Raw genomic sequence first — 53,822 nt, forward strand, 5'->3', positions numbered from 1 at the left:
GCCCTTGCCGGCCCGGCCCGCCACCACCTCGGCGACCTGCCGGCCGGTGGGGCAGGTCCGGCCGGCCAGCATCACTCCGACGGTGTCGAGCATCCAGGTCGCCGCCCGGGTGCGTTCCTCGCGCCCCAGGCCGCGGTGTGCGGTGTCGGCGGCGAACCGCGCGAAGCGTACTGCCGAGGCGGTCATGGCGCCTCCTCGGCGAAGAGCGCCAGCGGGCGCACCGGCGACCCGGTGCCGCCGACGATGGGCAGCGGCACGGCGACGAAGGTGAACGGCGCCGGGCGCTCGGCCGCCAGCGCGGTCAGGTCCAGGTGCTCGATGATGTGGATGCCGTGGTCGACCAGGAGGATCCGGTGCACCGGCATCACCCGGTGCCCCTGGCCCGGCGGGATGCGTTCCACCGCGGTGGTGTCGGCGCCCACCGCGCGGATCCGGCGCTCGGCGAGCCAGCGCGCGGCGTCCTCGGTGAGCCCCGGCACGCCGCTCGCGGTGCCCAGGTACGCCTCCGGGTCCGGCCAGTGCCGGCCCCAGCCGGTGTGCACCAGCACCACGTCGCCCTCGCCCGGCTCGGTGTCGCCGGCGGCGGTGGCCAGGTCCTCGGCGGTGATGCCGTAGCCGCCGGGGAGGATCTCGGCCGAGCGCGCCGCGGCCACGTCCAGCAGGAGGCCGCGGCGGATCAGCGGGGTGACGGTCTCGATGCCGTGCACGCTGAACCGGCCGCCGGTCTGCGCCCGCGCCGCCGAGTGGCCGCCGTGCAGCAGGCCGTTGTGGGACACGTGCGACAGCGCGTCGATGTGGGTGCCGACGTGGCCGCCCATGGTGAACATCTCGTTGGCCGCGGAGCCGCCGTCCGGCCGGTTCATGTCCCCGTGCCGGCGTACCAGCGCCATCCGGAACCCGGGGTGGTTGGGGGAGCAGGGCATGCCGGACTCCAGCGGCCGGCCGAGGTCGACGATGCGCACCCCGCCCGCGACGGCGGCCAGCAGCCGGTCGGTGGTGATCGGGTGTGTGGTCATGCCCCCGCCACCTCCTGGAGCGCGTCGGCGAGCTGGAGCACCCGGCGGGCCTTGGCGATCACCGGGGGCGCCACCAACTGGCCGTCGCCGCGCAGGTGGACGGAGTGGCTGTCGGTCTCCACCGAGCTGTTGAGCGCCTCGATCAGCAACCGGGCCTCCTCGATCTCCTCCACGGTCGGCGAGTACACGTCGTGGATGACCGGTATCTGGTCGGGGTGGATGGCGAACCGGCCGAAGAAGCCCATGGCCTTGCCGACCGTGCAGCTCTCCCGCAGCCCCGCCAGGTCCCGCACCGCCGGGTAGACCGACTGCGCGGGCGAGGCGAGGCCGGCCGCCCGGGAGACCAGGACCATCTTGGAACGGCACAGGTCCAAGGCGTACTCGTCGCTGCCGGCGAACAGATCCGCGCGCAGGTCGGCCTCACCCAGGCCGATCATGGAGATCCGGGAGGAGGCCGACACCAGCTGGAAGGCGTGCTCGACGCCGTAGGCGGACTCGATCAGCAGATGGATGTCTGCGCGGCAGCCGAGGGCGTCCAGCCAGCCGGAGACCTGGCGGATGTCGTCGGTCCGCTCGCACTTGGGCAGCCTTAAACCGCGCAGCGCCGGGGCGGCGACCGCCTCGATGTCCGCCCGGCACCACGGCGTTCCGGGCCCGTTGACGCGTACGTAGGTCGGTTTGGGCGGGTCACCGGAGAGGATCTCCTCGGCGACCTTGCGTGCCTCGTCCTTGGCGGTGGACGGCACGCCGTCCTCCAGGTCGAGCACGACCGCGTCGGCGTCCCCGTCGTACGCCTTCTCCACGAACCGTCCGCGGTGGGCCGGTACGTACAGGTAGCTGCGGTGCAGCTGGCTCATCACACGACTCCTTCTCGGTGTAGTTCGGCCACCCGGTCCTCGTCGACGCCCAGGGCCCCGTAGACGCGGGCGTTGTCGCCGCCGAGCCGTCCGCCGGCGTGGCGTACCGCTCCGGGGGTGCGGGAGAGGCGGAACGGTACGTTCTGCAGGCGCACGCTGCCCAGTTCGGGGTCGGGGAGGTCGATCAGGGCCTCGCGGTGCGCCAGGTGGGGGTCGGCGGCGACGTCGGCGAAGTCGTAGACCGGGGCGACGACCGCCTCGGCCTCCTCGAAGGCGCGCACCACATCGTCCCGGTCGCGTGCGCCGACCCAGGCGGCGACGGCCTCGTCGATCTCCTCGACGTGTTCCTTGCGGCCGGTGCCGGTGCCGAACCACGGCTGTTCGGCCAGGTCGGGGCGGCCGACCAGGCGCATCACGCGTTCCGCGATCCGCCGTGAGGGGGCGGAGACGGCCACCCATCCGCCGTCCTTGGTCCGGTAGGTGTTGCGGGGCGCGTTCCCCGCCGACCGGTTGCCGCGCCGCTCAGGGACGGTGCCCAGCGCGGCGTGGACGGTGGGGTAGGCGCCGACGACGGACAGCAGCGATTCCCACAGCGAGACGTCGACGACCTGTCCGTGTCCGTCCCGGTCCCGGGCGCGCAGCGCGGTGAGCACCGCGAAGGCCGTCATCACCCCGGTGACGCCGTCGCCCATGGGGAAGGACGGCAGCACCGGCGGCCCGTGCGGGTCCCCGGTCATCGCCGCCACCCCGGACAACGCCTCGACGGCGGTGCCGAACCCGGGCCGGCGGGCGTACGGGCCGCTCTGGCCGTATCCGGTGACCCGTGCCATCACCAGCCCAGGGTTCTCCGCCGACAGCGTGTCGTAGTCGAGCCCCCACTTCTCGAAGGTGCCGGGGCGGAAGTTCTCGATCACCACGTCCGCCTCGCCCGCCAGCCGCCGGAAGATCTCCTGGCCTTCCGGGGTGCTCAGGTCGAGGCTGACGCAGTCCTTGTTGCGGCCGAGCAGTTTCCACCACAGCGACACGTCGTCCTTGCGGGCGCCGAAGGTCCGGATCGGATCGCCCCTGGGGTGTTCCACCTTGAGGACCTCGGCCCCGTAGTCGGCGAGCAGACAGCCGGCCAGCGGGGCGGCCACCAGCGTCGCCGCGTCCAGCACCCTGATCCCCGACAACGGGCCCCGAACGGAATTGTCGTACACCGAATCAGACACGCGCATCCTTTCCCGCGCCCCGTGGGCACAACAGCCCCGGGAAACACTGGAATTTCATGACAGAGCACGCAAGAGATTCCCGCGAAGACGTTCGGGAAAGCCCGTCCGAACGCTTCGCCGGGACGTGAAGAAATGAATCCGCTTCACCCACGCAACAGCGGTGACCCGCCCCCAATCCCCCGTGCAGCCTTGCGGAACCTGGAAGACTTGGAAGGAAGCCTGCCTTACTGTCGACGTGTCGTCAACCTACCGGCCGCCCTGCCCAGTTGGCCCGTCGCCAAAGCGATGACCTGCGCATTCTTAACACCCGCAAGATCGCGTCCAATGCCCGGCGGCGGTGTGATGTGACTGACCACACACCACGGGCGGCGGCGGAGAAACATAACGTTGCCTAGGCCAACCAATTTTCCGGATGGAAACACCACGGACGCCCGCACGACTCATGGAAAACCCTTTGACAGCACCTCGGTGTCCATTTCCGCCGGGGCCGTGTCGTTATTCCCGGGGGGTGCCGATCCGGGGCTTTGAAAGGCGAATGAACGCAAGGCGGAGCCATGACCGTTGCGGGCGCACCCGACCGCTTCGACGGCCCGGCACGGGCAGGGGCAGGGGCAGGGGCTTCCTCGCGTGACGACGGTGAACGGCCGGTGCGCGCGGCGTCTTCGGCGCGCTCCTGGCACCGTCCGGCGGCGGGCTTCTACGACCCGCGGCAGCGCAGCACGGCGTCGGCGACCTCGGGCAGCCACACGGCCGCCACCCGGGCCGGCACACCGGCACCGGGTGGGCGCAAGGATCCTGAGGCAGTCATCGGCCTGCGGCCGGCACGGCCAGCTCACCCCCCGACAGCGTCCGCTCCACGAACCGCTCGATCACACCAGCCGTCGAATATCTTGGCACTCCCGGTGGTGGCGGGCAAGGCGCCCCCGCCCCCGGGGACCGGCGGGGCCGTGACTATGCTGATGAGCCGTTCGTGTCGGCGATCAGGGGCGCACCGCTCCGGTGCTTCGTGGGAGAGGTGGGGCGGGTGGCCAAGCCCGTACGTGCGGCGATCGGGGACGTGTGGATCAGGTGCACGTTCTGCCAGGGCGATCTGTTCCGCAACCGTGAGGTGAAACTCAACAGCTCCGGCATGGAGCTGTTGAACGTCGGCTGGGCCAACGAGTCGGCGACCGGGCTGATCTGCTGGAACTGCGGCTACGTCCACCTGTTCGTCAACCGGGACCTCGAGTTGTACAAGGTGAAGCAGACCGGATAGCGGCGCTCTCCCGCCGTCAGTGCGGGATGCCGTCGATCAGCTCACGGGCCCCCTGGCGCAGCAGGGCGACGGCGACCGCGGTGCCGAGGGTGGCCGGGTCGAGGCGGCCCGCCCACTCGTGGGCGTTGAGCACGGTCTTGCCGTCCGGGGTGAACACGCAGGCGCGCAACGACAGATCACCGGAGCGGTGGGCGGTCGCGTAGCCGGCCACGGGGCTGTTGCAGTGGCCCTGGAGCACATGGAGGAACATGCGCTCCGCGGTGGCCTCCCGGTGCGTGCCGGGGTGGCCGAGCGCGCCGACCGTTTCGATCAGGGCGGTGTCGTCCTCGCGGCACTGCAGGGCGAGGATCCCGGCCCCGATGGACGGCATCATCACCTCCGGCGGCAGGATCTCGGTGGCCGCCTCCGCGCGGCCGATCCGCCGCAGGCCCGCCACCGCCAGCAGCAGGGCGTCGGCCTCCCCGGCCGCCAGTTTCTCCAGCCGCCGGTTGGCGTTCCCGCGGAACGGCACGCAGCGCAAGTGCGGGTGGGAGACGGCCAGTTGGGCGACGCGGCGCACCGACGAGGTGCCGACGCGGGTGCCGGGCGGCAGCTCGTCCAGGGTCAGTCCGCCGGGGTGGACGAGGGCGTCGCGGATGTCGTCGCGTTCCAGGAAGGCCGCGAACGTGGTGCCGGCGGGCAACGGCCGGTCGGCGGGGACGTCCTTGAGGCAGTGCACGGCCAGGTCGGCCCGGCCCGCGAGCAGCGCCGCGTCGACCTCCTTGGTGAACGCCCCCTTCCCCTCGACCTGGGCGAGGTCGCCCATCCACCGGTCCCCGGTCGTCCGTACCGGCACGACCTCGGTGCGGATGCGCGGGTGACGGGCGGCCAGTTCCGCGCGGACGCGCTCGACCTGGGCCAGCGCCATGGGCGAGTCACGGGAGACGATGCGGATCAGCTCGGGTGCGGACATGGCGCCAACGATAGGCCCTCGCCGTGCGGTGGCCCGGCCGGGCTCCGCGCCGCCGCCGCCCGAGCCGACGTTCCGTCGGGACGACGCGGTCCGCACGGCCGCGCGAGCTTACGCACCGGCGGGTCAGCTCCGTCCGCTTCCGGCGGTGGCGCGGTGCCGTATCCCCGCGCCGGGCGGAACGGTCAAGTCGGCTTCGTACTAGGCGAGTTGACGCAACGCCTCCGGACTGACGCGCCCGGTCCATGAGACCGACACGCTCCCCACCCGGTGTCGCACCGGTATGCCGCACACCACCCTCAAGGGTGACGTCCGTGCGCCTACCGCTCACCCGGCGTCGTCGGCCGGCCGGAACAGCGCGTCGAGGATGTGGTGGATCAGCTCCTCGGGGAACTCCTCCGGCGTGCCGTGGGCCTCCTCGGTGAGCCGCATCGCGGTCGCGCCCTCGTGCAGGATCACCATGAGCCGGGCCAGCTCGCGCGGACGGACCCGGGCGGCGTGGCCCGCCTTGGCCAGCGCGTCGTCGATCAACTCGGCCAGCCCGCCGATCAGCCGCGCCTCGTGCTCGGCGAGCTGCCGGGCGACCTCGGGGTGCCGCGCCGCGTGCAGCGTGAACTCCATGGACAGCAGGAACCACCGCTGATCCGCCCGCTTACGGCCGGCCAGGTGACGCAACAGGTGCGACGGCAACTCCCGCCCCGGCCGCAACCGCCCCGCCGCCTCCCGCAGATCGGCCAGCAACTGATCGGCCTGCTGGTCGTAGAGGGCGAGGAACAGCTCTTCCTTGTCCTGGTAGTTCGAGTAGAACGCCCCCCGCGTCAACCCGGCCCGGGACACGATGTCGTGGATCGAGGTCGCATGGAACCCCTGCTCGACGAAGAGCGCGAGCGCACTCTCGTTCAACGCCGCGACCGTGACTGGACGACGCTTCGTCGGCGACTTGGGCACGAACGCTGATCCTTCATCCTCGGCTGATGTCCCCGCCGCCTCCCCCGGTACGGCACGACGCCGGGTCCTGGCGGCTCCGGCGCAGAGTTTACGGCGTCGGGCCGGCGGCGTCCGGCGGAGCGGGGCGGCTCCGGAGGGCGCCGGATGGAGCGCGGTCGGCGGCGGGGGCGTTCGGTGGCCGGTGCGGGTGGTGGCCGGTGGCGGCGGTGCCCGTCGCTCCCGGCCAGCGACCGGCGCCGCGGGCGCCCTGGCCACCCGCGCCGTAAGCGCGCGTTCAACGGCCGTCACCGGCAGCACCGTTCAGCCGTCCCCAACCCTGGCGCCCGAACCGCCCGGCCCCGCGCCGCAGGCGCCCCCCTCACTCGCCCTCGCCGGAGGCGCCTCCGCCACTCGTCCGGTAGTCGTAGAAGCCCCGGCCGGTCTTGATGCCGAGGTGGCCGGAGTCGACGTAGCGGCGGAGGAGGTCGCGGGGGGCGGTGGGGAGGGAGGGGCGTTCTTCGGCGTAGTGGTTCTCGATGTCGAGGACGACGTCGAGGCCGACCTGGTCCATCGCGCGGAAGGGGCCGACGGGGGTGCCGGTGTTGATCTGCCACATGCGGTCGACGTCCTCGGGGGTGGCGACGCCCTCGGCCACCACGGCGAGCGCTTCGCGCTTGATCGCCGCCCAGACGCGGTTGAAGATGAAGCCGGTGCTCTCCTTGCGGGCCTCGAACGGGAAGATCCCGTAACGCGGCAGTTCGGCGAGGAGCAGGTCGACGACGGCGCGTCGGGTGCTGCCGGAGGACATCACGTCGACCGCGTTCTGCGCCGGCGGCATGTAGAAGTGGATGTTGACCACCCGGCCGGGGTCGGCGACGTGGTCGACGAAGCGGCTGGTCGGGTAGGACGAGGAGTTGCTGGCCAGGATGGCGTCGGCGGCGGCGAGGCGGTCGAGGTCGGCGAAGACGCGCTTCTTCAGGTCCAGCCGTTCCGGGACGGCCTCGATCACCAGCCAGGCGTCGGCGACGGCGGCGGCCAGGTCCTCATGGACGGTGAGCCGGCCGGGCCGGCCGCCCTCGATGCGGGCGGCGACGGCGGGCAGTTCGCGCTCCACGTAGGCGCGGGCGTCCGCGAGCTGCCGTGCCGAGGGGTCGCTGATCCGCACCTCGCCACCGCGCGTGGCGAACATCAAGGCGATGCGGCGGCCGAGGGTACCGGCTCCGATCACGGCGACCGGGCGCTCTTCGACATCGCGGGGAACGGCGAACGGCATGAAGATCACTTCCTTGGGATTCCGGCCGCGCACCGGGTGCGCACCGGGTGCGGGGCGGCCTGGCGGGGGCCGTTTGCCTTGTCCCGCCAATCGGATGCACGATGTATCCGATACACACTGTATCGCGCTGCCCCGCCGGACCACGACCCCGGCGCCAGGACGGCGAACCCCGTGACGGCACCGGGCCGCGACGAGCCGCCGGTACCCGAACGCCACCGCACCAAGGAGTCCCCATGCGCCTCGACCAGGTACCCCGCCACGCCTCCACCCCGCTGACCGTCCCCGTGTACCCGCCGCGCCCCACCCGCTTCACCGACCGCGAATACCTCAACGTCGTCTACCGCACCGACCCCGACGCGCTGCGCGCCGTCGTCCCCGAGCCGCTGGAGGTCACCGAGCCGCTGGTGCGGTTCGAGGTGATGAGGATGGGCGAGGTCGACGGGTACGGCCCGTACGTGGAGGCCGGGCAGGTGATCCCGGTCCGGTACGGCGCCGAGGAGGGCGAATACCTGCACGCCACGTACCTCGACAGCTTCGCCGCCACGGCCGCCGGACGGGAGCTGAGCGCGTACCCCAAGGTGATGGCGAGCCCCCGGCTCCACACCGAGGCCGGCGCCCTGGTGGGCACCCTGGACTTCGGCAGCGAGCGGGTGGCGACGGCGACCATGCCCTACAAGTGGCAGCCGCTGGACAGCCGCACCGCCCGCGGGCAGATCACCGTGCCGACGTACGCCGTCAAGATCGTCCCCGACTACACCGGCGGACTGCGCGTCTGCGACCTGGTGCGCACCCGCATCGAGGACGTCACGGTCAAGGAGGCTTGGACCGGCCCCGCCCGCCTCCAGCTCTTCGCCCACGTCATGGCGCCCCTGGCCGACCTGCCGGTCCTGGAGGTCGTCTCGGCCAGTCACATCGTCACCGACCTGACCCTCGCGCCGGCCCTGCCGGTGTACGACTACCTCACCCGCACCCCGTCGCGGTGATCCGATGCCGCCGGGAACCGCCGGATTCCGCCGGCGCGTCGCGTCGACCGCGTTGATCAGCCCGAACTTGATCGTCCAGACCGGAAACCTTAGCGTTCGGAGGTATGGACGAGGGTGTGGAAGAGGTGTCCGGCACGGCGGTGGCCGCGGCACGTGATCTGCGGGTGCTCTTCAGCAGGCTGCGCCGCCGGCTGAAGGAGGCGTCCGCGACCGAGGACCTCACCGCGCCGCAGACCTCCGTCCTGGCCCGGCTGGTCAAGGACGGCCCCTCGTCGGCGAGCGTGCTGGCGGGTGCCGAGCGGGTCCGGCCGCAGTCGATGGCGACCACGCTCGCCGCGCTGGAGTCGCACGGGCTGATCGCCCGCGCGCCCGACCCGGAGGACGGCCGCCGCCAGGTCGTCACGTTGACCCCGGCCGGCCGTGAACGCGCCGAAGGGGTCCGCGCCACCCGCGACGAGTGGCTGGCCCGCGCCTTCCAGGACCGCTACACCGACGGCGAACGCGCCACGATCACCGAGGCGTTGCGGCTGCTCGACCGGCTGACCCAGCCCTGACCTCGCCGCCTCCGGCGCGGCGCACCGGCTCTGGGCAAACCCCGCCGGGGCCAGCAGAATGCGGGGTAGCCGACGCACGTACGCTCTTTCGGGAATCACAGTGCCGATGTACGGGGCAGGCCGTCGGCGGCGCGGCGCTTCACGGCAGATCGGACAGGTGAGATGGACGGCACCGTGCTGGAGTACCGGACCGTCTTCCATGGTGAGCGGGCCGTCGTCCGGCTGTACGGCGAGATCGACATGGACAGCGCCCCCGACCTGACCACCGCGCTCGCCCTGTGTCTGGAGACCCGGCCCCATCAGGTGATCGTGGATCTGTCGGGGGTGGCCTTCTGCGACTGCTCCGGGCTGGACGCGTTACTGCGCGCCCGGGACCACGCGGCGGTCCGGGGCATCCCGTTGACGGTGACCGGGGTGACCGCCCCGGTGGTGGTGCGGCTGTTCGCGCTCACCGGGGCCGACGTGGCGCTCGGGGCCCGGTGAATTCGCGGGGCGCGCCGCGGTGCGACGCGCCCCGGGCGGCCGGTCAGGCGCCGAACCGCACGCTCCGGAAGGCGAAGGACCCGGGGGCGTCCTGGCCGGGCGCGAGGCGGTGGCGGGCGCCGGCGCACCCCTTGTCGGCGTAGACGGTGGCGGGCCCCCGGGTGCCGTTGTGCGCGCCACTGGCGGACTGGGCCATGGCCAGGCACTTGCCGTCCGGCGGGTTGCTGACGTAGTAGCCCTTCCCCGCGGGGCCGCGCCAGGTGAACTGGCCGGACGCGGCGGTCGCCGGGCCGGCGGCGAGCGGCACGGCCAGAGCGCCCCCGGCGAGGACGGCGATCACGGTACGGAACAGTCGATGCATCACAGCTCCTTGGATCCGACAACGACGGAGTCGGGCAAAGCCGACATACCGTCAACGATCCAAGGGCCCGGACGTTGCCGTCGCGTCGGACACGCCCCCGTTCACCACGGCAGCAGCGCCCGGATCTCCTTGCCGTCCGGTCGCGTCAGGACGCGCACGTCGATGCTGACCTGACGCACCAGCGGCCAGCCGAAGCCGCCGGTTCCGGTGGCCAGGTCGGGCGGCCGGGGCCGGGGCACCACGGTGCTGGTGTCGCCGACCGTGACCTCGACGCCGTCGGGCGCCGGGCGCAGGCACACGGTGAGCGGGCCGGGCGCGTGGCGCACGGCGTTGGTCACCAGCTCCGAGACGGCCAGAAGGATGTCGTCCCGGCAGGTGGCGCCGGTCGGTGGGCGGGTACGGGCGAGGGCGCTGAGGAAGTCGGCGGCGCGGTCGCGGGCCCGGCCGATACAGTCGGCCGTTCCCTCGAACTCGACCCGCAGATCCGGCACTTCCCGGCCCTGGGTCATCAGTTCCATGATCCGGTTCCTGATCCCGAAGGCTACGTCTGCTCCCTCACGCCTGCCCGCTGCGGCGCCCGCTACCCCACCGCCGGCGTACCCGGGCGTTCACCACGGGCTGACGCCGCGTCAACCGTCCTGGCCGAACATCCCTTCCAGCCGGACGAGTTGGAACAACCGGGCAGGCTGGCCGCACACCGCGCTCAGCGTGAGCCGTCCGTGGTGGGCGAGGGCGCGGTGGTGGAGGGTGATCAGCGCGTGCAGTCCTGCGGAGTCCATGAAGCCCACCCGGGACAGGTCCACCGTGACGTCCCGCCACGCCCCGTCGGCGTTCTCCAGGGCCTGTACGAGGGCGGGGGCGGTGTCGAAGTCGACCTCCCCGCACGGGCGGATCACCACGGTGCCGGGGCGGCGGCTGACGGTGACGGACAAAGCGTGCATGGCTTCGGCCCCCTTCCTGGAAATGCGCCACGGGCCGAGCCGGCCGGTCACACCCGGGTGCGCGCCCGAGGGGGCGTGCGACCCGCGTCCGCCGCACGGCGCGCGGGAACCGGCCGAGTCCTACCACCGTCACACATCCGCCTCCCCGACGCCACCCCCGGCGACGCATGGTGACGGACGCCTCCCGCGCGGGAGGCGGGGCGCCAGGTCGCCGCCGGACCGCGTCAGGCGTCGGTCCACAGGTCGCAGCCGCCGGCCCGGACGCGGAAGCGTTCCCGCAGCGCGGCGGCGGCCTGGGCGCGGGGGACGGCGAGGTGGAGGTCGGCGGCGGCGCGGCGCTGGACGTCCGCCACGGTGACCGCCGGCCGGTCGTGGCCCTCGCCGACGGCGCGGCGGGCCGCCGTGATCGCCCGGTCGGCCGCCGCCTCCAGATCGCGCCGCCGGTGGCGTACCGCCGCCGGTCCGTCGGCCCGCGCCTGCCTGCGGTCCGCCCGCCACGCCTGCGCCGCGGCGAACCCCAGCACCACGAAAGCGCCCCCCGCGACCATGTCCCCCGCGTCCGGAACCATCGTCCGTCCTCCGTCTCCTCGTCCGGCCTCGCCACGGACCGGGCGGCGCCGGGTCCGTGCCGTCCCGCCTACCCGGCCTCACCGGCGATGACGCCTGCGGTGAGCCCTCCGGTTGCCGCCGGACCTAAGGTGGTCCGGGTCCGTACCGTCCGTGTCCTGCCGAGGTGCCGTCATGGTCGACATCCCGCACGAGAAGTTCGACTTCGTCCGCCACACCGCCCGGTTGCGGGAGGTCGTCCGGCACAACAACGCCACGGCAGGCCGCAAGGAGAGCGTGGCCGAGCACTCCTGGCATCTGGCGATGACCAGTTGGATCCTCCACCGCGATTTCGAGCGCGAGTCGGGGCACCGGCTCGATCTGGCGAGGATGCTCAAGATGTGCCTGATGCACGACCTGGTGGAGATCGACGCGGGAGATCCGTCGGCGTGGGACGGCGAGGGCAAGGCGGACAAGGCGCGGATCGAGGAGGAGGCCGCCCGGCGGCGTTTCGCGGATCTGCCGGACGGGCTGGGCGACGAACTCCTCGCGCTGTGGCACGAGTACGAGGCGGGGCCACCCCTGAGGCCCGGCTGGTGCGTGGCGTGGACCGGCTCAACCCGGCGCTGATGCGGCTGCTGACCGGTCAGGGCTGGGCGGACGTGGGCGCCGACGCGGACGCGCTGGACCGCCTCCAACTCCCGCGCGTCCAGGTCAGCGAGGTCCTCACCGCCCTCTACCGCGAGGTGCGGGACGCCGCGGTGGAACGGGGGCTGCTCGCGGCCGACTGACCCCGCGCGCCGCTCAGCCGCCGGTCCAGGTCACCGGCAGCGCGTGGACGCCGTGGATGACCATGTCGCTGCGGAGCGGCACCTGTTCGGGCGGCACCGCGAGCCGCAGGCCAGGGAAGCGCCGGAAGAGCGCCGGGAAGGCGACCCGCAGCTCCACCCGGGCGAGTTGCTGGCCGAGGCACTGGTGGACGCCGTGCCCGAAGGCGAGATGGCCACCGGCCGCCCGGCCGAGGTCGAGGGTCTCCGGGTCGGCGTACCGCCCGGGGTCCCGGTTGCCGCCGGGCAGCGAGAGCAGCACCGTCTCGCCCGCCGCGATCCGCACGCCGGCCACCTCCACGTCCTCCAGGGCGACCCGGACAGTGCCGGGCACCACCGGCAGGTAGCGCAGGAGTTCCTCGACGGCGGCGTCGATCCGGGCCGGGTCGGTGATCGCCGGGATCTGCCCGGGGTGGGTCAGCAGCGCGAAGGCGCCGAGCGCCAGGACGTTGGCGGTGGTGTCGAAGCCCGCGCCGAGCAACAGGAAGGCCAGGTTGGCCAGTTCCTCGTCGGTGAGGTGGCCGGCGTCGGCCACGAGGCCGCCGAGGACGTCGTCGGTGGGCGCGGCGCGTTTGTCGCGCACCAGGTCGCGCAGGTAGGCGGCGATGTCGTCCACCGCCCGCCGCCGGTCCGGCGCCGTGATGTCGCGGCGGCTCATCCGGGCGACCTCGCGCTGGAAGTGGTCGCGGTATCCGGCGGGGACGCCGAGGAGTTCGCAGATGACGAGGGCGGGCACCGGCGCGGTGTAGGCGGGCACCAGGTCGGCCGGGGGGCCGGCCGCGGCCAGGCGGTCGAGGTGTTCCTCGGCGATCCGCTCGACGCGGTCGGTCAGCCGCCGCATGCGGCGCACCGTGAACTGACCGGTGAGCAGGCGGCGGTAGCGGGTGTGGTCGGGCGGGTCCATCGCGATGAACATCCCGGGCCTGGCGGGTTCGGCGGGGGCGTCCTGGTAGGGGTTGCGGCGCAGTTCGGAGCGGGCGCTGAACCGCGGGTCGGCGAGGATCGCGCGGATGGCCGGGTATCCGACGGCCACCCAGCCGGAGGTGCCGTCCGGGTAGCGCGTCCGGAAGACCGGCTCGCGCGGGTCGCCCCGTCCTGCGGTGACCGGGGGGTCGAACGGGCCGGGGACGGCCGTCGGAGGGGTCGGGGGGTCTGTTCGCATCACGGTGTCCTCACCCCGCGGGCGCCGGGTCCGCGGTGGGTTGCGTGGGGGCGGCGACGTGCCACCACCCTGAGCTAAAGTTATATCGAGTGTAAACATGCAGGGAAGGTAACCATCCTCTCCATGTAAGGTGATCCCGTGGAGGAGTCCCGGCGGGAACGCAAGAAGCGGCAGACCAGACAGCTGATCGTGGAGACGGCGATGCGCCTCTTCGCCGAGCAGGGGTACGAGCGGACCACCGTGGCTCAGATCGCCGCCGCCGCGGACGTGGCCACGAAGACCTTCTTCAACCACTTCCCCAGCAAGGAGGACGTGCTCCTCTCGGACACCCGGACGGGCAACGCCATCGCCCTGGAGGTGATCGCCGAGCGCCGCCCCGACGAGAGCGTCCCCGACCTGCTCACCCGCGCCTACGCCCGGATGGAGGCCGCCTACCGGGCCGACGGGCCCGCCGCGCACTCCCCCGCGCTGATGGAGCTGCACACCCGGCTGCTGACGACGGTCCCCGCGCTCCAGGCGAAGGCGCTGCGGCTCGTCTTCCACCAGCAGAAGGAGATCGCCGACGCCCTGCACCGGGCGTACCCGGACCAGCTCGACCCGGTGAGCGCCGCCGCGGTGGTCGGAGCCCTGGTCGGCGCCACCCAGGCGGCGGCGCTGCGGAGCCTGGAGGCGGGCGACACGGCCGAGGAGTTCTGGGCGGCCATGCGCCGCGCCGTCGACATCGCCCTGCACGGCTTGCGGACCGGGTGACCGCCGGCTCCTCGTGCCGACCCGGCGCCGCGGGCATATCGTCCAGGTATGCGAGGTTGCCTGCCGCATGTGGGGTGAGTCCGCGCCGCCGGACCGTACGGACGCCGGCGGTCCCCGCGCCCCGGCCGACCGCACCGTGGCCGGGGCGGGGTGCGCGGTGTGCCGCCGGACCGCCGGGAGGCCCCGGTGACCGGGGACCCCGGGCAGAGCGACGACGCGGCGCTCGACGAGGCGCTGGCCGCCACGGTACGCCGCACCGGCGCCTGGGCCGGCGGCGTCTACGTCCTCTCCCCGGACGAGCCGACGCTGGAGCTGGTGGTCATGTCCGGCCTGCCGGAGGCGGCTTCCACGCCGTGGTGGCGGGTGCCGGTGAGCGGCAGCGGTCCGGTGTCGGAGTCGGTGCGCGAGGACCGGCTGGTATGGGTGGGCAGCCAGGAGGACATGGTCCGCCGCTATCCGCGGACCGCCGCCGCGATGCCCTACCGCCTCGCGCTGGCGGCCACCCCGATCAGGGACGCCCAACGCTGCCGGGGCACCCTGCTGCTGCTGTGGCCGGCCACCCATCCGCCGACGCTCACCCGGCGGGAACGTGGCCGGGTCACCTCCAGCGCCCGGCGCCTCGGCCAGGTGCTGGACGAGTCCGTCCGGCCGCCCGCCCCGTCGCCGTCCGGCCGCCCCCGCGTCATCACCGTCCACCCCTCCGGAACCGGGGCCGACCGGTCCGGGCTGGCCGCCGCCGACCTGCTCGAACGCCTCCCCCTCGGGGCGATCGCGCTCGACCTGGAGGGCCGGGTCACCTTCGTCAACGCCGCCGCGGCCGGCCTGCTCGGCAGCAGCCCCGGCCAACTGCTCGGCACCCAGCCGTGGCACTCCCTGCCCTGGCTGGACGACCCGGTGTACGAGGAGCACTACCGCACCGCCGTGCTCAGCCGCGAACCCGTCGGCTACCACGTGCTGCGTCCGCCCGACCGGTGGCTGGACTTCCGGCTCTACCCCGACGACAGCGGGATCAGCGCGCTGATCACCCCGCACGGCGAGCCCGTCGGCCCGCCCGACCCCGCCGCCCGGCAGGCCCACCCGCACCCGCACTCCGCGGCCATGTCACCCGCCGGCCCCGGACGCATCCACCAGCTCATGCACCTGGCGGCGGCGCTCACCGAGACGGTGGGCGTACGGGACGTGGTCGACCTCGTCGCCGACCAGATCGTGCCCGCCTTCGGAGCGCAGGGCATGGTGGTCTCCATCGCCGACGCCGGACGGCTGCGCATCGCCGGTTACCTCGACTACCCGTCCCACCTGATCGAACGCCTCGACGGACTGCCGCTGGGCACCGGCGTCACCCCGGTCGGCGAGGTGATGGCCACCGGTGTCCCCGCCTTCTTCGGCAGCCGGGAGGAGCTGGCCCGCGACCACCCCCGGGCGGTGTCGCTCAGCGACAAGCAGGCGTGGGCGTTCCTCCCGCTGACCGTCTCCGGCCGGAGCGTCGGCTGCTGCGTGCTCTCCTACCGCGCCCCGCACCGCTTCACCGCCGACGAGCGGGCGGTCCTCACCCCGCTCGCCGCGCTCGTCGCCCAGGCCCTGGACCGGGCCCGGCTCTACGACGCCAAGCACGACCTCGCGCACGGGCTGCAACAGGCCCTGCTGCCCCGCGCGCTGCCCGACGTCACCGCGCTGGAGGTGGCCGCCCGCTACCTGCCCGCCACCCACGGCATGGACATCGGCGGCGACTTCTACGACCTGATCCGGCTCGGCGACACCACCGCCGCGGCGATCATCGGCGACGTCCAGGGACACAACGTGACCGCCGCCGCCGTCATGGGCCAGGTGCGTACCGCCGTGCACGCCCACGCCACCGCGGGCGAGTCCCCCGACCAGGTGCTCGCCTGCACCAACCGGGTGCTGGCCGACTTCCGCACCGACCTCTTCGTCTCCTGCCTCTACGCCCATCTCGACCTGGCCGGCCGCCGGGTCAGCCTGGCCAGCGCCGGACACCCCGCGCCGCTGCTGCGTTCGCCCGGTCCGCCGCCGCACACCCGGGTCCTCGACGTCGAACCCGGCCTCCCGCTGGGCATCGGCATCGACACCCCGTACCCGGTCACCACCGCGTCGCTGCCGCCCGGGGCGGTCCTCGCCCTCTACACGGACGGACTGGTGGAGACCCGGGGCCGGGACCTGACCGAGACCACCGAGGCCGTCGCCCGGCACCTGACCGACACCGGCGACCGGCCGCTGGACCAGCTCATCGACGGCCTGATCCGGCACACCTGGCCCACCGGGCAGCACACCGACGACATCGCCGTCCTGCTGCTGCGTACCCGGACGGCCTGACCGGGGCTCACCACCGGGACGCGAGACCCGGGCGCGGCGGCGGCCGTCGGGTGCCCCCGCGCAGCGGCACCGCCAACAGGGCACCGACCACGAACCCCGCCACATGCGCCAGGTAGGCGACGGTCCCGGCCCCGGAGAGCCCGTAACCGGCCGAGTAGAACGCCTGGAGCACGAACCACAGGCCGAGCACCACCCAGGCCGGCAGCCGCAACGGGATGAAGAACAGGAAGGGCACCAGGCTCCACACCCGCGCCCGCGGATAGAGCACCAGGTAGGCGCCGAGCACCCCGGCGATCGCCCCCGAGGCGCCCACCAGCGGGGTGGCCGAGTCCGCGTCGGCGAGCGCGAACCCGTACGCCGCCGCGTATCCGCAGAGCAGGTAGAAGCCGAGGTAGCGAAGGCGGCCGAGGCGGTCCTCGATGTTGTTGCCGAAGATCCACAGGAAGAGCATGTTGCCCAGCAGGTGGAGCCAGCTGGCGTGCACGAACATCGCGGTGAGCACCGACAGCGGCGGCGACTTGGTGTATCCCGGCGGTGCCAGCAGGCAGCCGGGGCCGCGCGGGCCGATGGCCGCCGTACCGGTGGGGACGAGCGACGGCACCGCGTCGTGGATCAGCTCGCGGGGCACCGCGCCCCAGTGCGCCATGAACGCCTGCGGCTGGCACAGCTCCACCGGTCCGGCCCCGCCCGCCGGTGACGTCACCGCGCCCGGCGTCCGCAGGAAGACCACGACGTTCGCGGCGATCAGCGCGTACGTCACCCACGGTGTGCGGCGCACCGGGTTGACGTCGTGTACCGGGATGACCACGTTGCCACCCTCCCCGTCATCCGCCGGAGCAAACCGGGGCCCGCCGGCCGTACGTCAACACGGCGTGCCCGCCGACCCGATGCCCACCCACGACCAGGACCAGGACCAGCCACGCCACGGTTCGCTTCCTCACTCGCCGCCGGCCTCGGCCCCCTTCCGCCCAGTCGACCACGCCCGCCGCGCCCTCGCACCCGGACGGACTCAGGTCCTGTCGTCCGGGCGTTCCAGGCCGCTGCCGTACTCCACGAAGACCGGGCCGCACTTCATGCAGCGCCAGTGGCCGGAGCCGTCGGAGTAGGCGGCGCAGGGGCACTGGGGGCAGGAGACCATGGAGATCTGCGGGAAGTCCGGCGCGACGATGCGGAACTGGGGGCGCGCCCAGTAGGCCGGGTCCTCGTTGGACAGGCCGTCGTGCGTGGCCGGCCCCGGCTCCGCCGTCTCCTCGTCGGACCCGTTCATGACGTCGCTCCGCACTTGGGGTTGGTGCATACGTACTCCCGGCCGTTCCAGACCATCGTGGACCCGCACGTACCACAACTGATGGCGTCCCGCGGCGACACGCCCGATCCGGCCATTGCGCCCTCCCCCCTCAGCCGTGCCCGCGCGGGGCGGGGCCTACACCCGCCGGGCACGTCCGCATTGTCGGCGCGTACCGTCGCGGAGGCAACCTCGCGGGAACCCGCGTGCGTTGGTGTTGGGTGGAGGCTCCCGCGCGCAGGACCGGGGCCTGCCGGGAACGAGGAGTGGAGCGTGGCGGACGTGGTGACCGGGCGGTCGGCGGGGCGTGCCCCGGGCAACGGCAAGCGGACGAGGCAGCGGATGCCGTGGTGGAAGGAGCTGCCGATCCTGGTCGTCATCGCCCTGGTGCTGGCGTTGGTGATCAAGTCGTTCTTCGTGCAGGCGTTCTCGATCCCGTCCGGTTCGATGCAGAACACGCTGCAACTGGGCGACCGGGTGCTGGTCGACAAGTTGACCCCGTGGTTCGGGGCCAAGCCGCAGCGGGGCGAGGTGGTGGTCTTCCGCGACCCGGACAACTGGCTGGCCGATGAGCCGACACCGCATCAGAACGCGTTCCAGAAGACCCTGAGCTTCCTCGGGATCCTGCCCGCCGCCGATGAGAAGGACCTGATCAAGCGGGTCATCGCGGTCGGCGGCGACACCGTGGAGTGCTCCGGCACCGGTCCGGTGAAGGTCAACGGCCGGGCGCTGGACGAGCCGTACGTGTTTCCCGGGAACACCCCGTGCAGCGACGACCTCCAGGGCGGCCGGTTCAAGGTCATCGTGCCCAAGGGCATGATCTGGGTGATGGGCGACCACCGCCAGCTCTCCGCCGACTCCCGTTACCACCAGCGCGACCGCAACCACGGTTTCGTCCCGGAGGGCAACGTCGTCGGGCGTGCCTTCGTGGTGGCCTGGCCGGTCGGCCGGTGGGGGACGCTGCCGGTTCCGCCGACGTTCGCCGGGCGCTGAGGGCGGCGGACGGCCGGGGTCGATGGACGAAACCGGCCGGCCTGTCCAACTTTCCTGGAATCGGCCGAAGCTGACCTGTCGGTGCCGGTGCCGCGGTGGTGGCATGGGGGCCGCGGGGCGCCGGAGCGCGGCCCGCGGCCATCCCCCCATGTCCGAAAGGGATCTCCATGCTCAGACCCCTGTTCGTCGGTGCCGCCGCGGCGGCCCTCGTCACCACGTGCTTCGCCCCCGCGGCGAATGCCTCGAAGATCGAGAACCCGCCGCCCGACAAGATCGTCATCGACCTGGTGACCGTCAACGGCTCGGGATGTCCGGCCGGAACGGCGGCGGTGGCGGTCTCCCCCGACAACACCGCCTTCACCGTCACCTACAGCGACTACCTCGCCAAGGTGGGCGTCGGCGCCTCACCCACCGACTTCCGCAAGAACTGCCAGCTCGACCTGGACGTCCACGTCCCGCAGGGCTTCACCTACGCGGTCGCCGAGGCCGACTACCGCGGCTTCGCGCACCTGGAGAACGGCGCCACCGGCCTGGAACGCGCCAACTACTACTTCCAGGGCATGCAGCAGACCGCGTACATCTCGCACGACTTCTCCGGCGCGCTCGACGACGACTGGCAGACCACCGACACCACGGACGTCGCCTCGCTGGTGTGGGCACCGTGCGGTGAGGAACGCAACTTCAACGTCAACACCGAGCTGCGGGTCGGCGCCGGCACCTCCGACCCGACGAAGACCACCAGCTTCATGACGATGGACTCCGCGGACGGTTCCATCACCACCACGTACCACCTGGCGTGGAAGCAGTGCCCCACGGCGTGACCCGGCACGAGGCGGGCGCTCGCGGTACGCCGCGGGCGCCCGCGGCACGGGCGGCCCGGCGGTCAGAGCGCGGGGCCGCCGCCCGGCGTACGCAGCGGGGCGAGCGCGGTGGTCCAGGCGACGACCTGGTCGAGCAGGGTGGTCAGCCCCGAGACGTGGTGTTCGTGCGGCCGGAAGACCTTGTAGCTCTCGAACTCGGTGAACATCGACAGCGTCACCTGCTGGCGTACGTCGGCCATCTGCAACTCACCCGCCACCAGCCGCAGTTGCTCCACGGCCCGGGTACCGCCGACGGAACCGTAGGAGACGAAGCCGACCGCCTTGTTGTTCCACTCCCGGTACAGGTAGTCGATGGCGTTCTTCAGCGCCCCGGGGATGCCGTGGTTGTACTCGGGGGTGACGATGACGTAGCCGTCGAACGAGGCGATCTTGGCCGACCACCGCTTGGTGTGTTCGTTGTGGTACTGCCCCAGCGAGGGCGGCAGCGGCTCGTCGAGGAGCGGCAACGGGTGGTCGCGCAGGTCCACCAGTTCGAACTGGGCGTCGGCCCGGCGGGAGGCCATCGCGTACGCCCAGGCGGCCACCTGCTCGCCGACGCGGTTGGGGCGGGTGCTGCCGAGGATGATGCCGATCCGGGTCAAGGTCTCTCCCACTCACGCGCTTCGCCGCGGGCGCCCCTGCCGCCGCGGACGCGCGCGGTCTGCGCGGGCCGCGGCCGTCGCCCGGGCACAGCGTGTCCCGGCGCGGGTCCGCACGGCGCCCATTACCCCGAAAGCGGCATGTCCCGCACGCTTTTCCGGGGAAGCGCACGGGACATCGCGGAAGGGCGGGAACGGCCTACGCGGCCGCGGTCGCGTGGGCCTCGGCGGTCACACCTGGGGGATCTTGTCGTTGCGGATGCATTCCTTGTCCGGCTTGGGGGCGACGATGTCCCACAGGCACAGGACGGGGATCACCGCGTAGATCGTCTGCACCGGGCGTCCGCACGCCGGGAGCTTTTCGGACTTGTCGATCAGCCCCAGCGCCCACACCGGGTCGAGATAGGGGAGAATGGCGTAGCCGCCACAGCATTCCTGCGGAATGACGTACCAGTACTGGGCCTTCGCCTCCTTGTCGTCCGGGTGGTCCTCGATCTTCTTCCGCGGGGCCCAGACGATCCCCCCGCTGATGTCCGCGGGGTTGGCGCTCATCATGACCGGTGTGGTGTCCACCCGGTGCCCGGCGTCGTCGATCTGGAGGCTTTCGAAGGTGTAGAGGTTGTTCCCCTTGTGCTGCGCCCCCAGGTCCATGCGCAGGTAGTGGGCGTGGTGCTTGTCCAGGCCGTCGGCCGTGCTGATCGGGGTGGGGACGATCTGGAGGTCGCCGTCGCGCCGGGCGTAGCCGCCGGTGCCCTTGTGGACCAGGACGACCGGTTCTCCCTTCCTGATGGAATTGACGATGTCGTCGAGCGAATTCGAATGCATCGTTTCCCCTCCTGCCATATCGGCGCACGGTTGCACGAAAACACACCGTGGGTTTCTCGCGGGAACGGGGTGACAACCGGAACGCCGTATGGGCTTTTCATCGTTCCAGTGGGCTTCCCGGTTGATTCCCGGCACCGGAACCGGCAAGCGCACCGCCGTCCGGCTTCACCCGGACGAGCGATGCACGGGCAAGGCCGGATTCCACGGAGCACGCGGGGAGAACGGAGTCCGCGCGGGAAAGGCGGGACGGGAGTTGGCGGCGGCACCGGTGGGACGGACACCGGGTGCGTCGGGAGCGCCGAGGGGGTAGTGGTCATTCGGTGCCCGGATGCGGGTGACCCCAAGAGCAATCGAGTCGGAGGTTTTCCATGCGAGCATCGGTCGGCGACCGGATCCGGATCCACACCCGCGCCGTGGGGATGAAGGAACCCATCGGCGAGATCGTCGAGGTGCGCGGCGCCGACGGGGCGCCGCCGTACGTGGTCCGCTTCGACGACGGCCACGAGACGCTGATTTTCCCCGGACCGGACTGCGTGGTCGAGCCCCGGGCGATGCAGGGCTGACCCCGCCGGCGCCGTGCGGGTGACGCGCCGGGACGCCCGTCCGGCCACCCGCACGGCCGGACGGATCAGCCGCGGCCGGTGACGGCGGCCAGCACCTCGGTGAGGCGGGCGGTGTCCGCCGGGCCACGGGAGCGCCAGGCGATGAAGGCGTCCGGGCGCAGCAGGAGGACGCCGTCGGGTTGCAGCCCCATGGAGGCGGCGGTGGGCGCGTCGAGTTTCACGGCGCGCACCTCGGTGCCGAGCGCGGCGGCGGTCCGGCCGGCCGCCGCGCACCAGTCGTCGCCGGCCGGCCCGGTCAGGACGGCGAAGCGGGACCGGGGCAGGTAGACGGTGGAGACGTCGGCGCCGCCGAGGACGCGGTGCGGGACCCGGGATCCCGGCGCCGCGTCGAAGCAGGCTTCGACGTCCTCGGTGGAGGGCACCCGCACCACCGGGTCGATCACCGCCGAGGAGGCGTACCGGTGCCCCATCACCACCACGGAGGCGTTCCAGGCGCCGACCGCGCGGCGCTCCGCCACGGCCGCCGGGTCCCAGTGCAGCCGGGGGTCGTGCCAGCGCAACAGCGCCTGGCGGGTGACGAGTTGGGCGACGGCATGGCGTTCGTCGTGGTAGCTGTCGAGGAGCCGGTCCCCGGCCTGGCCGGAGTGGACCATGGCCAGCTTCCACGCCAGGTTGTGGGCGTCGGCCAGGCCGGTGTTGAGGCCGAAGGCACCGAGCGGCGAGACCGCCCGTGCGGCGTCGCCGACGAGGAACGCCCGGCCGCGGCGGAAGGTGTCGGCCATGCGCACGATGGCCCGCCACGGCAGCACGCTGACCACCTCCACGGGTATGTCGGCGCCGATCGCGGTGCGTACGGCCCGCGCGCAGCGCTCCGGGGAGGGCTCCGGTTCCGGGAAGACGACGTGCAGCACCCAGCGCCGTTCGCCCACGGCCAGCAGGATGCCGGGGGCGTCGGGGTGGGTGATCCGGGTCATCACGGGCATGGTGCCGAAGGCGCCCACGAGGTCGGCGTCGAAGAGGATGTTCATGGTGACGTCGCCGATCTCGCCCGGCCCGGTGGTGGTGACGCCCAGCGCGTCGCGCACCGTGCCGCGGATGCCGTCGGCGCCGATCAGATGGTCGGCGGTGACGACCCGTCCGTCGGAGAGCGTCACGGTGACCGCGTCGGCGTCCTGGGCGACGTCGGTGACGGCGACGCCGAACTCGACGGTGGCGCCGCGTTCGCGGGCGGCGGGCAGCAGCACGGCGTCGATGCGGTTCTGCGGGTAGTGGCCGTGCGGCACCTCGGGTGAGACGGCCGAGGCGGCCGGCGGTGCCGCGCGGCCGGACGGCGCCGGGGTACGGTCGATCTCGGCGACGGTGCGCGCCTCGGCCCGCCACAACTCGGCGGAGCGCACGGCCGCGGCGGCCATCTCGCGGCCGAGCCCGACCTCGTGGAAGAACTCGAGGGTGCGCGGGCTGATGCCGAGGGCCCGCGGGTGCTCCGACGGTGCCGGGCGGCGTTCGACGACCAGTGACGGCACGCCGTGGTGACCGAGGAAGACCGCCGTGGCCAGCCCGACGGTGCCGCCACCGGCGATGACGACGGGAACGTGAGACATGGGACCCCCTGGTGTGCGACGTGGAGTTCGCGGAGCGGGAACGGCGTTCCCACCGAGTGGGAACACTGTATCCGCTCGTTGGGAACACCGTACCCTCCGCGTACACTGTGCCCATGGAACCCCGATCCCGCCCAGCGACACTCGTGTGGATGCGTGAGCGCGAACGCGCCGTCCGTCCGCAGCTCAGCGAGGAGAAGATCGTGCGGTGCGCGATCGAGATGGCCGACGCGGACGGCATCGACGCGTTGTCCATGCGCCGCATCGCCACCCGGCTGGGCACCGGCACCACGTCGCTGTACCGCCACATCACCGGCAAGGAGGAGCTGATCGAGCTGATGGTCGACGCGGTCCACGGGGAGCACCCCGCGCCGGCCGCCACCGGGGACGACTGGCGGGCCCAACTGGCCGACGCGGCACGGGGCTTCCGCGCCGCGCTGCTGCGCCACCCCTGGCTCGCCCAGCAGGCGGCCCGGCGCCCCGCCCTCGGGCCCAACGTCGTCGCCCGCACCGACCGCGTCCTCGGCATCGCGGCCCTGGCCACCGACGACCCGACCCTCGCCGGCATGGTGGTCGAGCTGGTCAACACCTACGTCCTCGGGCACACCGGGGCCGAACTCGCCGAGTTGGAGGCGCAGCGCGCCACCGGCATGACCGAGAACGAGTGGCGCGAGTCGGTCGGCGTCTACGTACGGCAGGTCGTCGAATCGGGCCGCTATCCCCACTTCAACCGGCGCGTCCTCGAAGCGGACGACCCGGACGCGGACGCCCGCTTCGAGTTCGGCCTCCACTGCCTGCTCACCGGAATCGCCGCGCTGGTCGACCGCCGGTGAGCGCCGGTCACAGGGTGCGCAGCGCGCCGCCCTCGACGTGGATCATGCTGCCGGTGGTGTAGGAGGCCACCGGGGAGAGGACGACGGCGGCCAGGCGTCCGAACTCCTCGGGGGTGCCGTACCGGCGCAGCGGTATGTGCGCGGTGCGTGTCCGGCGGGTCCGCTCGGGGTCGTCGGTGGCCGCTTCGAGCCGGCTGAGGCGGTCGGTGGCGATGGAGCCGACGACGAAGCCGTTGACCCGGATGCCGCGCGGCCCGAGTTCGTCGGCGAGCGCCTTGGCGGCCATGGCGAGGCCGGGGCGCAGCCCGTTGGAGACGCCCATGCCGGGCCAGGGCGACTTCACCGACAGCGACAGGACGAAGCCGATCGACCCGCCCTCGGGGAGGACGGCGGCGGTGGCGCGGGCGATGCGCAGGGCACCGAGGAAGACCGACTCGAAGGAGTCGCGCCACTGCTGGTCGGTGATGTCCGAGACCTGCCCGGTCGGCGGCCCGCCGACGCTGATCAGCGCGCCGTCCAGCCGTCCGAAGTCACGCAGCGCGGTCTCCACCAGGCGGTCGGCGGTGTCCGCGGCGGCGTTGTCCGCGGCCACCCCGGCGGCGTGTTCCGGTCCGCCGAGCGCGGTGACGGTCTGAGCGACCGCGGCGGCGTCCCGCGAGGAGACCACCACCCGTGCCCCCTCCTCCCGCAGCACCCGCGCCGTCGCCAGCCCCAGCCCCTTGGTTCCCCCCGTCACCAGGAAGACCTTGTCGTTCACCATCAGATCCACGGATGCCACCTCACCAACGCTTCGAACATGTCGCGTCAACCTGCAACAAGGCAACGGCCGTTCACATTCCGATCGCCTGTCCCGCGATGTGGACACCCGCCGCGACCGCCGCCCCGCCGCCCCGCGAAACGCTCCCGTAACGCGTCCCGGTTACCGTCGGGCGATGAGCATCACGGTGAACGGCAACGCCACGCGGACCCTGATCCGGCCGGGGGGCGAGGACGACCTCGACGAGCTGACCCGGATCTACAACCACTACGTCACCGGGACCCCGGTCACCTTCGACACCGAACCGTTCACCCCGGAGCAACGGCGGGGCTGGCTGACGTCGCACCCCGCGCACGGCCCGCACCGGCTGCTGGTCGCCGAGGAGGACGGCGCACTCCTCGGCTACGCCACCAGCAGCCCGTTCCGGCCGAAGGCCGCCTACGCCACCTCCGTGGAGACCAGCGTCTACCTGGCACCGGAACACGTCGGGCGCGGTGTCGGCGGCCTGCTGTACCAGGCGCTCTTCACCGCGCTGGCCGACGAGGACGTCCACCAGGCGCTGGCCGGTGTCACCGTGCCCAACGAGGCCTCCGAACGCCTCCATCGGCGCTTCGGCTTCCAGCCGTGCGGGGTCCACCGCGAGGTGGGCCGCAAGTTCGGGAGGTTCTGGGACGTGGCGTGGTTCCAGCGGCCGGTGGGGCGTTGACCGCGGATCACCCGTGGCCGGCGGTGAGCCGGAGAATGTGGCCGGCCGTGCCGTCCGGGTCGACGAGCTGGTGCAGGTGCGCGCCCGGCAGGTGGCCGACGCGCCAGCCGCGCGCCCGCGCCTCGTCGGCGAGGCCGTCGTACGGCGGGCCGAACAGCAGGTAGGAGCAGGGGTGGTCGTCCCAGCCGACGGGGACCGGGATCCGCTGCTGGTAGTAGGACAGCGGCAGGGCGGGCTCCTCCGCCTCGACGGCCTTACGGGTCGCGGGGTCGGGGAACATCGGGGCGACGTCCGCCTCGTCGTACCAGTCGGTCCAGCGGGGCAGGACGCCGTCGACCGCCAACGGGCGCAGGAAGTCCAGCAGTTCGGGCGGGGCCACCGGGGTGGGCCCGGTGCGGGCGGGCAGCGCGGCGTCGACGAAGACCGAACCGGCCACCGGGTGGTCCAGGCCCGCGCGGACGGCGGGGAGGAAGAGCCCGGCGTTGCTGTGCGCGACGAGCACCAGCGGTTGGTCCGCCGGGACATCGCCGAGGCCGTCCCGGACGGCTTCGACGGCCCGGGGCCAGAACGGCGGCGCCCCCGCACCGGCCCGGGCCAGCGACGGCACCCGCACCCGGCGTCCGGCCGCGCGCAACCGCTCCGCGACGGGCTGCCAGGTCGACGGGCCCACCGAGGGGCTGTGTATCAGGACGAAGACCGGTTCCATGACGGCATCCTGCCGTCACCCCGCACGCCCCCGCGGCCGGCTCGGCCCAGGGCGAACACCCGTCGCAACGCGGCGAGTTCCGGTCTCCCCCCGGCGCCGGGCGTGTAGTTGGATGTCCGTCGCGGACGGCGGCGGCGTGGGCCGGGGGGGACGGGATGGACGACGGGATGGACGACGGGATGTTCGAGCGGGTCGTCGCGTGCGTGGTGGAGGTGCTCCAGGTGCCGCCGCGGGAGGTGGTGGCCGACGCGGCCTTCACCGACGACCTGGGGGCGACCAGCCTGACCCTGGTGGAGGTGGTCATGGCGCTGGAGGAGGAGTTCGGCGTCGAGGTGCCGGAGGCCGAGGTGGAACGGGTACGGACCGTGGGCGACGCCTGCGACCTGGTGCGCGGGCTGTCGTGAGGGCGGGCCGCCGGGTCGTGGTGACCGGCGTGGGCAGCGTGCTGGCCGCGGGCGTCGGGGCCGGCGCGCTGTGGCGGGCGCTGCTGGAGCCGCCGCCGCCCGGGCACCGTCCGGTGGCCGGCTGGGATCCGTCGCCGTGGCTCGATCGCGTCGAGGCCCGGCACGCGGACCGGTTCACCCAGTTCGCGGTGGCCGCGGCGGAGTTGGCCGTGGCGGACGCCGGACACCCCCGCCCGGCGGGGCGGGACGCGGGTGTGGTGCTCGGCACCGCGCTCGCCGGGGTGACCACGCTGGAGGCCCAGGTGCTGATCCGCGCGGAACGCGGGGGCAAGCGGGTCTCGCCGTTCACCGTTCCGATGGTGATGCCCAACGCGGCGGCGGCCACGGTGTCGCGGCGGTTCGGACTGCGGGGGCCGTGCGAGACGGTGACCACGGCGTGCGCGGCCGGTACGCACGCCATCGGCTCGGCGGCCCGGCTGGTCGCGGCCGGGGTGTGCGACACGGTGCTGGCCGGCGGCACCGAGGCCGCGATGAGCGACACGGTGATGGCCGGGTTCCACACCATGCGGGCGCTGTCGGCGACCGGCCGGGCCCGCCCCTTCGACGCCGGGCGGGACGGGTTCGTGGTCGCCGAGGGCGCGGCGGTGCTGGTGCTGGAGGCGTGGGAGACGGCGCTGGAGCGCGGCGCCCGGGTCCACGCCGAGGTGCTGGGCGCGGCCTCCACGGCGGACGCCCACGACCTGACCGCACCGCTGCCGGACGGCTCCGCGGCGGCCCGCTGCGTCACCCTCGCGCTGCGCGACGCCGGTCTCGCCCCGGCCGCGATCGGCCAGGTGAACGCGCACGGCACCGGCACCCGACAGGGCGACCTCGCCGAAGCCCGCGCGCTCACCGCGGTCTTCGGGGCCCAAGGGCCGCCGGTCACCTCGGCCAAGGGCGCCACCGGACACGCCTTCGGGGCGAGCGGCGCCCTGGAGGCGACCGCCGTCGTGCTCTCCCTGACGCACGGCCTGATCCCCCCGGTCGCCGGCCTCGTCGTACCCGACCCCGGCCTCGGCCCCCTCGACCTGGTCACCGGCGCCCCCCGCCGCTGGACCGCCCGGCCCGCCCTGTCCACCTCCTTCGGCTTCGGCGGCCACAACGGCTGCCTCGTCCTCGGCCCGCCCCCGCAAGGCCGGTGCCGTGCGGGGTGAGGCGGTCTTCGACTGGCTGGCGGACACCGCGCGGCGCAGGGAGCGGGCGGGGCTGCGGCGGACGGCCCGGGCGCGCGGACCGGTCGGGTCGGGGGTCAACCTGTCGGGCAACGACTACCTGGGGCTCGCCCGCCATCCCGAGGTGTGCGCCGCGGCGGCGGAGGCGTGCCGGGTGTGGGGGGCCGGGTCGACCGGGTCGCGGCTGGTGACCGGGACGACCGCGCTGCACGAGGAGTTGGAGGAACGGCTCGCCCGGTTCTGCGGGACCGAGGCCGCGCTGGTCTTCTCCTCGGGCTATCTGGCCAACGTCGGGGCGCTGACCGCGTTGTGCCGTCCGGGGAGCCTGGTGGTGATGGACGGCCACGCGCACGCCTCGCTGATCGACGGCGGACGGCTGTCGGGGGCCGCGGTGGCGGAGACGGCGCACGGCGAACTGGCCGCCGTGGAGGACGTGTTGGCGCGGCGGCGGCAGCGGCGGGCGGTGGTGGTCACCGAGTCGGTGTTCTCCGTGGACGGGGACGCGGCCGATCTCGCCGGGCTGCTCGGCGTCGCCCGCCGGCACGGGGCGGCGCTGCTGGTGGACGAGGCCCACGCGCTGGGCGTGGTGGGCGAACGGGGGCGCGGCGCGCTGGCCGGGGCGGGGCTGGCCGGGGAGACGGACGTGGTGATGACGACCACGTTGTCGAAGGCGCTCGGGGCGCAGGGCGGGGCGGTGCTCGGGTCCCGCCGGGTCGTGGAGCACGTGCTCAACAGCGCGCGGAGTTTCCTGTTCGACACCGGTCTGGCGCCCGGGTGCGCGGGCGGCGCGCTGGCCGCGTTGCGGTTGCTGGAACGGGAGCCGGGGCGGGCCGTGCGGGTGCGGGAGGTGGCGGCCCGGTTGCGGGAGGGGCTGGCGGCGGCGGGGCTGACGGTGACCGCGGGGGGCGCCGCGGTGGTGTCGGTGCGGGCGGAGTCGGCCCGGGCGGCGGTCGCGTGGCAGGAGAACTGCCGGGCCGCCGGGGTGGAGGTGAGCTGCTTCCGGCCGCCGTCGGTGCCGGACCGCTTCTCCCGGCTGCGGCTGACCGCCCGCGCGGATCTGACCGACGAGGAGGTGGCGCGGGCGGTGTCGGTGATCGCCGCGGCCCGGCCGGACGATTGAGCTGACGCTACGTCAGCTTCGTTCGACCAGCACCTCGGTGGGCGCCCGGAACGACAGCAGTCCGAGCAGCGGCGTCTCGCCGGGCGGGCGCACCGGGCGCAGCGTGGGCAGCCGTGCCGAGACCGACCGCAGCACCACCTCGGCCTCCATCCGCGCCAGCGCGGCGCCCGGGCACCGGTGGCGTCCGATGCCGAACGACAGGTGCTCCCGGCCGCGCGGGCGGCCGGGACGCAGCTCCTCGGGGGCGTCGAAGACCACGGGGTCCGATCCGGTGGCGGCGAGCAGAAGCAACAGCGGGGCGCCGGGCGGGAGTTGGACGCCGCCGATCTCGGCGGGGCCCGCGGTGATCCGGCGCCAGGTGGTCAGCGGCGGCTCGCGGCGCAGCATCTCCTCGGCCCACAGCGCGGCGAGCCCCGGTTCGCGGCCCAGTCGCGGCCACAGCACGCGGTCGTGCAGGGCGCGCAGCAGCATGGTGGCGAGCATCTGGCCGGTGGTCGCCTGACCGGCGATGACCATGAAGTAGCAGACCGCGACGATCTCCCGCCGGTCCAGCGGGGTGCCGTCCGGGTGCCGGTGGCCGGCGAGCAGTCCGAGCAGGCCCGGCCGGGCCTGCTCGGCGCGGTCGGCGAGCGTGCCGAGCCAGCGGTGGAAACCGGCCGCGAGCCGGGCCAGTCGGGGCTGCCGGGAGCGCTCCGGGAAGCCCCAGAACAGCTCCAGGGAGGCGTCGTTCCAGCGGGCCAGGGTGGCCAGGTCGACCCCGTCGTCCGCCTCGACGTCGGCGCGCAGGCCGAGCACTTCGAGCATGACGGCGAACGGCAGGTCACGGGTGAGGGCGGCCACCAGGTCGCAGCGGCCGTGCGCGGCCAACTCCGCCTCCACCCGGTCCAGGTGGCGTTCGGCGAGCCGGGTCACCAGGGGCACCGCGGCGGCGACCCGGCCGCCGGAGAGCAGCCGGCCGACCAGCCGGCGCAGCCCCGCGTGGCCCGGCGAGCCGTTGTTGGCCAGCGTGGGCGGCAGGTCGAACCCCGCGGCGGCCAGTTCGCGCAGCGCGGGCACCGACAGGCGCACCACCGCGTCGAGGGTGTTGTCCGGCCGGAAGCGGACCGGGTCGAGCAGCACCCGCCGTACGTCGTGGTAGCGGCTGACCAGCCACAGACCGGTGGCGGGGTCGCGGTGCACCGGTGCGGTGCGCCGGAGCCGGGCGTAGACCGGCCAGGGGTCGGCGGTGAAGGCGGCCGTGAACAGGCCGGACGCCGGGCATCCGGCCCCGGCGGGCCCGGTGCGGCTGGTGTGCTCCACGATGCGGCGGCCCCTCACCCGTTCCGGGCCGGTCAGACGTTGGGCGGCAGGGCGGTGCCGGCGCCGCGTTTGCGCGGGGTGACCGCGTCCTTGCGGTGGGCGGGCATGGTGGTCTCGCCCGTGCCCTCGATCCGGAAGCCGGCGTCGCGGATCATCGCCAGGTCGGCGGCGCCCGGCTGGCCCTCGCTGGTCAGGTAGTCGCCCAGGAAGAGGGAGTTGGCGATGTGCAGCGCCAGCGGTTGCAGGGAGCGCAGATGGATCTCGCGCCCGCCGCCGATCCGTACCTCCACGTCGGGGCAGACGAAGCGGACCATGGCCAGAATGCGCAGGCACCGCTGCGGGGTGAGGGTCCACTCGCTCTCCAGCGGGGTGCCCTCGAACGGCATCAGGAAGTTGACCGGCACCGAGTCGGGGTCCAGGGTGCGCAGCGACAGGGCGACGTCCACCAGGTCCTCGTCGCTCTCCCCCATGCCGGCGATCAGGCCGGAGCAGGGCGACAGCCCGGCCGCCCGGGCCTGGTCGACCGTACCGACCCGGTCCTGGTAGGTGTGGGTGGTGCAGATGTCGGCGTACCGGTCGCCGGCGGTGTTGAGGTTGTGGTTGTAGGCGTCCGCGCCCGCCTCGCCGAGCTGTTCCGCCTGGCCCTCGCCGAGCAGGCCGAGGCAGGCGCAGACCTCCACGCCGGGGTTGTCGCGGCGGATGGCGGCGATGGTGTCGGCGACCCGGTGGATGTCGCGGTCGCTGGGGCCGCGTCCGCTGGCCACCAGGCAGACCCGTTTGGCGCCCGCCGAGATCCCCGCGGACGCGGTGCGGGCCGCCTCCTCGGGCGCCAACCAGGTGTACTTGAGCACGTCCGCGCGGGAGCCGAGGCGCTGCGAGCAGTACGAGCAGTCCTCCGGGCACAGCCCGCTCTTGAGGTTCACCAGGTAGTTGAGCTTGACCCGGCGGCCGAAGTAGTGGTGGCGTACCCGGAAGGCGGCGGCGACCACGTCGAGGAGGTCGTCGTCCTCGGTGCGCAGGACGGCCAGGGCCTCCTCGCGCGTGGGGGTTTCGCGGCGTAACGCCTTGCCGACGAGGGTGTCGAGTAGTTGCATGCCGGCCGGACCTCTCTGGTGCGGTTCACGGGGACGAACGGGGGCCGGGCCGTCGCGGGGCGTGCCGGGGCCGTTCGGAAACCGGGGCGAGTGCCGTGCGTGGGGCCGAGTATCACAGCGCGCGGCGGCCGGGTGAAGGGGCGTAATCGGACAGCGGCCGGGGCGTCAGGGCGCGTGGCGCGCGGTGAACGCGTCCGCGTCGAACTCGCCGCCGAGCGCGGGTCCGAGCCCGGTGCGCGCGGCCCGCAGGAAGGCGGCGCGGTCCAGCGCGGCCATGTCCGCGGGGAGCACCCCGGCCAGCGGGGCGCCGGACATCCGCGGCAGGTCGTGGAGGTTGCACCGCATCGCCAGGTCGGGGCGGGCCGGCCAGCTGCCGATCACCACGCCCGCGCAGCGGATGCCGCGGCGGTCCAGGGCCTCGGTGGTCAGCGCGGTGGCGTTGAGGGTGCCCAGCCCCGGCGCGGCGACCACCAGGACCCGGATGCCCAGTTCGCGGGCGAGGTCGGCGAGGGTCCACCCCTGTTCGTCGAAGCGGGCCAGCAGTCCGCCGGCGCCCTCGCAGAGCACCAGGTCGTGTTCGGCCTCCAAAATACGCAGCGCGTCGGCCGCCGCCGGGAGCGGGACGGTCGGCAGCCCGGCCCGGCGCGCGGCGGTGTCCGGCGCCAACGGCTCGGGGTAGCGGGCGAGTTCGCGTACGGTGACGGGTCCGGCGAGCCGGCACACCTCGGCGAGGTCGCCGTCCTGCCCGGGGGCCAGTCCGGTCTGGGCGGGTTTGACGGCGGCCACCCGGCGTCCGGCGGCGCGGGCGAGCGCGGCCACCGCGGCCGTGGTGACGGTCTTGCCCACCTCGGTGCCGGTTCCGCTGACGGCCAGCAGTGCCATTCCCACCTCCCCCATCGGCGCGCCGCACGAGGATAGGCGCCGCGGACCGGCCGCCGACAGCACGGTTCCGGCCGCGTCACCCGATGCGCAGCAGCACCTTGCCCGGCCGCCCCGGCGCCGCCTCCAGGCCGATCGCCCGCCGCACCTCGGCCAGCGGCACCACGTGCGCCACCGCCGAGGCCGCCGTGCCGTCGGCGACCAGCCGCTGCACCTCGGTGAGGGCCCGCTCGACCTCGTCGCGTCCGGCCGAGTGCACCCAGTCGCGCAGCCGGAACAACACCACGCGCACGTCGGGGCGTTCGGCGGCGAGGGCGGGCGGCAGGGGGCGGCCGGAGAGCAGCCCGTAGTGGACCAGCGTGCCGCCCGGGGCGAGCGCGCGGGCCAGCGCGGCCCCCTCCGCGCCGCCGACCGCGTCGAGCACCACCGCCGGCGCCACGCCGCCGGCCGCCGCCCGGACCGCCTCGGGCAGCGCCCGGCGCACCGGCTCGTTGGCGGTGCACACCACGGCCGCGGTGCGCAGCCCGGCCAGCCGCTGGTACCCGCGGGGGTGGCGGACGACGGCGACCGGCTCGGTGCCGGCCCGGTTGAGCATGCGGACGATCATGCGGCCGATGGCGGAGCCGGCCGCGTTGACGACCACGGCGGCCGGGGCGGGCACGTACCGGCGCGTCATCCGCCAGGCGGTGAGCGGGTTGATGTAGGAGGTGGCCGCCTGCTCGTCGGTGAGTTCCGGCAGCACCGGGAAGCACCAGCGGGCCTCGGTGACCTTGATCTGCTGCCACGCCCCCGCGCTGCCCAGCGGCAGCACCCGCTCCCCGGGCACCAGGCCGGTCACCCCCGGGCCGACGGCCGCCACCACCCCCACCCCCTCGAAACCGGGCACGAACGGCAGCACGGTACGGGAGGCGTACGCCCCGGAAACGGTCAGCAGGTCCGAGGGGTTGACGGCGGCCAGCGCCATCCGCACGGCGACCTCGCCCGGCCCCGGCTCGGGCGGCCGGTACTCCTCGGTGGCGACCACCCGCGCGGCCGGGCCGAAGCTGCGGACGACGCATCTGAGCACGGGAGTTCTCTCCATGGTGGTGACGGCCCGGCGGCGGGCTGTGTACGGTAACAGACAGCAGCGCGCATCCGGTACGAGGCCAGCCGGGAGGGGGCGGTCGGTGCGGTTACGTGTGCCCTTCTCCGACGTGGACATGCACGGCCATGTGCACAACGGGGTCTACTTCGCGTACGTCGAGACCGCGCTCAACGAGTTCCTGCGCCTCGGCGGGCTCTCCGGCCGCTTCGACCCTCGCCACAACGACGTCGTCTACCACGTGCGCAAGGCGGAGTTGGTCTACCACGCCCCGGCCGGCTTCGAGGACGAACTCGACGTCACCCCGCGCGTGGCCCGCATCGGTGACAGCAGTCTGACGTTCGCGGTGGCGGTGACCCGGGCCGGGGACGGCACACCGGTGGCCGACGCCACCGTGGTGTGGGTCTGCGTGGACCGCGCCACCGGTCGCACCACGCCCGTCCCGGACGCCACCCGCGCCGCGCTGGCGGCCACCGCCGGCGAGGACCGGTGACGTGCGGATCACCCTGGACGACGTCACCGTCCGCTTCGGCGACCGCACCGTGCTCGACGGCGTCAGCCTCGACCTGACCGAGCACCGCGTCGGCGTCATCGGCCCCAACGGCTCCGGCAAGAGCACGCTGGCCCGCCTCCTCAACGGCCTGGTCACCCCCAGCCGGGGCACGGTACGGGTGGACGGGCTGAGCACCGCCGAGCACGCGCGGGCGGTCCGGCGGCGGGTCGGCTTCGTCTTCCAGAACCCGGACAACCAGATCGTGCTGCCGGTGGTCGCCGAGGACATGGCGTTCGGGCTGCGCAACACCGGGGTGCCGCGCAAGGAGATCCCGGCCCGGGTGGAGCGGCAGCTGGCCCGGTTCGGGGTGGCCGGGCTGGCGGAGCGGCCCAGCCACGCGCTCAGCGGCGGGGAAAAACAACTCGTCGCGCTGGCCTCGGTGTTGGTGATGGAGCCGGACACCGTGGTCTTCGACGAGCCGACCACCCTGCTCGACCTGCGCAACCGCAACCTCATCCGGTCCTACATCGACGCCATGCCGCAGCAGGCGGTGGTGGTCACCCACGACCTGGAACTGCTCTGCGGCTACGACCGGGTGCTGGTGGTGGACGAGGGGCGGATCGTCCACGACGGCAAGCCGCTGACGGCGGTGCCCTGGTACGTGGAGCACTGCTCATGAGCGCGCCGCTGACGCTGTACGTGCCGGGTGACACCCCGTTGCACCGGGTGCCGGCCGGGTGGAAGGTGGCGGCGCTGCCGCTCACCGGGGTCGCGCTGTTCCTGGTGGACGCGCCGGTGGTGCTGGCGCCGTGCGCGGCGGTGGCCGCGCTGGCGCTGGGGTCGGTGCGGGCGCCGAGGCAGCGGCTGGCTCGCCATCTGGCCGGCCCGCTCGTGGTGCTGGTGCTGGTGGTGGCGGCGGCGCTGGTCTTCCAGTCGGCGGCGACCGCGGCCACCGTGGGGCTGCGGCTGCTGGCGCTGCTGCTGGCGGCGCTGACGGTCACCTTCACCACGCGTACGGCGGACATGCTGGACGTGCTGGACCGGGTGTTGCGTCCGCTGGAGCGCACCCGGCTGGTGAACGCGGCGGCGGTCTCGCTCGCGGTGTCGCTGGCGCTGCGCTTCATCCCCGAGGCGTTCCACCGCTACCGGGAGATCCGCGAGGCGCAGGCGGCCCGGGGGCTCTCCGGCAGTCCGCTGGCGCTGCTGGTGCCGTTGGTGGTGCGGGTGCTGAAGGCGGCGGACGAGATCGCGGCGGCGGTGGACGCGCGCTGCTTCCCGCCGTCCCGTACCCCGTTGTCCGAGGAGGGCGGCCGATGACCGGGCGGGGCGGGCGTCGTCACCTGGAGACCAGGGACATCGTGCTGATCGCGTTGTTCTGCGCGGTCATCGTGGCGCTGGGGCTGGTGCCGCCGCTGGACGTGGGGATCGCCTCGGTGCCGATCACCATGCAGACGCTGGGGGTGATGCTGGCCGGCAGCGTGCTGGGGCCGGTGCGGGGGGCCGGGGCGTGCGCGCTGGTGGTGCTGCTGACCATCGCCGGGCTGCCGGTGCTGGCCGGCGGGCGGGGCGGCTTCGGGGTGATCCCCGGGCCGACCGGGGGCTATCTGCTGGGCTGGATCCCGGGGGCGTTCGTCACCGGGCTGCTGGTCACCGTGGTCGCGGTACGCCGCCGCAGCTGCCTGGGCCAGCGACTGGCCACGCTGGCGGCCTGTCTGGTCGGCGGGATCCTGGTCGTCTACGCGCTGGGGGTGCCGTGGACGGCGGCGGTGACCGGGCTGAGCCTGCGCCAGTCGGCGGTGGGCGCGCTGTACTACCTGCCGGGTGACGTGGCCAAGGCGGTGGTAGCGGCGCTGGTCTCGTACCAGGTGCGCAGGTCCTACCCGATCGAGCGGAGGTGAGCCGGCATGCCGGTGGCGCGCCGGGTGGCGGATGCGGCGGCCGGGCCGGGGGCCGACGGTCCCGCGTTCGTGATGGACGACGTCGCGGTCACCCACCGGCAACTGGCGCTGCGGGCCGCGGCGGTGGCGGCCGGGCTGCGTACGGTGCCCGCCCGGCGCCGTGACTGGCTCACGGCGGACGCCCGGCTGCTGGCGATCGCCACCGGCAACCACCCGGTCTTCGCCGAGCTGTTCACCGGGGGCACGGCCGGTGACGGGGCGTGCGCGGTGCTCGATCCGCAGTGGGGGGTCCGGCAGGCCGAGGCGGTGCTGACGCGGCTGCGGCCGGATCTGCTGGTGGTCGGTGACGAGGGGTCCGCGCTGCGCGGGCCGGCCGCGGCGCTGGGGGTGCCGGTGCTGGTGGCCGACGGCGGCCCGGACGGCTACGAGGCGTGGCGGGAGGCTCATCAACCCGCCGGTTTCCAGGGCTTGCTGACGGTTGGTCAGGACGGGTCGGCGTTCCTGGTGGGCTTCACCTCCGGCACCACCGGCGTGCCCAAGGCGTTCCGGCGCTCGCGGGGTTCGTGGCGGGCGAGTCTGGCGCTGGGCCGTACCGCCTGGGGGATGGACGCCACCCGGCACACCTTCGCCCCCGGACCGCTGGCGCACGGGCTCAGCCTCTACGCGCTCGCCGAGTGCCTGGAGGCGGGGGCGGCCTTCCACGGGCTCACCCGGTTCGGGGGCGGCGCCTTCGCCGAGCGGCTGGCGGCCGGCTCGGTGCGGCGGCTGGTGGTCGCCCCGACGATGCTCAGCGCGCTCTGCTCGGCCGCCGGCGACCGCCGCTTCCCCGGGGTGGACCACGTGGTGACCGGGGCCGCCCGGCTCCCTCCCGAGTTGCTCCCCCCGGCCGCCCGCGTCCTGCCCGCCGCCCGCGTCACCGAGTACTACGGCGCCTCCGAACTCGGCTTCGTCACCCGGCGCGAGCTGGGCCCGCTGCCGCAGGCCGCCCGGCGGGCCGGCCAGGACGACGAACCGGACGTGGGCACCGCGTTCCCCGGTGTGGAGCTGGCGGTGCGCGACGAGAAGGGCGCCGCGCTGCCCGCGGGGGGCACCGGAACGGTGTGGGTGCGCACCCCGCTGGCCTGCGACGGCTACCTGTGGGGCGACGGGGGCTTCCGTACCGAGGACGGCTGGGCGACCGTCGGCGACCTGGGGCGCCTCGGGTCCGACGGGCGGCTGCGGCTGGCCGGCCGTGGCGGGATGGTGATCACCGGTGGCCTCAACGTCTACCTCGCGGAGGTGGAGCAGGCGCTGACCGCGTTGCCGGGGATCGACCAGGCGCTGGTCACCGGGGTGCCCGACGACTACCTCGGGCGGGCGCTGGTCGCCGTGGTCACCGGCCCCGGGGTCGCCGGGCTCAGCCAGGCTCGGCTGCGGGAGCTGTGCCGTCCGTCGCTGGCCCGCTACAAGGTGCCGCGGCGGCTGTACACGCTCGACGCGTGGCCGCTCACCGCCAGCGGCAAGATCGCCCGGGGGGTCGTCGAGGGGTGGATCGCCGACGCCGGCCCCCGGCTCGTCCCACTGCCCCCGGGAGACGACGATGGCTGACGCGCTGTCCGACGAACGGCGTCCGGTGGTGGTCGCCGCCCGCCGTACGCCCATCGGCCGGGCCGGCGGCGCGCTGGCCGGGGTCGAGGTGTCGACGCTGCTGGCCGCGGTGATCCGGGACGCGCTGGCCGACGCCCGGGCCGACCCCGGGCTCGTCGACGACGTGCTGGTGGGCAACGCGGTCGGGGGCGGCGGCAACCCGGCGCGGCTCGCGGCGCTGGAGGCGGGGCTGCCGGTGGAGGTCCCCGGGGTGAGCGTGGACCGGCAGTGCGGGTCGGGCCTGGAGGCGGTGGTGCTCGCCTGCCGGCTGGTGGCCGCGGGCGCCGGTGAGGTCTATCTGGCGGGCGGCGGCGAGAGCGTGAGCACCGCGCCGTGGCGGGTGCGTCCGCCCCGGCGGCCGGGCGGGCTGCCGGAGTTCTACGCCCGACCCCGGTTCGCCCCGGAGTCGGTGGGCGACCCGGAGATGGGGGTGGCGGCGGAGAACGTGGCCGCGGCGTACGGCGTGTCGCGGCGGCGGCAGGACGAGTTCGCGCTGCGCAGCCATCGCCGGGCGGTGGCGGCGTGGCGGGCGGGACGGTTCGCCGCCGAGACCACCCCGGTGGACACCGGGCGGGCCCGGGTGACGCGGGACGAGTGCCCCCGCCCGGACACCTCACTGGCGGCGCTGGCCGCGCTGCCCGCCGTCTTCGTGGCCGGCGGCACGGTCACCGCGGGCAACTCCTGCCCGGTCAACGACGGTGCCGCCATGGTGGTGGTGACCAGTGTGGCGGCGGCCCGGCGGCTCGGGCACCGCCGCGGGCTGGGCTTCGTCGACGCGGCCGGCGCCGGGGTCGACCCCGGTATGCTCGGCATCGGCCCGGTGGCGGCCACCCGGCGGCTGCGGGCCCGCAACCCCGCTCTCGACCCGCGGGCGGTGCACCGGGTGGAGTTCAACGAGGCGTTCGCGGCACAGGTGTTGGCCTCCCTCGACGCCCTGGGCATCGATCCAGAACACGTCAACCTCGACGGCGGCGCGCTGGCCCTCGGCCATCCGTACGGCGCCTCCGGGGCGGTGCTGGTCACCCGGCTGTACAGCCAGCTGGTCCGGGAGCGGGCGGACGGGGTGCCGCCGTGCGGTGCCCGCGCGCTGGCCATGATGGGCATCGCCGGGGGGCTGGGGATCAGCGCGCTCTTCGAATCGCTGGCCTGGTGACCCGGGCGACCGTGCCCGGTTCACCCACGCAGGGCACCGCGAGGGCCGCCTGGCCGCAGCCTGCCTGCGCGAACCCCGAACACCTGCTCCGATGGGGTCCGTAACCCTCGTTACCGACCCAGGAGAGCCCATTCCATGCACGCCGCCCCTCCGGCCGGCTCCTCCGGCCGGCCGCCGGACCAGCATCGCCCGCACCCGTCCCCGCCGCCACACCGCCGCCTCCGCCGCTGCCTGACGGCGGCCACCGCCTTGCTGCTGCCCGCCCTGCTGGCCGCGGCGGGGTCGCCGCCGGGCCCGGCCGCCTTCCGGCACCCGGCGCGCTACCCGATGCGGGTGAGCGCCTGGGTGGCCAACAGCGGCTCGTCCACGGTCTCGGTCTACGACACCCGGCTGGAGCGCCGCATCGGCACCGTCCAGGTGGGCCACGGGCCGACCGGGGTGGGCGCCGCCCCGGACGGCGACGCGGTCTACGTGGCCAACGGCCGCTCGGACACCGTCTCGTTCGTCGGCACCGCCTCCCGGCTGGCCACGGCCACCGTACCCGTGCAGCGGCGGCCCTTCGCGGCGATGCCGACCCGGGACGGGCGCCACGTGCTGGCGGCCAACTTCGGCTCGGACACCGTCTCGATCATCAGTGTCCGGGCCCGCCAGGTGATCGCCACCGTGCCGGTGGGGCCGCTGCCGCACAGCATCACCACCATCCCGGACGGCCGGGCCTACGTCACCGACAACGGCGGCAGCGCGGTGACCGTGCTCGGTCCGGACGGCCACGTGATCCGGATCATCCCGGTGGGCGACTTCCCCAGCGGGATCAGCTCCTCGCCCTCCGGCGACCGGGTCTACGTCTCCAACACCGGTTCCGGCACGGTGTCGGTGATCGACACCCGTTCCGACACCGTGGTGGCCGTCCTGCCGGCCGGGCGGGCGCCGCTGGGCAACGCCGTCGCGCCGGACGGCACCCGGCTGTATGTCGCCGACTCGGCCCGGGACCTGCTGCTGATCATCGACATCCCGGCCCACCGCGTCGTCGCCGAGGTGCCGGTCGGTGTCCAGCCGCAGGACGTCGCCGTCACCCCGGACGGCCGCCGGGTCTGGGTGACCAACGAGGGTTCCGACACCGTCTCGGTGGTCGACCCCTTCGTCCCCCGGGTGCGCGTCACCCTGCCGACCGGACACGAACCGGAGGGCATCGCCATCACCCCGCGCTGACCGGCGGGGCCGACGCGCTCGGCATCACTTCGGCAATCCGGCCCGGGGCACCGGCGGCCATCCGTACCGGCGGCCGGAGGCGGCCCGGCGCACGCGTGTCGCCGGGCCGCCGGGCACGCCGGTGGCATCGCCGCCTCCCCGTCCTCGGCTCCCCCGCGGGCGGGGACGGCGTGGCGTCGCGCGGTGGCGTGGGGGCCGACCGGGCCGCCGTGCGAGGCCGTTGACGGCCCCGTGGGGCCAACGGACCGCTTCCCGGCGACGGTTCACCCGACGGCGGGCCGGGCCCCGACGCCAAGTGTCCAATATGTTGGCACCCCTTGAGGGTGGTGGGCAAGCTAGTCTTGGCCAATGTCCAACAGGCCGCACACTGGGCCAGCGTGGGGCCGGAGGGGCCCGTACCGACCTGGGGAGCGTGAGGTATGCCGGCAGACGACGGCCGAGCCGGTGGCAGGTCACTGGCCGAGCGCTTGAACGCGCTGTTCGCCACGGTCCGCTGGACCGACGGCAACGGACGGCAGCGGGAGTACTCGACGGCCCAGGTGGCCAAGGCGGTCACCGCCGACCCGTCCCATCCGGCGACGCTCTCCCGCAGCTACCTGGCGATGCTGCGCAACGGCTCGCACACCAACCCGACGCTCAGCGTCCTGGAAGGGCTCGCCAAGTTCTTCGACGACCACCGCGCCCCGGGCACCGCCCCGATCACCGTGCAGTCGCTGGTCACCCGGCCCGACCCGGAGGACGAGTTGTTACGCCAGCGGCTCGCCAGCAGCCAGGTCCGTACCATCGCCATGCGGGCGGGGGCCATGACCCCGGCCATGCGCGAACAGTTGCTGAAGATGATCGAGATATTCGACCAGCCCGACGCCGAACCGCCCGGCCACCCGTACCCCGCCGCCCCCGAGCCCGGCCAGTCCGACGCCCGCCCCGAGGCGTGAGGAAGGCCGCAGTGCCCGTACGCGAACGCGAACTGCGCCGCTACTGCAAGCGCCTGCTGCGCCGGCTCGACATCCAACCGCCGCTGCGGGTGGACGAGTTGTGCCGCAAACTCGGCGAGCAGCGCGGCAAGCCCATCCGCCTGGTGCCGTGGGCGCTGCCGATCCCCGGCCCGTTCGGACTGTGGATGTCCCGGCCGGACATCGAGTGCATCTTCTACCAGCGGGAGACCACCCGGGTCCACCAGGACCACATCATCCTGCACGAGATCGGGCACATCCTCGCCGACCACCAGGACGACGGCGGCAGCTCCGACCTGCCGGACCTCGGCCCGGACTACCCCGGCGACCTGGTCACCCGCGGCTTGCGGCGCACCTGCTACACCGAGGACTACGAGCACGAGGCCGAGCTGGTGGCCACCATCATCCAGGAATGGGCCACCGTCATCGACTACACCACCCCCCGTGAGCCCGAGGACTCCTCGCTCAGCCCGCTGCGTTCGGCGCTCCACCCGCGCTGGGGGTGGACGTAATCTTCCAGGAACCGGTCACCCTGATGCTGATCATCGGGTCGGTCTGGAAGCTGGTCGACCTGGCGCGCGCGCCGCACGACCGGCTGCTGCGGACCCTGGTGGCCTGTCTGCTGATGCTCACCGCCGGGGAACTGCTCAGCTACCCGCAGGCCAGCCACGCGGTCGACGAGGTCACCGCGGTCGGCGTCGGCAAGGTGGCGTTCAACGCCGTCTACATGGCCGGGCTGTGCGCGCTGATCCTGTTCTTCCACTCCTGCATGCGCGGGGAACGGGCCCGGTACCGGCGGCAGTTCCGGTTCAACACCGCGCTGCTCGCCGGGGTGGTGGCGGTGCTGACCGCCGCCGTCGTCGTCACCCCGGCGCCGCTGCGCGGCCACACGCTGAGCACCCCGCACATGGCGCGGCCCTCCATCGCCTGCTTCTACCTGGTCGGCAACGCCTACTTCCTCTACGCCTACGTCACCTCGGCGCTGTGCGCGGTGCGGTACGCGCGGCTGGCCAGCCGCCATCTCGCGCTGGGCCTGTGGACGGCGGCGCTCGGCCTGTTCGGGCTGGCGGTCACCTCGGTCGGGCGGATGGTGTGGGTCTTCCTGCGGATCGACCGGCCCGGCTCGCACCAGGCGTTCAACACCGTCAACTGGTCGGTCGCCGACTGGTCGATGGGGGTGGTGCTGGTCGGGATCAGCTACTCCGCCGGGGTGCAGCTGTGCACGCATCTGCGTTCCACCCTGCACCACCGCCGGATGTACGAGGAGCTGACCCCGCTGTGGACGGCGCTGGCCGCCGCCTACCCCGAGCTGGTCCTCAAGCGCGAACCGGTCGGCTCCCGCTTCCGGCTGCGCCGCACCCACGAGCGCTTCTACCGGCGGCTCATCGAGTGCCGGGACGCGCTGGTACGGCTCAGCCCCTATCTGACCCGGGTCGCCCCCGGCGCCGACCTCGCCCGGGGCCCCGCCGACCAGCTCGCGCGGTACATCTCCGAGGCGCTGCGCCTCAAGCCGGCCACCGAGGACCCCGACACCGCGTACTCCGCCGCCCCCGTCGCCTTCCCCGCCCGCAACGACGTGGAGGCCGACGCCCGGGAACTCATCGCCATCTCCCTCGCCTACGCGAAAGGCAACCGTGAGCAAGCTGCTGATCCTCGCTGACCGGATCGTCACCGGCCCCGCGTCCCATGTCACCGGTGACGGCGCCGTTCTGCTGGACGGCGAGGTGATCGCCGCCGTCGGCCCGGCCGCGTCGCTGGAGCCGTCGGTGGACCGGGCGGTGCCCCGGCTGCGGTGTCCGGGGGCGACGGTGCTGCCGGGGCTGATCGACTGCCATGTGCACCTGGCGTTCGACGCCGGACCCGACCCGGTGCGCGCGGTGGCCGAGGCCGACCCGGACGAGCTGGCCGCCGCGATGGCCGACCGCGCCCGGCAGTTGGTGGCCTCCGGGGTCACCACGGTCCGCGACCTCGGCGACCGGGACGCGATGACGGTGGCGTTGCGTGCCGCCGTGGACTCCGGACGGACGCCCGGGCCGCGAATCCTGGCCGCCACCGCCCCGCTGACCTCACCCGGCGGCCACTGCGGTTTCCTCGGCGGCGAGGTCGGCGGCGACGAGGAGATCCGGACCCGGATCGCGGAGAACGCCAAGGCCGGCGCCGACCTGATCAAGGTGATGGCCTCCGGCGGCGCCCTCACCCCGGGCGGCCCGCGCATGTGGCAGTCCCAGTTCACCCGCGCCCAACTGCGGCTGATCGTCGAGGAGGCCGCCGCCCACGGGCTGGACGTCGCCGCCCACGCGCACGGCACCGACGCCATCGCCGACTGCGTGGCCGCCGGGGTCCGTACCCTCGAACACTGCTCCTGGCGCACCGCCGAGGGCATGGTGTACGACCCGGAGGTCACCCGGCGCATCGTCGCCGAGGACATCGCGGTGTGCCGTTGTGTCTCCGGGGACTGGCGGCTCTTCCTGGAGCAGCTCGGCCCGGAGCGGGCGGAGGCGATGTCGGTGATCATCCGGAGCATGCGCGAGGCCGGTGTGCGCTTCATCGCCGGCACCGACGCCGGGGTGCCGGGGGCGCGGTTCGGGGACTACGTGGGGATGCTGGAGTTCTTCGTCTCGCTGGGCTTCTCCCCCGCCGAGGTCGTCGACATGGCCACCACCCATGCCGCGCACGCCCTGCGGCTGTCCGACACCGGCGTGCTGGCCCCGGGCAAGCGGGCCGACCTCCTCGTGGTGGCCGGGGACCCGCTGGCCGGCCTGGACGCCCTGCGCCGCGTCGAGCACGTCTTCGCGGCGGGGCGGCGCGTCACCGGGTGAGGTCGCCGGGGTCGTCGGGCGGGTCGGCGAGCAGCCCGGGGCCGTTGTTGCGGACGTCGTTGACCGCGGTGGAGACCGGGCGGACGGTGACGCGGCCGGCCGCCGGGGTGGCCAGCAGCGCCCGCGACCGTTCGGGGTCCTGGCGGCCGGGGTCGAGCCAGGCGTCGTAGTCGGCGGGGCCGATGGCCAGCGGCATGCGCGGGTGGATACGGCCGGCCGCGTCCTTCGCCTCGGTGGTGATCACGGTGCAGGTGGTCAGCCACGCGCCGGGGTCGTCCGGGGCCGCGGCGGGGTCGCGCCAGAACTCGTAGAGCCCGGCCATGGCCATGACCGACCCGTCCTCGGGGGTGATGTACCAGGGTTGTCTGCGTGCCTTCCGGCCGCCGTCGGCGGGGACGGCCCGCCATTCGTAGAAGCCGTCGGCAGGCAGCAGGCAGCGGCGCCTGGCGAAGGGCCGCCGGAAGGCCGGCTTGGTGTGCACCGTCTCCATCCGCGCGTTGATCATCTTCGCGCCGGACCCGGGGTCCTTCGCCCAGGAGGGCACCAGCCCCCAGCGCAGCGGGCGCAGCTGCCGCGTCACCTCACCGGTTGTGGTGTCCGCCCGCTCCAGCACCGCCCACACCAGGTCGGTGGGGGCCACGTTCCAGCTGGGCGCCACCGCGTCCTCGGGGTTCCACCGGGTGACCCGGAACGCCTCGGCCAGCTCGTCGGGGCGGCGGGTGGAGACATAACGGCCGCACATGCCTCCACCCTGCCACCGGCCGCCGGCTACCGCCTGCCGTACGTCTCGGCCATGGCCGTGAAGACCGCCTTCGGCGCCCAGTCGGTCCCCGGGCGCGCGCCGTCCCGTTCGTCGGCCGGGAGGAACCTGACCACGCCGAAGGAGCCGAGGTCGAGGTCGTGGCGGGGGTCGGCGGAGGAGGTCAGCCCGTAGCCGGCGAAGGTGAACCAGAACGCGGCGTCCCAGCCGGCCCTCTCATAGGCGGCGAGCACCTCGTGGAAGTACCGCACCTGTTCCCGCTCGTCGCGTACGAGGCCGGCGGGCAGGCGGTCGTCGGCGTCGGTGGCGAGGAGGACGTCCCAGCCGTTGCCGCCGCGGTCCCCGGCGCCCCGGTAGGTGGCGCAGCCGAACTCGGTGGCGGCCACCGGTTTGCCGTGCGCCGGGTAGCGGTCGAGCACCTCGGGGAAGCGGTCGGCGTTGCGCCGGTCCCGGTAGGCGTCGACGGCGACGATGTCGAACGGCGTCCAGTCGGCCTCCTCCCACGGCCCGGAGGCGTAGGTGACCGGGCCGCCGAAGCGCTCGCGGGCGGTGGCGGCGGCCTCGGCGAGGAAGGGGTTGAGCAGCCGGGGCAGTTCCTCGCGCAGCGCGCGCACCCCCGGGGTCTGCTCGGTGATCGCCGCGACGCGGTCGTAGACGGTGTCGCCCGGCACGAACCCCTTGGCGAACAGGGTGGATTCGCAGCCGAGGACGAGCACCACCCGTGCGCCGCCGGCCCGTAGCTCCTCGGCCCGTTCGGCGCACCGCGCGTACAGCGGCAGCATCTCCGCGCGGGTCAGCTCGCACGGGAACGGCGAGAACCACACCTGGAGCCGTTCGGCCGCCGCGTACCGCGCCGCCACGGTCAGCCGTTCCAGGTCGCCGCCGGTGATCCGCACCGCCGTGCAGCGCAGTTCGCGGGCGATGACGGCCATCTCCCGCGCCACGGTGGCGGGGTCGAAGTCGGTGCGGGTGTTCCTGCCGCCCGGGAAGAAGCCGGTGTCGTAGGTGATGCCCTTGGTACGCATGGTGATCGCCTTTCGGTGCCCCGTGGTCGGTCGGGGCGGCCCCGTTCGTGGTGTCCTCAGCATCGCGTGGCGGGGTGCGCGGGCGGCAGTGTCATCGCTCCGGTGCCGGGCGGTACGAATGTCACGGCCGGTGTGGTGACAGCGGTGCGGTGTCTTAGGTCGTGTCGTCGAAAGATCGCCGGCCGCCCGGAGGGCGGAGCCCGATCATCTGGCCCCGCAGGGCGAGCCGAGCTGAGGCGGAGGTTGGGGGTCGGTCCGAGGGACGAGGGCCGGGCCCCGGCCGTAGCCGAAGCGAGGCGGAGCCCGACCGCGTAGGCCGACGACCGACAACGCCGCGAGCACGCTCCCCCTTCAGCTTCGCCTGGGCGGTGCCCCCTTGGACGCCGCGGGGCAGGCGAGATGTTGACGACAGGTCCTACGCTTGCGCCGTGCTGACGTGGCGTGGACTCCTGCGGGTGGCCGGTGATCCGGCGCTCGCGGTCCTGATCGGGGTCGGCGGTTCGCTGGCCGGGGTGCTGTACCGGCCGGCGGGCTGGGCGCCGTTCGACGCCTGGGCCTGCGGGCTCACCTGGCTGACGGCGCTGCCGCTGGCGGTGCGGCGGCCGGCTCCGGCCGCCGTGCTGGTGACCTCGTGCGCGGCGTACGCGGCGTACCTGTCGCTGGGTTACGTGCCGTCGCTCAACTGGTGGGCGATGGTGGTCGCGTTGGTGAACGTGGCCGCGTGGCGTCCGTCGCGGATCGCGGTGCCGGCCGCCGCGCTGACGGTGGCCACGTTGCTCTACAGCGGGGTGGTCGGGCGCCTGCCGCTGCTGCTGAGCTGCATGCAGGCGCTGCTGATCGCGCCGGTGGCGTATCTCATCGGGCGCGCGGGGCGCCGGGCCGCCGAACGCAACGTGCGCCTGCGCGTCCTCGCCCGTCAGCTCGCCGAGGAGCAGCAGGCCCGGGAGCAGCGCGCGGTGATGGACGAACGGGTGCGCATCGCCCGCGAACTCCACGACGTGGTGGCCCACCACATGTCGGTGATCTCCGTCCAGGCGGGCCTCGCCGAGTACATCTTCGACTCGGCGCCGGAGACCGCGCGTACCGCCGTCGGCTCCATCGGGACGGCGAGCCGGGAGGCCCTGTCGGATCTGCGGCGGCTGCTGACCGTGCTCCGCGACGACCGCGACGAACGGGACGCGGGCCGAACGGACGCCGGCCACGCCGACGTCCCGCGCGCCATGCCCGAGCTGCGCAACGTGGGCGAACTGGCCGAACGCATCGGCATGACCGGCGTCACCGTCACCGTCGAAACCCTCGGCCGCCCCCGCCAGCTCGCCCCCGGCCTCGAACTGTGCGCCTACCGCGTCGTCCAGGAGGCGCTGACCAACGTCGTCAAACACGCCGGACCCGCACGGGCGGAGGTCGTCGTCCACTACCGCCCCGAGGAACTGCGCATCACCGTGCGCGACGACGGCGGGCGGGGCCACCCCGTCCTGTCCGCCACCGGCACCGGGCACGGACTGATCAACATGCGCGAACGCGCCCGCGTCTGCGGCGGCACGCTCTCCGCCGGCGCGCGGCCGGGCGGCGGGTACGAGGTGGTGCTCACCCTGCCGCTGTCCTCGGGCGCCTGAGACCGTGCCCGTCCGGGCGGACACGGCGAGGCGCCCCCTCACGCCCCCCGACGCGAAGCGGCGCCTTCTGACGCTGTGTGCCGTTGCGGCCCTGGTCCGGCGGTCCCCCGATCCGTCGGCCGCGTCAACGGCTGGAATCCTCCGGTGCCTCCGGCGACGGGGTGAGGGAACGCCTCACCAGCCGGGCCGCCAGCCCGGTCCAGTCCGGCTCCTCGACGAAGTCGGCTTCCAGGCCCTCCTCGCCCTCGCGCAGGAAGGCGACCATCCTGTCGTGCGGCGACGAACGAGCGGTGGTCAGTTGCATGGCGAATCCCCTGTCATGGTGGCTGCTTACTGCTCCGGGACGGCCGGACCCCGGACGGGGACGTGGAGTGTTCCCGCCCGGGGGCGTTGGGTCCCGTCCCGGGCCCACGGGCCACGCCGCACGTGGTGACCGTGAGCCCTAGACGTCAGCCAACGACCTTTCCGCCCGCTTCAGGAGATCCGGCGGGCCTTCTCCACGGCCCGGCGCAGTTCGCGGGAGACGGTGGGCGCCGACATGCCCAGCGCCTCGGCGATCTCGAAGCCCTTCAGATCCCACACCACGTGCAACTCCCAGATCCGGAACCGCCGTTCGTCGCCGATGGCGGCCTCCACCTCGGCCAGCAGGTCCAGGTAGCGCGCCGCCGCGGTGGTGGGGTCGGGGTCCCGTGGCCGGGGCGGCCAGGGCTCCGCGCCCTCCGGGAAGTCGTCGGTCGGCAGCTCCGCCGCCCTCCGCCTGCGCCGGAACTCCGAACGCACCCTGTTCCGTGCCACCGTCACCGCGAAGACGATCGGCGGACGCCGGAACGCCCGTCCGGCCAGCACCTCCTTGAACATGGCCACCGCGACGTCCTGGGTGATCTCCTCGGCCAGGTGGTGGTCCCGGGACATCCGGGCCACCGCCCGCAGTACCCTCGGGTACACCTGCTTGAGCAGATCGCCGAGGTACGCCTCCTGTTGCGATGTCAGGACCGGCCTGGGCGGATCACCGCCGTGTCGAGTCATCGGCGCATGGTCCTTTCGGTTCGGGGGCCAACTCCCGCGCGTGCGGGGACATCACGTGGGACGCGCGGCGCCGGGATTTCTTTCATCCGGCGGCGCCGAAAGTTTCCCCGGCCCCGCTGCGTCCCAGCGGGCATGAACACCCGTATCGCGCTCGTCCTGGCGCTCTCCGTCCTGCTGGGCCGCCTCGCCTACCGGCGCCCCGCCGTCGGCACGGCCGTCACCGTGGCCGCCACCGCCGCCGCCGTCCTGCTCACCGTCGTCCGCTGACCTCCGGGCCGTCGCCCATCAACGTCCGCAGTGCCGCGGTCAGTTCGGTCACGTCGACGGGGTCCTCGTCGCGCAGGGCGCGCAGTAGGGCCCCGTCGAGCAGGAGAGCGGTCGCGGTGGCGGCGGCGGGGGTGGTGTGGGCGCGCAGGACGCGGACCAGGCCGTCGAACCACAGGTGGGCGAGGGGACGCAGTTCGGGGCGGCGGGCGGCGGCGGTGTACAGCTCGGCCTCGATCAGCGCGCGCGGCCGGTCCTCGGCGTAGCGGGCGGCCAGTGCGGCGAGGGCGGCCGGGACGTCGTCGCTGTCGCGCAGCGCCGTCGCCCAGGCGCGCAGTTCCTCGGTCCAGCGGGCGGCGGCGTGCTCCAGCGCGGCCCGGCTGAGGTCGGCCAGGTCCGTGAAGTAGTACGTGGTCGCGCCCAGCGGCACCCCGGCGCGGGCGGCGACCAGGCGGTGGCTGAGCCCGTGGATGCCGGTATCGGGGATGAGCGCGCAGGCGGCCTCCACGATGGCCCGGCGCCGACCCTCCGGATCGCGGCGGCGGCCCCGTGGCGCGTCGCGGCCGGTCAATGGGCACCGCCCAGGTTGAGCACCACGACCCCGGCGATCACCAGCGCCACGCCGAGCACCTTCGCCGCGGTGAGCGGTTCGTGCAGGAACAACGCGCCGATCAGCACGATCAGCGTGGTGCCGAGCCCGGACCACATCGCGTATCCGACACCGACGTGCAGCCCGCGGCCGATGGCCCGCGCCAGGGCGAGGAACGCCACGGCGTAGCACGCCAGACAGGCCGCGGTGGGCCACAGCCGGGTGAAGCCGGCGGTGGCCTTCAACAGGCTGGTGCCGGCCACCTCGGTGATGATCGCCAGGAGCAGGAACAGATAGGCCACGGAACCGCCCTCCCACCGACATGTACAGCCGTACTAGTACGACCGTACAACAAGGGGGCCGGGGCTCCGGGGCCCGCCGTACCCGGTAGCGTCCAGCCCGTGACCGCACTCGAACTCTTCCAGGAGCACCGGCCGATGCTGTTCGGCATCGCCTACCGGATGCTGGGCAGCGCCGCGGACGCGGAGGACGTCGTCCAGGACGCGTGGCTGCGGTGGCACGGCGTGGACGCGGACTCGGTCGCCGAGCCGCGCGCCTACCTCGCCCGGACGGTGACCAACTTGTCCATCAACAAGCTGCGTTCGGCCGCCGCGCGGCGTGAGGCGTACGTCGGTCCGTGGCTCCCCGAGCCGTTGGTGGAGGCGGCCGGAGCGGCGGACGCGGACGGCGGGGTGGAACGGGCCGAGGACGTCTCGCTGGCGATGCTGGTCGTGCTGGAGACGCTGTCGCCGCTGGAGCGGGCGGTGTTCGTGCTGCGCGAGGTCTTCGGCTTCTCGCACCGGGAGATCGCCGAGGCCACCGACCGCAGCGAGGCCGCGGTACGCCAGGTGGCGACCCGGGCCCGCGACCACGTCCGGGCCCGGCGTCCCCGTTACGACGCCCCGGCCGCGCTGCGCCGCCGGCTCACCGACGACTTCCTCGCCGCGTGCGCCGGCGGCGACCTCAACCAGGTGCTGGCGCTGCTCGCGCCGGACGTCACCGCGTGGAGCGACGGCGGCGGCAAGGTGCGTGCCGCGCTGCGTCCGGTGCACGGCGCCGACAAGGTGGCCCGCTGGATCCTGGGCGTCATGGCGACCTCGATCCCCGACTTCGGCGCGCACCGGGTCGACGTCAACGGCCGCCCTGGTCTGCTGATCACCTCCGGTGGCGTGCCGGACACGGTGTGCTGTGCCGAGTTCGCCGAGGACGGCACCGTCACCGCGCTGCACCTGGTGCGCAACCCCCACAAGCTGCGCCGCGCTCAGCCGCCGTTGTGACGCGTGGCGACCCGGGTGCGGCGGGTGAACGCGGTGAGCGCGACGACGGCGAGGACCGCCAGCCAGACGAGGCTGTGCAGCAGCGGGACGGGCGCCGGGTGGTGCGTGAAGCCGGCCTGGAGGCTGGTCTGGAGCGAGCCGTAGCTGGGCAGCAGGCCGAGCACGGGGTTGTCGGCGGTGGTGCTGGCGACGGGGTTCTGCGGGGCCAGGTCGATGATGCTGATCATGATGATGGCGACCATGCCCTCCACCTCGCCGGGGAGGAAGAGGGCGAGGAAGAGCCCCATCACCCCGTAGACGAGCGAGACCGCCAGCACCGCCAGCCACAGCAGCCACGGCTGCTCCGGCGACCAGTACAGCAGCATCCAGGCGGTGGCGTACGCGCTCACCAGCACCGCCGCGGCCAGCAGCGCGGCCAGCTTGGCGGCGAGCAGCGCCCGGCGCGGGTACCCGGCGGCGGCCAGCCGCCGGTCGAAGGCGCCGGTGCGGCGGGCCGCGCCGAACATCAGGAAGCCCACCAGCAGCGACACCGCGTTGAGCGAACCGCTGATCATGGTGATCTTGTCGCCGCCGGCGTGGACGAACGTCCCGGTGGCCCGCAGCAGGAACGGGAACGGCCGCCGCGTGGTGAGCTTCTCCGCCACGGTGATCCACAGCGGGACGAAGACGACCAGCAGCACCGCGGCCAGCCGGTTCCGGGTCAGCGCCAGCAGCGCGTACCCGCAGGCCACCCGGTAGGCGCTCACGCCGCCGCCCCGCGGGCCGGTGCCAGCACGCCGTCCCGCAGCCGGTACAGCGCGTCGAGGCGTTCGGTGTCGTAGGCGAGGTGGGAGACGACCACCACGGTGCGGCCGGCCCGCCGCAGCCCGGCGGCGACCTCCCAGAAGCGCAGGTAGGTCTCCCAGTCGAAGCCCTGGTACGGCTCGTCGAGCAGCACCACGTCCGGGTCGTGCATCAGGGCGAGCACCAGGTTGAGTTTCTGCCGGGTGCCTCCGCTGAGCACCTTGACCGGTTCGTCGCGGTAGGCGGTCAGCCCCAGCACGGCGACCAGCTCGTCGGCCCGGTCGAGCCGGTCCAGCCGGTAGGCGATCTGGAACAGCCGCAGATGCTGACGTGGCGTCAACTCCTCGTCCAGCACGGGCTGTTGCGGGCAGTAGCCGAGCGTGCCGCGGATGCTTACGGTGCCGCCGTCCGGCCGCAGGTCGCCGCTGAGGACACGGAGCAGTGTCGTCTTGCCCGCGCCGTTCTCCCCGACCACCCCGACGACCTGCCCGGGCGGGGCCTGGAGGCTGACGCCGCGCAGTACCCGCCGGGCGCCGTACGCCTTGCGCACCGCCGTCACCCGCAGGCTCGGCACGGCGCCGGACCGCCCGGCGGTCACGTCACGTCCCCGCCGCTCCCCGGCCGGTCGGGACCCCGGCGCGCCGCAGCGCCGCCCTGGCCTGCTCGGCGTGGCCACCGCGGGCGATCACGTCGTAGCGGGAGGCGACCAGGGCCTGGGTGGAGGAGAAGTCACGGCGGCCACCGGTCGCGGCGTGGCCGACGAATCCGAAGACCGCGCCCCACAACGCGCCGATCAGCAGACCGCCCAGGATCAGCCCGAGCCACGCCGGGCCCCGGGTGAACAGGGAGACCAGCAACCCCATGAACAGGCCGAACCACGCACCGCTCGCGGCACCGGCGGCGGCTGCCTTGCCCCGGGTCAGCCGTCCCGTCACCCGTTCCACCAGCCGCAGGTCGGACCCGACGATGTCCAGGTGTTCCACCGGGAACTGGTCGTCGGAGAGGCGGTCCACCGCGGCCTGCGCCTCCTGGTAGGTGTCGTAGCTCGCCACCGTGTTCCACGCCGCGCTGATCGGGTCGACCGGGGTTGGATCGAACTGGGTCATGGCGTCCTCCCGATTCCGGTTGCACAGGTCGCCTGCCCGGCGGGACGGCCGGTACGCCACCGTGTCGGGCCCGCGGCCGGGCGGCCCCGTCCCGGCGGTACGGGGCCGTCCGGCGGCACCGGCCCGCCCGTCCGCGCTTGGGGGGCGCGGACGGGCTGCCCGGACGGCTCAGCCGACCTTGATGGCGTGGACGTACACGAGCGGGTACCAGGTGCTGCTGTACAGGAAGTCCTTCCCCGGCTCGACCGTGGCGGTGAGGGAGGAAGGGGCGCAGTCGGTGGACAGGTAGACCTTCACCGGCTTGTCGGTGTGGTTGACGAACCCCTGCGGACCGCCCCAGGTGGTGCCCCAGTCGTGGTAGCAGTAGCCGTCCTGCGGGTTGGTGATCCGGCTGAGGCCGCCCTTGATGAACTCCACGTTCCCGGTGGCCGCCTGGGCGGCGCCGGAGGTGGCGAACAGGGCGGCGGCGGAGAGCGCGGCGACCGCCGGAGCGGCGATGCGGGCCTTGATGCGCATGATGGTGTTTCCCCCTTGGAAACGCGGTCGGTCGTGGTCGGCGGAGGCGCCGTGGCCGTCGGCGCGCGGCGGCGTCCGCACCGGGCGACGCTATGGGCGCGTGTTATCCCCGTGTTATCCGGTAGGGGGCGGTAAGGCCGCTGGGGCGGAGCGGCGAGAATGGTGGCCGTTGTCCGTCCGCCATGGGGGTTCGTCATGCTCGGTCGTGTCGCCGGTGCCGTGGTGCCGTTCTGCGGGCGGCTGACGGTGACGGCCGACGCGGGCGCCGTGGTGCCGCCGGGCGCCATCGTGGTCGCCAACCACACCTCGCTGGCGGATCCAGCGGTGGTGCTGGCCGCGTTGCACCGGCTGGGGGTGCGGCCGGTGGTGCTGGCCGCCGCCGGGCTGTGGCGGGTGCCGGTGCTGGGGCGGGTGTTGGCACGGGAGGGCCACGTGCCGGTGCACCGGGACGACCCTCGGGCGGGGTGGGCGCTGCCGGCGGCGCGGGCGGCGCTGGACGCGGGGCGGCCGGTGCTGATCTATCCGGAGGGCGGTCTGCCGCGCCGCCGGGACGCCGCCGAGGCGCCGCCCCGCCCGTTCCGCGCCGGCCTGTTCCACCTCGCGCGCACCACCGGCGCCCCGGTCGTCCCGCTCGGGCAGGCCGGTGCCCGCCGGCTGCTGTCGGGCGGCCCGGCCGGACAGGTCGCCAGGGCGCTGTCCGCCCCGCTGCGCCGCCCCGCGCTCCACGTCCACCTCGGCGCCCCGCTGCGGCTGACCGGCCCCCGGCCCGACGCCCTGGCCCAGGCCCACCACGCCGTCACCGCCGCCTGGCGCACCGCCGCACGGCACCTCGGCGAACCGGTCCCCGAACCGTCAGGGCTCACAGACTCTGCGGAGGCAGCCGCACCACCTGGACGAAGAACTCGTCGATCTGGCGGACGGCGGAGATGAACTGCTCCAGGTCCACCGGCTTGGTGACGTAGGCGTTGGCGTGCAGCTTGTAGCTGCGCAGGATGTCCTCCTCGGCGGCGGAGGTGGTCAGGACGACGACCGGGATGTGGGACAGCTCGGGGTCGGACTTGATCTGCTCCAGCACCTGGCGGCCGTCGTACTTGGGCAGGTTGAGGTCGAGCAGGATCAGGTCGGGGCGGGGCGCGCCGGCGTGGGCGCCGCGCCGGTAGAGGAAGTCGAGCGCCTCCTCGCCGTCCCGGGCGACGTGCAGCGTGTTGCCGATCTTGTTGTCCTCGAACGCCTCGCGGGTCATCAGCTCGTCCCCGGGGTCGTCCTCGACGAGCAGGACGTCGATGGGGCGGGCGGGCGTGGTCATGCGGGGTTTCCTTTCACGGCGGGCACGTCGGCGGACGGGGCGTCCTCGGGCGGAGCGTCCTCGGGCGGCGTTTCGGCGGGCAGGGTGAGGCAGAAGCGCGCCCCCGTGCCGTATCCGGTGTCGATCCAGATCCGTCCGCCGTGGTGCTCGACGATCTTCTTGCACAG

The 53,822-nt window shown here is 74.0% G+C and carries 66 protein-coding genes (2 of these 66 cut by a window edge); 31 read left to right on the top strand and 35 right to left on the bottom strand.

Going from position 1 to position 53,822, the window contains the following annotated elements:
- The 4 genes in view from SCATT_RS29305 to SCATT_RS29320 are tightly spaced (each overlapping or abutting the next) and all read right to left on the bottom strand, a layout consistent with a single transcriptional unit that may run on beyond the window.
- Positions 1-186 carry the beginning of an MmgE/PrpD family protein gene (locus SCATT_RS29305; RefSeq protein ID WP_014151785.1) on the bottom strand. The gene continues 1,233 nt to the left of window position 1, outside the view, so 186 of the gene's 1,419 nt are visible here — the first part of the coding sequence; it begins with the start codon at positions 184-186; its stop codon lies off the left edge, out of view.
- Positions 183-1,016 carry a cyclase family protein gene (locus tag SCATT_RS29310; RefSeq protein WP_014151784.1) on the bottom strand — a complete coding sequence of 278 codons (834 nt, stop codon included), beginning with the start codon at positions 1,014-1,016 and terminating at the stop codon, positions 183-185. The genes SCATT_RS29305 and SCATT_RS29310 overlap by 4 nt, the downstream gene beginning before the upstream one ends.
- Positions 1,013-1,873 (bottom strand): HpcH/HpaI aldolase/citrate lyase family protein, encoded by an 861-nt coding sequence (locus SCATT_RS29315; RefSeq protein ID WP_014151783.1) that lies wholly within the window; start codon positions 1,871-1,873, stop codon positions 1,013-1,015. Before SCATT_RS29315 ends, SCATT_RS29310 begins: the two co-directional genes overlap by 4 nt.
- Positions 1,873-3,084, bottom strand: coding sequence for a CaiB/BaiF CoA transferase family protein (locus SCATT_RS29320; protein ID WP_014626770.1), 1,212 nt, complete (start codon positions 3,082-3,084; stop codon positions 1,873-1,875). Before SCATT_RS29320 ends, SCATT_RS29315 begins: the two co-directional genes overlap by 1 nt.
- 1,024 nt (positions 3,085-4,108) lie before the next feature.
- Here SCATT_RS29320 and SCATT_RS29325 point away from each other — a divergent pair.
- On the top strand, positions 4,109-4,339 hold the full coding sequence (locus tag SCATT_RS29325) for a hypothetical protein (protein WP_014626771.1): 231 nt from the start codon (positions 4,109-4,111) through the stop codon (positions 4,337-4,339).
- 16 nt (positions 4,340-4,355) lie between these two features.
- Here the strand turns inward: SCATT_RS29325 and hemC are convergent, their stop codons facing one another.
- The 3 genes from hemC to SCATT_RS29340 form a co-directional block, all read right to left on the bottom strand.
- Positions 4,356-5,291 carry a hydroxymethylbilane synthase gene (gene hemC / locus SCATT_RS29330; RefSeq protein ID WP_014151778.1) on the bottom strand — a complete coding sequence of 312 codons (936 nt, stop codon included), beginning with the start codon at positions 5,289-5,291 and terminating at the stop codon, positions 4,356-4,358.
- 324 nt (positions 5,292-5,615) lie between these two features.
- Positions 5,616-6,191 (bottom strand): TetR/AcrR family transcriptional regulator, encoded by a 576-nt coding sequence (locus SCATT_RS29335; RefSeq protein WP_231904940.1) that lies wholly within the window; start codon positions 6,189-6,191, stop codon positions 5,616-5,618.
- 403 nt (positions 6,192-6,594) lie between these two features.
- Entirely contained in the window at positions 6,595-7,488 is an 894-nt protein-coding gene (locus SCATT_RS29340; protein WP_014151776.1) for a 3-hydroxyacyl-CoA dehydrogenase family protein, read from the bottom strand.
- Positions 7,489-7,721: 233 nt separating this feature from the next.
- Here SCATT_RS29340 and SCATT_RS29345 point away from each other — a divergent pair, with 233 nt between their 5' ends.
- The 3 genes from SCATT_RS29345 (at position 7,722) to SCATT_RS29355 (ending at position 9,508) form a co-directional block, all read left to right on the top strand.
- Positions 7,722-8,471 carry an acetoacetate decarboxylase gene (locus SCATT_RS29345; RefSeq protein ID WP_014151775.1) on the top strand — a complete coding sequence of 250 codons (750 nt, stop codon included), beginning with the start codon at positions 7,722-7,724 and terminating at the stop codon, positions 8,469-8,471.
- 104 nt (positions 8,472-8,575) lie between these two features.
- A complete protein-coding gene (locus SCATT_RS29350) occupies positions 8,576-9,025 on the top strand; it encodes a MarR family winged helix-turn-helix transcriptional regulator (protein WP_014626773.1) in 450 nt (149 codons plus the stop codon).
- A 162-nt stretch (positions 9,026-9,187) separates the two neighbouring features.
- Positions 9,188-9,508, top strand: a complete 321-nt coding sequence (locus SCATT_RS29355) for an STAS domain-containing protein (protein WP_014151773.1) — start codon at positions 9,188-9,190, stop codon at positions 9,506-9,508.
- Positions 9,509-9,551: 43 nt separating this feature from the next.
- Here SCATT_RS29355 and SCATT_RS29360 read toward each other — a convergent pair whose 3' ends face one another.
- From SCATT_RS29360 to SCATT_RS29375, 4 genes are all read right to left on the bottom strand, one after another.
- Positions 9,552-9,869 (bottom strand): hypothetical protein, encoded by a 318-nt coding sequence (locus tag SCATT_RS29360; protein ID WP_014151772.1) that lies wholly within the window; start codon positions 9,867-9,869, stop codon positions 9,552-9,554.
- 101 nt (positions 9,870-9,970) lie between these two features.
- Positions 9,971-10,387, bottom strand: a complete 417-nt coding sequence (locus SCATT_RS29365) for an ATP-binding protein (RefSeq protein WP_014151771.1) — start codon at positions 10,385-10,387, stop codon at positions 9,971-9,973.
- 111 nt (positions 10,388-10,498) lie between these two features.
- A complete protein-coding gene (locus SCATT_RS29370; RefSeq protein WP_014151770.1) occupies positions 10,499-10,810 on the bottom strand; it encodes an STAS domain-containing protein in 312 nt (103 codons plus the stop codon).
- 224 nt (positions 10,811-11,034) lie between these two features.
- Entirely contained in the window at positions 11,035-11,379 is a 345-nt protein-coding gene (locus SCATT_RS29375; protein ID WP_014151769.1) for a hypothetical protein, read from the bottom strand.
- Positions 11,380-11,551: 172 nt separating this feature from the next.
- Between SCATT_RS29375 and SCATT_RS29380 the strand changes: the two genes are divergently transcribed.
- A complete protein-coding gene (locus tag SCATT_RS29380) occupies positions 11,552-11,986 on the top strand; it encodes an HD domain-containing protein (RefSeq protein ID WP_014151768.1) in 435 nt (144 codons plus the stop codon).
- A complete protein-coding gene (locus SCATT_RS39870) occupies positions 11,962-12,147 on the top strand; it encodes a hypothetical protein (protein WP_014626774.1) in 186 nt (61 codons plus the stop codon). Before SCATT_RS29380 ends, SCATT_RS39870 begins: the two co-directional genes overlap by 25 nt.
- Before the next feature lie 13 nt (positions 12,148-12,160).
- Here the strand turns inward: SCATT_RS39870 and SCATT_RS29390 are convergent, their stop codons facing one another.
- Complete coding sequence (locus SCATT_RS29390; RefSeq protein ID WP_014151766.1) at positions 12,161-13,345, bottom strand: cytochrome P450; 1,185 nt, start codon at positions 13,343-13,345, stop codon at positions 12,161-12,163.
- Between the two features lie 138 nt (positions 13,346-13,483).
- Between SCATT_RS29390 and SCATT_RS29395 the strand changes: the two genes are divergently transcribed.
- Positions 13,484-14,095, top strand: coding sequence for a TetR/AcrR family transcriptional regulator (locus SCATT_RS29395; protein WP_014151765.1), 612 nt, complete (start codon positions 13,484-13,486; stop codon positions 14,093-14,095).
- Positions 14,096-14,281: 186 nt separating this feature from the next.
- Entirely contained in the window at positions 14,282-16,423 is a 2,142-nt protein-coding gene (locus tag SCATT_RS29400; RefSeq protein ID WP_014151764.1) for a SpoIIE family protein phosphatase, read from the top strand.
- A 7-nt stretch (positions 16,424-16,430) separates the two neighbouring features.
- Here SCATT_RS29400 and SCATT_RS29405 read toward each other — a convergent pair whose 3' ends face one another.
- Both SCATT_RS29405 and SCATT_RS29410 read right to left on the bottom strand, forming a co-directional pair.
- Positions 16,431-17,231: a rhomboid family intramembrane serine protease gene (locus tag SCATT_RS29405; RefSeq protein ID WP_014151763.1), complete on the bottom strand. Its 801-nt coding sequence runs from the start codon at positions 17,229-17,231 to the stop codon at positions 16,431-16,433.
- Positions 17,232-17,432: 201 nt separating this feature from the next.
- On the bottom strand, positions 17,433-17,690 hold the full coding sequence (locus SCATT_RS29410; protein ID WP_014151762.1) for a hypothetical protein: 258 nt from the start codon (positions 17,688-17,690) through the stop codon (positions 17,433-17,435).
- A gap of 303 nt (positions 17,691-17,993) precedes the next feature.
- Between SCATT_RS29410 and lepB the strand changes: the two genes are divergently transcribed.
- Together lepB and SCATT_RS29420 are read left to right on the top strand one after the other, a co-directional pair.
- A complete protein-coding gene (gene lepB, locus SCATT_RS29415; protein WP_231904992.1) occupies positions 17,994-18,701 on the top strand; it encodes a signal peptidase I in 708 nt (235 codons plus the stop codon).
- Positions 18,702-18,868: 167 nt separating this feature from the next.
- Entirely contained in the window at positions 18,869-19,522 is a 654-nt protein-coding gene (locus SCATT_RS29420; protein ID WP_014151760.1) for a DUF4360 domain-containing protein, read from the top strand.
- Between the two features lie 62 nt (positions 19,523-19,584).
- Here SCATT_RS29420 and SCATT_RS29425 read toward each other — a convergent pair whose 3' ends face one another.
- Positions 19,585-20,163 (bottom strand): NADPH-dependent FMN reductase, encoded by a 579-nt coding sequence (locus tag SCATT_RS29425; protein WP_014151759.1) that lies wholly within the window; start codon positions 20,161-20,163, stop codon positions 19,585-19,587.
- A 228-nt stretch (positions 20,164-20,391) separates the two neighbouring features.
- On the bottom strand, positions 20,392-20,985 hold the full coding sequence (locus tag SCATT_RS29430; protein WP_014151758.1) for a hypothetical protein: 594 nt from the start codon (positions 20,983-20,985) through the stop codon (positions 20,392-20,394).
- A 368-nt stretch (positions 20,986-21,353) separates the two neighbouring features.
- On the opposite strand from SCATT_RS29430, the gene SCATT_RS29435 reads away from it, so the two are divergent.
- Complete coding sequence (locus SCATT_RS29435; RefSeq protein WP_014151756.1) at positions 21,354-21,548, top strand: DUF1918 domain-containing protein; 195 nt, start codon at positions 21,354-21,356, stop codon at positions 21,546-21,548.
- A gap of 65 nt (positions 21,549-21,613) precedes the next feature.
- Here the strand turns inward: SCATT_RS29435 and SCATT_RS29440 are convergent, their stop codons facing one another.
- Positions 21,614-23,149, bottom strand: a complete 1,536-nt coding sequence (locus tag SCATT_RS29440) for an FAD-dependent monooxygenase (RefSeq protein ID WP_014151755.1) — start codon at positions 23,147-23,149, stop codon at positions 21,614-21,616.
- Positions 23,150-23,298: 149 nt separating this feature from the next.
- Between SCATT_RS29440 and SCATT_RS29445 the strand changes: the two genes are divergently transcribed.
- Positions 23,299-23,979: a TetR/AcrR family transcriptional regulator gene (locus SCATT_RS29445; protein ID WP_014151754.1), complete on the top strand. Its 681-nt coding sequence runs from the start codon at positions 23,299-23,301 to the stop codon at positions 23,977-23,979.
- A gap of 7 nt (positions 23,980-23,986) precedes the next feature.
- On the opposite strand, the gene SCATT_RS29450 is transcribed toward SCATT_RS29445, so the two are convergent.
- Positions 23,987-24,748, bottom strand: a complete 762-nt coding sequence (locus SCATT_RS29450; protein ID WP_014151753.1) for an SDR family oxidoreductase — start codon at positions 24,746-24,748, stop codon at positions 23,987-23,989.
- A 163-nt stretch (positions 24,749-24,911) separates the two neighbouring features.
- On the opposite strand from SCATT_RS29450, the gene SCATT_RS29455 reads away from it, so the two are divergent.
- Positions 24,912-25,442 carry a GNAT family N-acetyltransferase gene (locus tag SCATT_RS29455; RefSeq protein ID WP_014151752.1) on the top strand — a complete coding sequence of 177 codons (531 nt, stop codon included), beginning with the start codon at positions 24,912-24,914 and terminating at the stop codon, positions 25,440-25,442.
- Positions 25,443-25,449: 7 nt separating this feature from the next.
- On the opposite strand, the gene SCATT_RS29460 is transcribed toward SCATT_RS29455, so the two are convergent.
- Positions 25,450-26,148, bottom strand: a complete 699-nt coding sequence (locus SCATT_RS29460) for an alpha/beta hydrolase family protein (protein ID WP_014151751.1) — start codon at positions 26,146-26,148, stop codon at positions 25,450-25,452.
- Between the two features lie 155 nt (positions 26,149-26,303).
- Here SCATT_RS29460 and acpP point away from each other — a divergent pair, with 155 nt between their 5' ends.
- From acpP to SCATT_RS29475, 3 genes are read left to right on the top strand one after another with little or no spacing between them, the layout of a single operon-like run.
- Positions 26,304-26,552 (top strand): acyl carrier protein, encoded by a 249-nt coding sequence (acpP, locus tag SCATT_RS29465; RefSeq protein WP_014151750.1) that lies wholly within the window; start codon positions 26,304-26,306, stop codon positions 26,550-26,552.
- Between the two features lie 29 nt (positions 26,553-26,581).
- Positions 26,582-27,745, top strand: a complete 1,164-nt coding sequence (locus SCATT_RS29470) for a beta-ketoacyl-[acyl-carrier-protein] synthase family protein (protein WP_410176206.1) — start codon at positions 26,582-26,584, stop codon at positions 27,743-27,745.
- Positions 27,735-28,883 carry an 8-amino-7-oxononanoate synthase gene (locus SCATT_RS29475; protein ID WP_014151748.1) on the top strand — a complete coding sequence of 383 codons (1,149 nt, stop codon included), beginning with the start codon at positions 27,735-27,737 and terminating at the stop codon, positions 28,881-28,883. Before SCATT_RS29470 ends, SCATT_RS29475 begins: the two co-directional genes overlap by 11 nt.
- A 12-nt stretch (positions 28,884-28,895) precedes the next feature.
- Here SCATT_RS29475 and SCATT_RS29480 read toward each other — a convergent pair whose 3' ends face one another.
- The 4 genes from SCATT_RS29480 to SCATT_RS29495 form a co-directional block, all read right to left on the bottom strand.
- Positions 28,896-30,182: a cytochrome P450 gene (locus SCATT_RS29480; protein ID WP_014151747.1), complete on the bottom strand. Its 1,287-nt coding sequence runs from the start codon at positions 30,180-30,182 to the stop codon at positions 28,896-28,898.
- Positions 30,183-30,214: 32 nt separating this feature from the next.
- A complete protein-coding gene (bioB, locus tag SCATT_RS29485; protein WP_014151746.1) occupies positions 30,215-31,276 on the bottom strand; it encodes a biotin synthase BioB in 1,062 nt (353 codons plus the stop codon).
- Positions 31,277-31,441: 165 nt separating this feature from the next.
- The gene (bioD, locus tag SCATT_RS29490; RefSeq protein WP_014151745.1) at positions 31,442-32,158 is read right to left on the bottom strand and encodes a dethiobiotin synthase; all 717 of its coding nucleotides are present in this window, start codon (positions 32,156-32,158) and stop codon (positions 31,442-31,444) included.
- A gap of 76 nt (positions 32,159-32,234) precedes the next feature.
- A complete protein-coding gene (locus tag SCATT_RS29495; protein WP_014151744.1) occupies positions 32,235-33,221 on the bottom strand; it encodes a zinc-dependent alcohol dehydrogenase family protein in 987 nt (328 codons plus the stop codon).
- A gap of 100 nt (positions 33,222-33,321) precedes the next feature.
- Between SCATT_RS29495 and SCATT_RS29500 the strand changes: the two genes are divergently transcribed.
- The 11 genes from SCATT_RS29500 (at position 33,322) to SCATT_RS29550 (ending at position 43,387) form a co-directional block, all read left to right on the top strand.
- Complete coding sequence (locus tag SCATT_RS29500; protein WP_041823711.1) at positions 33,322-33,729, top strand: acyl-CoA thioesterase; 408 nt, start codon at positions 33,322-33,324, stop codon at positions 33,727-33,729.
- A 1-nt stretch (position 33,730) separates the two neighbouring features.
- The gene (locus SCATT_RS29505; RefSeq protein WP_014151742.1) at positions 33,731-34,408 is read left to right on the top strand and encodes an energy-coupling factor ABC transporter ATP-binding protein; all 678 of its coding nucleotides are present in this window, start codon (positions 33,731-33,733) and stop codon (positions 34,406-34,408) included.
- Entirely contained in the window at positions 34,405-35,046 is a 642-nt protein-coding gene (locus tag SCATT_RS29510; RefSeq protein WP_014151741.1) for a CbiQ family ECF transporter T component, read from the top strand. Before SCATT_RS29505 ends, SCATT_RS29510 begins: the two co-directional genes overlap by 4 nt.
- Positions 35,043-35,627, top strand: coding sequence for a biotin transporter BioY (locus SCATT_RS29515; protein WP_014151740.1), 585 nt, complete (start codon positions 35,043-35,045; stop codon positions 35,625-35,627). Before SCATT_RS29510 ends, SCATT_RS29515 begins: the two co-directional genes overlap by 4 nt.
- A 6-nt stretch (positions 35,628-35,633) precedes the next feature.
- Positions 35,634-37,214 carry an AMP-binding protein gene (locus SCATT_RS29520; protein WP_014151739.1) on the top strand — a complete coding sequence of 527 codons (1,581 nt, stop codon included), beginning with the start codon at positions 35,634-35,636 and terminating at the stop codon, positions 37,212-37,214.
- Positions 37,207-38,406: a thiolase family protein gene (locus tag SCATT_RS29525; protein ID WP_014151738.1), complete on the top strand. Its 1,200-nt coding sequence runs from the start codon at positions 37,207-37,209 to the stop codon at positions 38,404-38,406. The genes SCATT_RS29520 and SCATT_RS29525 overlap by 8 nt, the downstream gene beginning before the upstream one ends.
- A gap of 135 nt (positions 38,407-38,541) precedes the next feature.
- Positions 38,542-39,615, top strand: coding sequence for a beta-propeller fold lactonase family protein (locus tag SCATT_RS29530; RefSeq protein WP_014151737.1), 1,074 nt, complete (start codon positions 38,542-38,544; stop codon positions 39,613-39,615).
- A 419-nt stretch (positions 39,616-40,034) separates the two neighbouring features.
- Positions 40,035-40,550 carry a hypothetical protein gene (locus SCATT_RS29535; protein WP_014151735.1) on the top strand — a complete coding sequence of 172 codons (516 nt, stop codon included), beginning with the start codon at positions 40,035-40,037 and terminating at the stop codon, positions 40,548-40,550.
- 11 nt (positions 40,551-40,561) lie between these two features.
- Positions 40,562-41,080, top strand: a complete 519-nt coding sequence (locus SCATT_RS29540) for a hypothetical protein (protein WP_014626780.1) — start codon at positions 40,562-40,564, stop codon at positions 41,078-41,080.
- Positions 41,071-42,228 (top strand): MAB_1171c family putative transporter, encoded by a 1,158-nt coding sequence (locus SCATT_RS29545; RefSeq protein WP_014151733.1) that lies wholly within the window; start codon positions 41,071-41,073, stop codon positions 42,226-42,228. The genes SCATT_RS29540 and SCATT_RS29545 overlap by 10 nt, the downstream gene beginning before the upstream one ends.
- Entirely contained in the window at positions 42,203-43,387 is a 1,185-nt protein-coding gene (locus tag SCATT_RS29550; RefSeq protein WP_014151732.1) for an amidohydrolase family protein, read from the top strand. The genes SCATT_RS29545 and SCATT_RS29550 overlap by 26 nt, the downstream gene beginning before the upstream one ends.
- Here the strand turns inward: SCATT_RS29550 and SCATT_RS29555 are convergent.
- Together SCATT_RS29555 and SCATT_RS29560 are read right to left on the bottom strand one after the other, a co-directional pair.
- Positions 43,377-44,129: an SOS response-associated peptidase gene (locus tag SCATT_RS29555; RefSeq protein WP_014151731.1), complete on the bottom strand. Its 753-nt coding sequence runs from the start codon at positions 44,127-44,129 to the stop codon at positions 43,377-43,379. The two genes, SCATT_RS29550 and SCATT_RS29555, sit on opposite strands and share 11 nt — an antisense overlap.
- Before the next feature lie 26 nt (positions 44,130-44,155).
- Positions 44,156-45,172 (bottom strand): hypothetical protein, encoded by a 1,017-nt coding sequence (locus SCATT_RS29560; RefSeq protein WP_014151730.1) that lies wholly within the window; start codon positions 45,170-45,172, stop codon positions 44,156-44,158.
- 428 nt (positions 45,173-45,600) lie between these two features.
- Here SCATT_RS29560 and SCATT_RS29565 point away from each other — a divergent pair, with 428 nt between their 5' ends.
- The gene (locus SCATT_RS29565) at positions 45,601-46,788 is read left to right on the top strand and encodes a sensor histidine kinase (protein WP_014151729.1); all 1,188 of its coding nucleotides are present in this window, start codon (positions 45,601-45,603) and stop codon (positions 46,786-46,788) included.
- A gap of 124 nt (positions 46,789-46,912) precedes the next feature.
- Here SCATT_RS29565 and SCATT_RS29570 read toward each other — a convergent pair whose 3' ends face one another.
- Both SCATT_RS29570 and SCATT_RS29575 read right to left on the bottom strand, forming a co-directional pair.
- Positions 46,913-47,092, bottom strand: a complete 180-nt coding sequence (locus SCATT_RS29570; protein ID WP_014151728.1) for a hypothetical protein — start codon at positions 47,090-47,092, stop codon at positions 46,913-46,915.
- A gap of 170 nt (positions 47,093-47,262) precedes the next feature.
- Positions 47,263-47,814, bottom strand: a complete 552-nt coding sequence (locus SCATT_RS29575; protein WP_014151727.1) for an RNA polymerase sigma factor — start codon at positions 47,812-47,814, stop codon at positions 47,263-47,265.
- A gap of 132 nt (positions 47,815-47,946) precedes the next feature.
- On the opposite strand from SCATT_RS29575, the gene SCATT_RS40465 reads away from it, so the two are divergent.
- Positions 47,947-48,081: a hypothetical protein gene (locus SCATT_RS40465; protein ID WP_014151726.1), complete on the top strand. Its 135-nt coding sequence runs from the start codon at positions 47,947-47,949 to the stop codon at positions 48,079-48,081.
- On the opposite strand, the gene SCATT_RS29580 is transcribed toward SCATT_RS40465, so the two are convergent.
- Entirely contained in the window at positions 48,065-48,649 is a 585-nt protein-coding gene (locus SCATT_RS29580) for a TetR/AcrR family transcriptional regulator (protein ID WP_014151725.1), read from the bottom strand. The genes SCATT_RS40465 and SCATT_RS29580 overlap by 17 nt on opposite strands.
- Positions 48,646-48,969, bottom strand: coding sequence for a DMT family transporter (locus SCATT_RS29585; protein ID WP_014151724.1), 324 nt, complete (start codon positions 48,967-48,969; stop codon positions 48,646-48,648). Before SCATT_RS29585 ends, SCATT_RS29580 begins: the two co-directional genes overlap by 4 nt.
- A 99-nt stretch (positions 48,970-49,068) precedes the next feature.
- Between SCATT_RS29585 and SCATT_RS29590 the strand changes: the two genes are divergently transcribed.
- Positions 49,069-49,944, top strand: coding sequence for an RNA polymerase sigma-70 factor (locus tag SCATT_RS29590; RefSeq protein WP_014151723.1), 876 nt, complete (start codon positions 49,069-49,071; stop codon positions 49,942-49,944).
- Here SCATT_RS29590 and SCATT_RS29595 read toward each other — a convergent pair.
- From SCATT_RS29595 to SCATT_RS29610, 4 genes are all read right to left on the bottom strand, one after another.
- Positions 49,929-50,690 (bottom strand): hypothetical protein, encoded by a 762-nt coding sequence (locus SCATT_RS29595; RefSeq protein WP_014151722.1) that lies wholly within the window; start codon positions 50,688-50,690, stop codon positions 49,929-49,931. The genes SCATT_RS29590 and SCATT_RS29595 overlap by 16 nt on opposite strands.
- Positions 50,687-51,325, bottom strand: a complete 639-nt coding sequence (locus SCATT_RS29600) for an ABC transporter ATP-binding protein (protein ID WP_014151721.1) — start codon at positions 51,323-51,325, stop codon at positions 50,687-50,689. Before SCATT_RS29600 ends, SCATT_RS29595 begins: the two co-directional genes overlap by 4 nt.
- A 1-nt stretch (position 51,326) precedes the next feature.
- Positions 51,327-51,833 carry a general stress protein gene (locus SCATT_RS29605; RefSeq protein ID WP_014151720.1) on the bottom strand — a complete coding sequence of 169 codons (507 nt, stop codon included), beginning with the start codon at positions 51,831-51,833 and terminating at the stop codon, positions 51,327-51,329.
- Between the two features lie 168 nt (positions 51,834-52,001).
- Entirely contained in the window at positions 52,002-52,430 is a 429-nt protein-coding gene (locus tag SCATT_RS29610; RefSeq protein WP_231904938.1) for a hypothetical protein, read from the bottom strand.
- Positions 52,431-52,544: 114 nt separating this feature from the next.
- On the opposite strand from SCATT_RS29610, the gene SCATT_RS29615 reads away from it, so the two are divergent.
- Positions 52,545-53,279, top strand: coding sequence for a lysophospholipid acyltransferase family protein (locus SCATT_RS29615; RefSeq protein ID WP_014151718.1), 735 nt, complete (start codon positions 52,545-52,547; stop codon positions 53,277-53,279).
- On the opposite strand, the gene SCATT_RS29620 is transcribed toward SCATT_RS29615, so the two are convergent.
- Both SCATT_RS29620 and SCATT_RS29625 read right to left on the bottom strand, forming a co-directional pair.
- Entirely contained in the window at positions 53,209-53,655 is a 447-nt protein-coding gene (locus SCATT_RS29620; protein WP_014151717.1) for a response regulator, read from the bottom strand. The genes SCATT_RS29615 and SCATT_RS29620 overlap by 71 nt on opposite strands.
- Positions 53,652-53,822 carry the end of a sensor histidine kinase gene (locus SCATT_RS29625; protein WP_014151716.1) on the bottom strand. Its footprint extends 1,728 nt past the window's final position, so the window shows 171 of its 1,899 coding nt (coding positions 1,729-1,899); its start codon lies off the right edge, out of view; it ends in the stop codon at positions 53,652-53,654. The genes SCATT_RS29620 and SCATT_RS29625 overlap by 4 nt, the downstream gene beginning before the upstream one ends.

This window comes from Streptantibioticus cattleyicolor NRRL 8057 = DSM 46488, from assembly GCF_000240165.1.
Lineage (GTDB): Bacteria > Actinomycetota > Actinomycetes > Streptomycetales > Streptomycetaceae > Streptantibioticus > Streptantibioticus cattleyicolor.

Bases quoted from the DNA above. Each gene is read 5' to 3' on its own strand.
- SCATT_RS29310 (WP_014151784.1), bottom strand. From the start codon at position 1,016: ATGACCACACACCCGATCACCACCGACCGGCTGCTGGCCGCCGTCGCG.
- SCATT_RS29315 (WP_014151783.1), bottom strand. From the start codon at position 1,873: ATGAGCCAGCTGCACCGCAGCTACCTGTACGTACCGGCCCACCGCGGA.
- hemC (WP_014151778.1), bottom strand. From the start codon at position 5,291: ATGTCCGCACCCGAGCTGATCCGCATCGTCTCCCGTGACTCGCCCATG.
- SCATT_RS29340 (WP_014151776.1), bottom strand. From the start codon at position 7,488: ATGCCGTTCGCCGTTCCCCGCGATGTCGAAGAGCGCCCGGTCGCCGTG.
- SCATT_RS29345 (WP_014151775.1), top strand. From the start codon at position 7,722: ATGCGCCTCGACCAGGTACCCCGCCACGCCTCCACCCCGCTGACCGTC.
- SCATT_RS29350 (WP_014626773.1), top strand. From the start codon at position 8,576: ATGGACGAGGGTGTGGAAGAGGTGTCCGGCACGGCGGTGGCCGCGGCA.
- SCATT_RS29355 (WP_014151773.1), top strand. From the start codon at position 9,188: ATGGACGGCACCGTGCTGGAGTACCGGACCGTCTTCCATGGTGAGCGG.
- SCATT_RS29360 (WP_014151772.1), bottom strand. From the start codon at position 9,869: ATGCATCGACTGTTCCGTACCGTGATCGCCGTCCTCGCCGGGGGCGCT.
- SCATT_RS29365 (WP_014151771.1), bottom strand. From the start codon at position 10,387: ATGGAACTGATGACCCAGGGCCGGGAAGTGCCGGATCTGCGGGTCGAG.
- SCATT_RS29370 (WP_014151770.1), bottom strand. From the start codon at position 10,810: ATGCACGCTTTGTCCGTCACCGTCAGCCGCCGCCCCGGCACCGTGGTG.
- SCATT_RS29375 (WP_014151769.1), bottom strand. From the start codon at position 11,379: ATGGTTCCGGACGCGGGGGACATGGTCGCGGGGGGCGCTTTCGTGGTG.
- SCATT_RS29380 (WP_014151768.1), top strand. From the start codon at position 11,552: ATGGTCGACATCCCGCACGAGAAGTTCGACTTCGTCCGCCACACCGCC.
- SCATT_RS29390 (WP_014151766.1), bottom strand. From the start codon at position 13,345: ATGCGAACAGACCCCCCGACCCCTCCGACGGCCGTCCCCGGCCCGTTC.
- SCATT_RS29410 (WP_014151762.1), bottom strand. From the start codon at position 17,690: ATGAACGGGTCCGACGAGGAGACGGCGGAGCCGGGGCCGGCCACGCAC.
- SCATT_RS29420 (WP_014151760.1), top strand. From the start codon at position 18,869: ATGCTCAGACCCCTGTTCGTCGGTGCCGCCGCGGCGGCCCTCGTCACC.
- SCATT_RS29430 (WP_014151758.1), bottom strand. From the start codon at position 20,985: ATGCATTCGAATTCGCTCGACGACATCGTCAATTCCATCAGGAAGGGA.
- SCATT_RS29435 (WP_014151756.1), top strand. From the start codon at position 21,354: ATGCGAGCATCGGTCGGCGACCGGATCCGGATCCACACCCGCGCCGTG.
- SCATT_RS29440 (WP_014151755.1), bottom strand. From the start codon at position 23,149: ATGTCTCACGTTCCCGTCGTCATCGCCGGTGGCGGCACCGTCGGGCTG.
- SCATT_RS29445 (WP_014151754.1), top strand. From the start codon at position 23,299: ATGCGTGAGCGCGAACGCGCCGTCCGTCCGCAGCTCAGCGAGGAGAAG.
- SCATT_RS29455 (WP_014151752.1), top strand. From the start codon at position 24,912: ATGAGCATCACGGTGAACGGCAACGCCACGCGGACCCTGATCCGGCCG.
- SCATT_RS29460 (WP_014151751.1), bottom strand. From the start codon at position 26,148: ATGGAACCGGTCTTCGTCCTGATACACAGCCCCTCGGTGGGCCCGTCG.
- acpP (WP_014151750.1), top strand. From the start codon at position 26,304: ATGGACGACGGGATGGACGACGGGATGTTCGAGCGGGTCGTCGCGTGC.
- bioB (WP_014151746.1), bottom strand. From the start codon at position 31,276: ATGCAACTACTCGACACCCTCGTCGGCAAGGCGTTACGCCGCGAAACC.
- bioD (WP_014151745.1), bottom strand. From the start codon at position 32,158: ATGGCACTGCTGGCCGTCAGCGGAACCGGCACCGAGGTGGGCAAGACC.
- SCATT_RS29510 (WP_014151741.1), top strand. From the start codon at position 34,405: ATGAGCGCGCCGCTGACGCTGTACGTGCCGGGTGACACCCCGTTGCAC.
- SCATT_RS29515 (WP_014151740.1), top strand. From the start codon at position 35,043: ATGACCGGGCGGGGCGGGCGTCGTCACCTGGAGACCAGGGACATCGTG.
- SCATT_RS29520 (WP_014151739.1), top strand. From the start codon at position 35,634: ATGCCGGTGGCGCGCCGGGTGGCGGATGCGGCGGCCGGGCCGGGGGCC.
- SCATT_RS29525 (WP_014151738.1), top strand. From the start codon at position 37,207: ATGGCTGACGCGCTGTCCGACGAACGGCGTCCGGTGGTGGTCGCCGCC.
- SCATT_RS29530 (WP_014151737.1), top strand. From the start codon at position 38,542: ATGCACGCCGCCCCTCCGGCCGGCTCCTCCGGCCGGCCGCCGGACCAG.
- SCATT_RS29535 (WP_014151735.1), top strand. From the start codon at position 40,035: ATGCCGGCAGACGACGGCCGAGCCGGTGGCAGGTCACTGGCCGAGCGC.
- SCATT_RS29555 (WP_014151731.1), bottom strand. From the start codon at position 44,129: ATGTGCGGCCGTTATGTCTCCACCCGCCGCCCCGACGAGCTGGCCGAG.
- SCATT_RS29560 (WP_014151730.1), bottom strand. From the start codon at position 45,172: ATGCGTACCAAGGGCATCACCTACGACACCGGCTTCTTCCCGGGCGGC.
- SCATT_RS29570 (WP_014151728.1), bottom strand. From the start codon at position 47,092: ATGCAACTGACCACCGCTCGTTCGTCGCCGCACGACAGGATGGTCGCC.
- SCATT_RS29575 (WP_014151727.1), bottom strand. From the start codon at position 47,814: ATGACTCGACACGGCGGTGATCCGCCCAGGCCGGTCCTGACATCGCAA.
- SCATT_RS40465 (WP_014151726.1), top strand. From the start codon at position 47,947: ATGAACACCCGTATCGCGCTCGTCCTGGCGCTCTCCGTCCTGCTGGGC.
- SCATT_RS29605 (WP_014151720.1), bottom strand. From the start codon at position 51,833: ATGACCCAGTTCGATCCAACCCCGGTCGACCCGATCAGCGCGGCGTGG.
- SCATT_RS29615 (WP_014151718.1), top strand. From the start codon at position 52,545: ATGCTCGGTCGTGTCGCCGGTGCCGTGGTGCCGTTCTGCGGGCGGCTG.
- SCATT_RS29620 (WP_014151717.1), bottom strand. From the start codon at position 53,655: ATGACCACGCCCGCCCGCCCCATCGACGTCCTGCTCGTCGAGGACGAC.